Source organism: Streptomyces sp. NBC_01334, from assembly GCF_035983595.1.
Classification (GTDB): domain Bacteria; phylum Actinomycetota; class Actinomycetes; order Streptomycetales; family Streptomycetaceae; genus Streptomyces; species Streptomyces coriariae.
Window position 1 is genome coordinate 9,674,365 of record NZ_CP130718.1, and the last position, 56,904, is coordinate 9,731,268.

Genomic DNA, 56,904 nt, shown 5'->3' on the forward strand with positions numbered 1-56,904 from the left:
ACGTCATCACCTCGTCAGCGTAGAACCTCGGCCGACCAGCCAAGGTGGCTCCCGGGCCGGGCTCGCGCAATCGCGGCCAGAGCCCTGAAAACGGCCGGCGATGCGCTTCACAGTCCGCTGCCTTCGTCAACTGGGGCCCATTCGACCGCCGGTGAAGAGTGCGAGGTGACTCGACTCCGTCGTGAGCGCCTTCGGCGTCGTAGGCGACGGGCTGCGCCCGCCCTGAACAACTCGTTCCGGTCCAGATGCCTGCCGGTCATGCTTCAGGACTGAGTGCTTGAGGGCAGCGCCAAGCTGTTGTCGGGGGTCAGGCCGCTGAGCTTTTCGGGGTTGACCTGGAAGCGCAGGTACTGGATGCGGCCGTCGAGGAGGTCGAACGAGATGGCGCCGACCGTGTGTCCGTCGAGGGTGGCCAGGACACCGAGCTCGCCGTTGATGACGGCCGGCTCCATCGTCAGGGCGGCCAGTTCGGGCTTGGCCAGGAAACCCACGATCCAGCGCGCGACGTGGTCGGTGCCGTGGAGGGGGCGGCGGGCGGCGGTGACCTTGCCGCCGCCGTCGGACCAAGCGGTGACCTCGGGGGCGAGCAGCTCCATGACGGCGTTCAGGTCGCCGCCCGCGCAGGCCTCCATGAAGTGGGCGGTGATTTGCCGGCGCCGGGTCTGGTCGGCGTCGAAGCGGCGGCGGCGGGCATGGACATGCTCGCGTGCGCGGTGGGCGATCTGGCGGACTGTCGGCTCGGGACGTTCGAGGGTCTCGGCGATCTCGGCGTGCGAGTAGCCGAAGACCTCGCGAAGCAGGAAGACGGCGCGTTCGACAGGACTGAGGGTTTCCAGGACGACCAGCATCGCGGTGGAGACGCTGTCGGCCAGTTCGGTCTCCGCGGCGATGTCGGGAGAGGTCAGCAGGGGCTCGGGGAGCCACGGCCCGACGTAGGTTTCGCGGGTTGCCCGTGCGGAGGTGAGGCGGTTCAACGAGAGGTTGGTGACCGTGCGCACCAGATAGGCCTTGGGGTGGCGGATCGCGTCGTGGTCCGCGGTGCTCCAGCTCAGCCAGGTGTCCTGGAGGACGTCCTCGGCGTCGGTGACGCTGCCCAGCATGCGGTAGGCGGTGGCGAACAGGAGCCTGCGGTGTTCGATGTACGGGTCCTGCTCGTCCCTGGCGTCGACCATCGGCTCATGCTGCCAGCGCGGTAACCAGGGCGGCAAGGCCCGAGATCATGGCGCTGGGAGCCTGTGCGCCCGTCATCCCGTGGGCTTGCGGGTGGCGCGGCCGCCTCTGGAGACGATGGTGGTGACGTTCATGTGCTTGCTGAGTCGGTAGGTCGTGAGCGGGCTGCCGCTGACCATCTCCTTGTACGCGACGGCGCTGCGGCCGGTGAGGAGCATGCGGCGGGGGGTTTCGTCGGCCTTGGTGAACTGGATGACGGCGTCACGGCGGCCGAGGCTGACCGGCTGGTGGAAGTAGCCGAAGCGGAACGGCTTGACGGCCTTGCCACGCACGAGCTGCGCGATGGCGTCGGCGGTGTGCTGGGCCGTGGGCAGGCCGCTCTGGCAGGTGCCGTGGATCTGTCCCCAGGCCAGCCGGACGGCGGCGGCGTCGCCGATGGCGTGGATCTCCGGGTGGGAAACCGAACGCAGGGTGGCGTCGACCAGGATCAGGCCGCGGTCGTCGGTGGCGATCCCGGCTTCGGCGGCGAGCGGCGACACCTTGACGCCGGTGGTCCACAGGCAGGCGTCGGAGCGGACGAGCCGGCCGTCGGCCAGTTCGACGGCGTCGGGCAGCACCTTGGTGACGCGGGTGCCGGTCTCGAGAGTGACGCCGAGGCGGTCCAGCGCGCCGTGGAGGTAGGCGCGGGCCTTGGGACCCATCATGCCGCCGGGCTCGTCCAGGCTGATCAGCGTGACGCTCAGGCCGGGGTGGCTCTCGGCGATCTCGGTGGCCGCCTCGATGCCGGTCAGGCCGCCGCCGCAGACGGTGACCGTGCCGCCGGACGCGGCGACCTCGGTGAGGCGCGTGGCGAACCGGCCGGCGATCTCCGGGTTGTTGAGGGTGAACGCCTGGGTGTCGGCGCCGGGGACCTTACCGGTGTCGGTCGAACTGCCCAGCGCGTAGACGAGCGTGTCGTACCCGAGGGTCTCGGCGCCGTCGACGGTGATCTGCCGGGCCTCGGGGTCGATGGCGGTGGCGGTGCCCTGGACGAACGTGACGCCGGTGCCGACGAGCAGGTCGGGGATCTGATGGTCGGCCAGTTCCTGACCGGCGGCGATCTGGTGCATCCGCAGCCGCTCGACGAACCGGTTCGAGGGGTTGACCAGGGTGATCTTCACGTCGGTCCGGCGGGTGCGGTGGGCCAGCCGGATGGCGTTGAACAGGCCCGTGTAGCCGGCGCCGAGGACGACGATGCGGTGGCTGTTGTTCATCGGATCTCCCAAGGTCGGGCACCGGCTTCGGTGTCGGTGACGCCTATGGGACAAGCAACCCGCACCGGACGTGACAGGCCTTAGGTGTGATCCACACCACATCGTGTACGCCATTGGTGCGCTGATCGCAAGGGAGCCGGGCTCCGTCGGCGACTCCAGCGTCGGGTCCTCGGCGGCGCAGACCGGCAGGCGTCCACGCCCAGCTCGACGCGCCGACCCGCGCTGGGCGTTCCGTCCTGTGGAACCTGGAGAAACGCTGTCGGCCCCGAGCTGGTCCGCATCTTCGGCTGTGGCGCTCGGGCCCGGCAGGGCCTCGCGGTCGCCTTGTGCGCAACAGCTGGCCTGCTCGGCACCGCTGCGGCCGGCTGTCGTCGGAGCGGCCGGCCTTTCGCTGCCGGCGCGTGCCGCGCCGATGGCGCACCGTTTCCAAGCCCACTCCAAGGGCTGCTACCACCTTGCTACCATGTGGGATGTGACTTCCACGAAGAAGCAGACACAGGTCCGGCTGGAAGAGGACGTGCTCGCAGCCGGCAAGGCCGCCGCGGCCGCCCGCCGACTGGACTTCAACAAGTACGTAGAGCGGCTCATCATCGAGGACACGACCGGCGCCCGCGCCGCCGGCATGACCGCGGCGCAGCGGCTCATCGATGAGCACGGCACCTTCCTCGAGGATTTGGAGCGGCAACTCGACGCTCCCTACGCCGAGCCCCAGCCGGGCGCCGCCGCGTGATTTTGCACGTCGACGAATCCTGGATCCTCGAAGTGGCAGAACGGGCGGGCCGTCGCGACCCGGCCGCCGACGATTACGGCGTACCTATCGCAGCTGTCGCCCGCCACCGCGGCGAACTCCTCGACACACCCGTCTATGACGGCGTCTACGCCCGTGCCGCCGCCCTGGTGCACACTCTGGGCCGCTGCCGCTGGCTGGAGCGCTCCAACTTGACTGTGGCCTGTGCGGTGGCCGTCATGTATCTCGAGGCCAGCAACATCCCTGTCAGCCCCACGCGAGAACAGCTCACCGCACTCGCCCATGAGCTGAGCAACCCGCGCTGCACCGCCTCCCGGATCGCCTCTTTCCTGCGTACCTGGAAACCCTGACCCCGGGCCGGACGGAGGCCCCTGAGCTCCGTCCGGTGCAGACGTTGCTGACCATCTCGGCCGCCGCCCCGTGGGGCTGCGGACGGGCGTGCTCATACCCCGTCCCGCCTACCGGCTCTCGGTACCGCCCGAGGAACCGCGCCCGGTCGGCCATGCCCTCACCGGGACGGGCGGCGGCTGGCTGGGGGGTGCCCGCGCGCCGCTGGACGAGGACGAGCTCGGTGGGAACTGGGCGCTGGTCTGGGACGAGCTGGATCAGCTGTCGGGTCGGCGGGGCGCGGACCTTGAGCCACGCTCCATCGCGGTGACGGCATGGAATAAAGAATCATGGAATGCCACTAAAGGAATCTGGGCCCCTGCACCTCCTCATTCCTGTACCCCCCGAAACTGGGCGGGTCCAGTCGGGCGAGGAGATGACATGACCAACGCGGATCCCTGGACAATGCTGCTGATCCTCACCAGCTTGCGGCTCATCGCACAGCTGGTGAGTGTCACCGCACAGTGGCTGGTGTGGCGTGCTGCCACTCGAACCCCTGCCGGCATGGAGATCGAACATCGGGATGGCAAGGGGAGTACCTGGCGGGTGAAGCGGGCCACGGAGACCGAGTCGAACGGCGGTCGGCGTTGAACAATCCTGCCGCATCGAACCTCGGCAGCCAGCGCTGCCCGTGTGGTGCCTACGGCTGCACGGTCCTGCAGAGCCATCGCCGTCAGGTCAGCGACGAGCTCTCCGTCGTCTACGCCGACTACAGCGCGCCGCTCCTCGCCTTCACCCGCAACCGAATGCGCTCTCAAGGCGTTTCCGAGGCGCAGATCGGTGCCGAAGACATCGTCCATGACGCCTTCGCCGCGGTAACCCGGCTGTGGTTCAACGTCCGCGAACCACGGGCGTATCTGTTCTCCATCATCCGCCATCGGCTCCAGGACGAGGCACTGCTCGACGGGCGCAGAGCGGATCTGCGTGATCTTGCATCCGAGGCCAACCTAACCAACGCTTGGTGGACATCCACGGTGGATCAGCCCTCGCCTGAGGGCGTCGAAAGCAAGATCCAAATCCAGCAGATCCTCGCTGAGCTGTCACCCCGCCAGCGTGTGGCCACCTACCTAGCCCATGTCGAACGCCTGAGCCATGCTGAGATCAGTGATCTCCTGGGCTGTGCCCCCTCGACGGTCGAGGTCCACGTCAGCAAGGCGAAAACAGAGCTCAAGAAGCAGTACCCCTCGGGCCCAACTGCTATGAGTCCTGGCGCCATGAGCCCTCGCGCGGCGCTCGCCAGGACCATGACGGCTGTGACTCGAGCGAGGCTGCTCTCCAAGAGGAGTATCGGCATCGGCGTCGGAGTCATCGCTGCAGCGGCTGGCTTGCTGTACGCCATCGTCCGCACCGGCGGTTCCACCACCTCGATGCCGTGGTGGTCTCTCGTCATCGGCGGCTTGACGCTCTTCGTCGCCGGATTGCTCACCGGCCTGACGATCGGGCACCGCCGAACTCGTCGCCCACGCGCGCCCAAGGCCGTGGCGCCCCAGACCAACACAGCAGGAAAGGCCCCGGCAAGGGGCGATCGCGGACCCACGCCGAGGCCTCGCCCTGCCCCGCCTTCGCCCCAGGAACCTGCAGACAACCCCCCGCCCCAAATCCCTACGAACATCGAACCAAGTCCTTCGGTCCGAAATGCGGCACCGCCTGGCGCCGAGGAGACGGATGCAGCGGAGGACAGCGAGGCGCCGGTAGTTCAAGACCCGGAGCCTGAGCTAGGCCAGGAGCCGGAGGTAGAACCGTGCGCGCGTTGCGGGGGCGGCCGGATCGTCGATAGTCAGCCCGCCTGCTGGTGCGGCCGCTACACCACGGACCCAACCGCCACGCCCAGCATCGATGCCTCAGTCACGTCTGCCGCCGAAAGCTTCGTGGCACCAACCCCGTTGATTGACGGTGAAGAACCGGCTGCTGGAGAGCCGGGGCCTGAGATCGAGCCGTGCACGCGTTGCAGCGGCGGGCGGATCGTCAACGGACTGCCCGAGTGCTGGTGCGGCCGCTACACCACAGACCCAACCGTCGCGTGCGCTGTTGCCGCCCATTCGGAACCTACGGTCGATACCCCTGTACAACCGGAAGAGCGGCCTGTCGGCGAAGGGCCGGTTCAAGAACAGGAACCTGAAGTCGAGCCGTGCGCGCGTTGCGGGGGCGGCCGGATCGTCGATGGTCAGCCCGCCTGCTGGTGCGGCCAGTACCGGCAGGCGCCACGGGAGGCGTAGCCCAAGCCGCAGAGGCCCGGCTCCGGTCGCCGGTGAACTGCACCTGGTTGGCGTTGCAGCGGCGACAGCACCCGCAGCGTGCCCAGGCGGACCTCGGTCATCTCCGTGAACACCGGCAAGGCCACGTCGGGTTCGGACTCAGCGCGAGCTGGCAGCCAGGCAGGCGAACAGGACTGCTCCGCCACCAAGGGTGAAGAGCTGCACCATGCCCGGGATGGGCCATCGAAGGGCCAACAGACCACCGCCCGTAACTGCAACACCGCCCGCGAGGAACCACATCGCCCGCCACGCAAATTTCGGTGCCTCCGGCGCGTTGCCTCCCCCTCCTCTGAAGCCATCGGCCCAGCCGTAAATCCCAAACCCGTACAGCAGCCAGGCGAGGGTCAAGAGGTCGATGACGAGTAATGCAACGCTGACCCCGACCTGTAGACCGGTTGACGGATTGCTCACGCGTTCCACGCCCCCGCGATCTCGGTTGACGGCGACCATCCGACGATCGCCACACAACCCAGCGTGATGGTGCCGTTGGCGCGTCACATGAGCACGCGTACCCAGATGTCCCTGGCTGCGATGGCTTTTCGTGAGCTGGTTTGAGGTGCTGCGTAGTGCCATAGGCCAGCGCTGAGGAAGCTCACGTCGACGTTGGGGCTTCGTTGGCTGGGCCGTCCCTGGGCCGTCCGAGGCTGCCCGACAGGGGCCAAGGACGACCGACGACGACCACTAGGCGCACGGGTCCACCGCCCCTGACCAGCAAAGCCCAGTCCACCAAGATCCCCGGCAAGACCCAGGGCAAGAAGTCGCCTTAGAGGCCATCTCATTTGGCGAGTCTGCGGCAGCAGATGAGGGTGCAGGCGGCGATGTTGGTCGCACCCGCTCAGCCGGCCGAAGTGTTCTGGGTCGCCTCGCGTGCCTCGGTGAGGGCTCGCTGTCTGAGGTTGCCGCCGAACAACTGAATCGTGGTGGCGGCCAGGATGTCATCCCTGCCGATGGTCCGCCCGTCCCCCCTGCGGGCGGACAGGGCCTGGAGGGAATCCTTGAGGAACGGGGGTGGGGCCGGTTCGCCCGACATCACCAGGGTGACCGTACCGAAACGTTTGACCCCGCCCTCGCGGACGACCATGGCCGCGTCCCGGGCGAGGTCCGTCAGGAACACGCTCGCGATTCCGTCCAGGTCGCGGACCATCGCCGGGACGGCCGTCGCCCCCTGGCTCCACAGCAGCTTCTTGACCCCGGCCTCGAACCTGTGGGCGCCGACCACAGCACTCGGTTTGCGCGACCTGCTGCGCTTACGAGAAGGCACGATGACACCCTCGGCGTCGTACAGGACACCGGTCAGGCCTTGAAACGTCGGGCTGTGGTCGTACCACTTGGCCCCCACCTCGAGCTCGACGTTCCGGTCGATCGCCGAGAGAAGGTCCCCGGGAATCAGCTTCCTCCGGGCCTCCGCCGCCGCCGCTCTCCTCGCGCCGTCGATGATCTCCGTCAGCACTGTCCGCGTCACCGACGCGGCGGCCCGCGCGGCCGACCGAGAGACGTGCATCGGGGTCACGTCCCTGAACACCGCTTTGACGAGAGAAGGCTTGAACGGCGAGACATCCATGACCGAGGCGGTCTCGGGACCGCTGCGCTCAGGACGTGCGGGCTGTGCGGTCATCGGAAGAAACGCTCCCTGCTGTCGGAGTTGTCAGAGGCCTGCACTTCACCACGCAGACCCGCTCTCTGCCCCCCATCCTCCGTCGAAGCGGCACCCGGTCAAGGGCCTGACGGGCACATCCCGACGGCCGGGCCGATGATGAGCCGCCTCCCGCACGCCCTCGTACCGTGGCACCTGCGTCCCCCGTCCGGCTGTACCCCGTTCTCCCCAGCCCCTGCCACCGAGGAGGAGCGGCCGGTGAAGCGCACGCAGGACGACAAGTGGGCGGCCGACCTGCGGGGCGGCGAAGGCGTTCCACGCCCGTGGGGGGCACTTGAACGTGCCCCGCAGAGCCTGCGGCAGCAGGTCATCGAGTGCACCATGTCCTGGCTGACCGGTTACCGGCGTCTCAACCACCGCTACGAACGGAAACCAGGCAACTACCTGGCCCTTCTTGGACTGGCAGCTGCTCTCTGCTGTTGCAAACGGCTCCTCAAACTGACCATGTAGGACACGGTCTATGACGGGGTGAACAGGGCCTGGAGGGTTCGGGTGGCTGTTTCGCGCAGCCAGGCGTGGGCGGGGTCGTTGTCGTGGCGCTGGTGCCAGAGCAGGTGGAGGGGTACTTCAGGCAGGTCGAGCGGCAGCGGCAGAGTGGTCAGGCCGAGTTGGTGGCGGGCGGAGCGCGTGGCCGCGTCGGGGAGGGTGACCACGAGCTCGGTTTCGCGGGCGAGTTGCAGTGCGGTGGCCGTGGTGGGAGCGGAGGCGATGACGCGGCGCTCGTGGCCGAGCGAGGTCAGGGCCTCGTCGATCCGGTCGTGAAGGCGCCCGCGCCGGGAGACGATGAGGTGATCGGCCGCCGCGTATCTCTCCGTGGTCACGGGCTGTTCGGTGAGGGAGTGGCCGGGGCGGACCGTGAGGACGAGCTGGTCGCGCCCGATGAGGCGGTGGCGGATGTCGGGCAGGGACGGCGGGCCGGCGCTGGAGGCGAGGTCGACCTCGCCCCGGCGCAGCTCGGGGGTGTCGTCGCCGGGCTCGGCGGTCAGCCGCAGTCGCACCCCGGGGGCCTGGCGGTGCACTGCGGCGATCAGGGCGGTCCCGCAGGTGGTGGCGAGGGCGTCGTGCCAGCGGACGGTGAACACCCGTTCCAGAGTCGCCAGGTCGAGTTCCGTCTGAGCGGACAGCAGGTGGTGGGCCTGCTGCACCAGGGCGTGGACCTGGGTGCGCATGGCCAAGGCGCGGGTGGTGGGAGTCATGTGGCGTCCGGTGCGGACCAGGATCTGGTCACCGGTCGCTTTGCGGATACGGCTCAGAGAGCGGCTCATCGCCGGGGAAGTGACGTGGAGGCGGGCCGCGGCACCCTGGACGCTTCCTTCCTCCAGGAGCGCGTCCAGGGCGGTGAGCAGGTTCAGATCCAGTTGCATGACAGTAACTGTATAAGTGAAAACCATGCACTTGTTGTTAACGGTCACGGCTTCTACCTTCGAGATGCGGGGCGGAGGACAGCTTCCGGAAACACCCCCGCTTCTACCGAATCCAGGGAGTGCGCCATGAGCACAGCCATGCCTTTCGACCTCGACGCCACGCTCCTGCCCGCAGTGACCGCTGCGGTGGAGGACGCCGGAGCCACCCTGCGGGAGCGCTACACAACCCATGCCCGGGGCGTGAGCCTGGAGGAGGTCGTCGGCGAGATCCACGCGAACGACGACGCGGTCCTCGCCGTGATGCGCGAGCCGCTGCTGCGGGCGAGGCCGGGGTCGCAGTGGGCGGAGGACGAGCTGGCCGGCGGGGCACTCCCGCCGGGCGAGTGGTGGGTCGTCGACCCGGCCGAGGGCAACATCAACCACGTCCACGGCATGCCGGACTGGGGCGTCACCGCCACCCTGGTGCGCGACAACCAGCCGGTCCTCACGGTCGTCCACCTCCCGCTGACCGGCGACACCTACACCGCCACCGCCGGCGGCGGCGCCCACCTGAACGGCCGTACCCTGACCGTGTCGGCGAAGAACGACCTGGGTGCCGCGCTGATCGGCACCGGCCAGGCCCGGCCCGGCGAGAGCACCGACACCTTCCGCCGCATCGGCGCATCGGTCACGGCCATGCTCACTGCCGGTCTCGTCGTGCGTGTGTCCGTCCCGGCCACGCTGCAGCTCATACACGTCGCTGCCGGACGCATGGACGCCTTCTGGCAGTTCTCCGACGTCCGCTCCGGCCTCGTGGCCGGCGCCCTGCTGGTCGCCGAGGCCGGGGGCACCGTCACCGACCTGGACGGCAAGCCCTGGAACGCGGCCAGCCGCGATTTCCTGGCCGCCGCCCCCCAGATCCACACCACTGCGCTCGACGTCCTCGCCTCGATCTGATCGGCTCCCCTGCCGGACCACCCTGGCCCTGCCACCCCAACTCGCAATCGCGCGGGCAGAGCCGGGTGTTGTGGCTGGTGGGGTGTTGTGGGTGTGCACGAAGACGCGTACGTCCCCGGCGGCCGGGCGCCGACCTGCTGGTCGCCGCACCAGGAGTGCACGCCGCCGCTCTGAACGTGCTGTCCAGGACCACCTGAACCGCCGCGGCGTCCGGCACCCGGCAGAAATCGCCAAACCCCAAGTACCTCCTCTACAAGGAGTTCGACCATGCATCTCACTGTTCTGGGCGCCTCGGGCGCCACCGGGCAGCAGCTGATCCAGCAGGCCCTCGACCGTGGCCACACCGTCACGGCCGTCGCCCGTGATCCCGACCGCCTCCCGGCCACCGGCCACGACGACCAGCTGATCCGAGTGCGCGCCGACGTACGGGACACCGACGCCATCGGCCGTGCGCTCAAAGACGCCACCACCATCATCTCCGCACTGGGTATCCCCAGCCGTGACCAGGTCGGTGTGCTGACCGCGGGTGCTCGTGGCGCCGTGGCCGCCGTCCCCGAGCGCATCATCTGGATGGGGGCGTTCGGCACCGGCGCCTCCGCCGCCGCGGCCGGCGCCTTGACGCGCACCCTGCTGCGGGCCATGGGTGCCGAACTCACCGACAAGGTCACCGCCGACACCACCATCCTCGACGCCGGGGGCACGGTCTTTCACTGCGGGCCGCTGTCCGCCGGACCGCTCAGCGAACACCGTCGCACCGTGGACTTGAGCCAGGCACCCCATCGGCTCTTCCCCGCCCGCGTCAGCCGCGCCACCGTCGCCGCCGCGTTGCTCGACGCCGCCGAAACACCGGACCTGCCCGGCGGCACCTACGTGCCCCTCGACCGCTGAGTGTCTGCCTGGCGTAGACGCTGCTCCTTCTCGCGCCTGGCCTGGCCTGTTGCGCTTCTTGCGACAACGTCAGCTGCGTAGTCGCCGACGTCATGGAGCTCCAGCAGTAGGCGAGCGGCATGCGGCTGCACCGGCTACGGCAAGGACACGTCCACTGCGCACGCCGAGCACAGTGGTGTCCGGTTCTCGCCAGTCCGCGGTAAATGCCTGGACTGAGGACCTCCTCGAACGGGACACTTCCGACTTCCGAACCACCGGGAGTGTGATGGGGACAACAGATACGCGAGGGCCGACGCCGGGCAGGAGCGCGGTCGTTCTGGCACTGCGCCGCTACGGTCGGGAACTGCGGCGACTACGACGGCTGGCCCTGCCCGCGCTGCTGCTGCCCGCCGTGGGCAACATCGGCACCCGCTACGTAGCCCCCCTGCTGATCGCCAAACTGGCAGGCCAGGCCGCGGACGACGACGGTCTGACCCTCAGTTCGGCGCTGCCGTACGTGCTGGGTTTCGGCGTGACGCTGCTGCTCGCCGAGGCCGTGTGGCGGGTTGGGCAGCACTGCCTGAACCGCGTGGACGCCCTCGGCATGGAACATCTGTACGTGAGCGGCATGGAGGAACTTCTCGCCAAGGACGCGGCATTCTTCCATGACAACTTCGCCGGCTCGCTGACCAAACGGGTGCTGAGCTTCGGCAAGCGCTTCGAGGACTTCGTGGACACGGTGACGTACCGGATCGTGGGCAGTCTCGTCCCCCTGGTGTTCGGTGCCGTGGTGCTGTGGACCTACGAACCGATGCTCGTCGCAGGCCTGCTTGTGATGATCGCGCTGACGGTGCTGGCCGCGACACCCCTGATCCGTCGTCGGCAGAGGCTCGTCAACGAGCGTGAGGCGGCGTTCGCCCGGGTTTCCGGTCACGTCGCCGACAGCCTCATGAACATGGAGACCATCCGGGCGTTCGCGGCCGAGCGGCGGGAGGCCGACGAACACCGCAGCCGTGTCGCGGATTCCCGGCGCCTGACGCTGCGGTCGTGGGACTACGGCAATCTGCGCGTCGACACCCTGATCGCCCCCATGTCCGTACTGACCAACGTGCTGGGCCTGTTGGTCGCCATCGCCTTCGGTGGCCCGGGCCAGGGAGTGGAGGAGGTCGTCGTCGCTTTCACCTACTACTCCAACGCCACCCAGATCATGTTCGAGTTCAACCAGATCTATCGGCGTCTGGAAAGCTCGATGACCGAGGCCGCGCAGTTCACGGAGCTGTTGCTGGATCCGCCCACGGTGCTCGACCCGACGGAACCCGAGCCGCTCGCACTGCGGGACACAGGCGTCCGCTTCGAGGCGGTGACCTTCGCCCACGCGGGTGCGAAGCCGATCTTCGAGGCACTCGACCTCGACGTGCCTGCAGGCGCGCGGATCGGTCTGGTCGGAAGGTCCGGCGGAGGCAAGACCACACTCACCCGGCTTCTGTTGCGCATGTCGGACATCGACGACGGACGCATCCTGATCGGTGGTCAGGACATCAGCGGGTTGCGCCAGACCGACCTGCGCTCACTCATCGCTTACGTCCCGCAGGAACCCGCCATGTTCCACCGCAGCCTGCGGGACAACATCGCTTTCGCCCGGCCCAGCGCCACCGACAAGGAGATCCACGCCGCGGCCGCGGCCGCGCACGTCACGGAGTTCGCCGACCAACTCCCCGACGGTTTCGGCACTCTGGTGGGGGAGCGGGGAGTGAAACTCTCGGGCGGTCAGCGTCAGCGCGTCGCCCTCGCCAGGGCCATCCTGCGCGACGCCCCGATCCTGCTGCTCGATGAGGCCACCAGCGCGCTGGACTCGGAGAGCGAACTCCTCGTCCAGGATGCCCTGTGGCGGTTGATGGACGGACGCACGGCCCTCGTGGTCGCCCACCGTCTGAGCACCGTTGCCGGGATGGACCGTCTCGTCGTCCTCGACCGCGGAAGCGTCGTCGAGCAGGGCACCCATGAGGAGCTGCTCACGTCGAACGGTGCCTACGCCAAGCTGTGGCAGCACCAGTCGGGCGGCTTCCTCGGCGAGAGCACCGAGTCGGCACTCGGATGCCCGGTTCCTGGAGCCGGTTCCAGCGGAGTGCCCGTACCGGCCGATCCGGTGCCGGACGGGGACCGCAGGACGTCGTCGCACGCTCGTACGAGCACCGGTTCCACGTGACCGGTGCGTTCCGGACATCCTCGCCCGCCGTCGCTGTCACGCTGATACGTCCGTCGCATGCGGCGATCCGCGAAGCGCTAGGAACCGGGGAGAGGGGGAGGGAGGAACGACGGCCGCTCCCGGGCCGGCTGACGCGGCCCAGGAGCAGACGGGAGGTAGGGAAGCCCCACTGAGTCGAAAACGAGGTCGCTGTCATCCGCCGCCCCACGCGGCCATGACGACCACCACGCGAGTGGGGAAGACTGGACAGATGCCTCATGACCCCGGCGGGCTCCTGTTCGTCGCGCTCGGTTCCGTACTCGTCGCCGCCGGCTTCATCTGGAAGGGGCGTGTCCTGCGCCCCCTCTCGATGAAACGGACCCAGGCGGTCGCAATCCGGGACCGTTCCAGAAGCCTGCTGCGTTCTGCGGACATGGCGATCGCCGAAGCGCGCCGCCGGGCGGTACGCGGTGAACCGGCCATCGTCACGGTCGGGGACGTGACCAGGGTGGCGTGCCAGCACTACGGGCACGTCTTCGTGGAGCGCGACGAGGCAGCTGCCGCCCTCCGCCAGCGCTATGAGGCCGCCGGCTGCCGCGCGGACTGCATGACCGATGCCTTCAACTGACCGCCTCCTCGGCTGGTGCTTGATGCCAAGGGCGTCGGAACCGTGACCTGATCGGTGGTCATGCTGAAGAAGCCGTGGAAAGCGTATGGGCGATCGTGTCCGTCGTCGGCTGAAGCGCTTGTGCTGCCGATCCGGCCGCGCTACGCCTTGGTCGCGCCACGGCCGGCGGACGTCCTGTCCCCGGATGACCGGGTCTTCGGCTCGCAGCCGAATCGCCGCGCGCACGCCCAGGAACTTGCGCGAAGCGATGTACTGCTAGTCGTGACGTCGAAGGCGCGGCGCAGCGCGGCGCGTCCCAGGGCGGGTCCTCGGCAGGGCGGGCCGCGAGGGCGGGCGACCTGACGGCCGAACTCGCTGACCCTGCCGCGGACGAGTTCCTCCTCGGGGCCGAAATACCGGAAGGGAGGATGGATCTGGCCGGCGCGCCGTGGAAGCGTTTTCGGTCTCTTTTGCGGCTCTTTGAGCTTGCGGTGCTTTGTTCTTCAGCGGTTCACTGCCCTCTTTTGACCGGTATTGCTGCGCTATGGAGGGTTGAAGAGGAGGGGCTGATTCCTGCTCGCCTGTGAACGAAGTTCGCGGGAACGGCACGGATCTTTGTGCGATTCCCGTGGCAACTTGTGGGCGCTCGGTGACCACTGGGGCCATCGGGGGCTGTCTTCCTGTGGGGGGAATTCATGCACAAGCGTGCCTGCGGCATGTCCTTATGGTGTGCCCGTAAGCGATTGGCGGCGCTGACCGTCTCGGCGATGGTGACCTCGGGGGCGCTGGCCCTGTCATTGCTCCCGGCCGCGAGCGCGGCCGCCGACGACACCAAGCCCACCTCGGTGTGGGGTTCGGTCAGCCCCGAATTCGAGATGTCGGCGGTGAAGGTCGGCCCGAACCGGCCGGTGAAGTCCGAACCGTCGCAGAATCCGACCGACGAGGTGTACACGCCCTGGCTGCGAGAGCAGCGCGAACACGCCCAGGGCACACCGTCCGAGAAGGCCAGGTCCGGCAGCACCGCGACGGATGCCTCGGTCCTGAGCCTGGTGCCGGAGGGGCAGGGCAGTGTGCCCTGGCACCGGTACACGAGCTTCGCGATCACGGACGCGCTGACCGCGAAGATCGATTACTCGACCGGCAACCTGATGCTGACGGCGACGGACTTCGACATCGCCGGTGTGGCACAGCGCCTGACGCTCGCGCGGACGTACAACTCGCTGGACGCGCCGTGGGGGAAGGTCTCGCAGCGCTGGTGGCAGCAGTACGAGCGTTACCTGTCCCTGTCCTCCACCGAGGCGGTCTTCTACGACGCCTCCGGCGCCACGGTCCGTTTCAGCAAGAACAGTGACGGATCCTTCGCCACTCCGAAGGGGTACTCCGAGGACCTGAAGAAGAACGCGGACGGCACCTACACGCTGACGAAGTGGAAGTCGGGGGCGACGGACACCTATGACGCCGACGGGACGCTGACGAAGGTCACCGACCGCAACAAGGGCACGGTCACCGTCACCCAGCACGACGAGGGCGCTGAGCACAAGGGCTTCAAGCTGACCGAGACCCGCTCGGGCCGCTGGATCGACCTGCTGAAGACGGACGCCTCACAGTGGCAGGCCAAGGACAACACCGGCCGCACCGCCGTGTTCAACCTCGACAGCGCGGGCAACCTGGCCACCACCACCGACACCGAGGGCAAGACGGTCACCTTCCGCCACGACACCTCCGGCCGCGTCGACAAGATCACCACAGCCGAGGGCCGGGTCACCGTCTTCACCTACGACGACGCCAACCGTGTCACCTCCATGCTGCGCGGTACCGGCTTCGACAGCGACGGCCACACCGGCCCGACCTGGACCTACGCCTACAGCGCCGGCTCCCCGACGGCGGCGGGCACCACCACCGCGACCGACCCGGAACTGCATGCCACCGAGTACACGCACGACGGCGACGGCCAGGTCACCGAGGTGCTGGACGCGCTGAAGCACAAGCGCTCCACGAAGTTCGACGCCAACCACAACATCGACACCGCCACCGACGCGATGGGCTCCGGCACCACCCCGGGCAACGTCACCGACTACGGCTTCGACTCCCGCAACAACCTGAAGACCGCCACCGCGCCGACGGGCGCCGCGACGGTCAACAACTGGCAGACCATCGCCGGCGGCGACGTGCCCAAGGACTCCACCAACGCCGACGGTGAGAAGACCGCCTTCACCTATGACACGGCCGGCAACACCAAGTCCGTGGCCCAGACCGGCACCGGCGGCGGCAGCGTCTCCTACGACTACAACCCCGCCACCGCCACCTGCGGCGGCTTCGAGGGCCAGCGCTGCGCGCAGAAGACGAAGATGACGTCGACGAAGACGGTCACCACCGACTTCCACTACGACGCCAAGGGCAACCTGGACTGGACCCAGGCACCGGCACCGCTGGGCAAGACGACCTACACCTACGACGCCCTGGGCCGCACCGAGACGGTCACCGACGCGCGCGGGATCAAGGCCGTCTACTCCTACGACAACCTCGACCGCATCAAGACGGTGTCCTCCACCAACGACACGGTCCGCTACTGGTACGACGGCGACGGCAACCTCACCCAGCGCTCCGACGGCACCGGCACCATCTCCTACGAGTTCGACCCGCTCCAGCGCGAGACGGTCCGCCATCTCCAGGACGGCTCCCAGACGTTGCTGGCCTACACTGCGGCGGGCAACGTCGACTACTACCAGGACCCGGCCGGCGCGGTCGACTACACCTGGAACGAGGTCAACAAGCTCAAGGAGCTGAAGGACCCGCAGGGCCGGGTGACCACGTACACGTACAACAACAACGACGTCCGCAAGACGACCACCTACCCCGGCGGCACGGCACAGACGGTCAACGTGGACAAGTCCGGCCGACCCGAGAGCATCAAGGTGACCTCCGACCAGGGCACTCTGGTCGACCTGGCCTACACCTACAACTTCGGCACCGACGGCAAGAGCGACGGCAGCAAGATCCGCACCTCGACGGACAACGTCACCGGGCTGAAGCGGACCTACAGCTACGACGGGGCGGGCCGCTTCTCCTACGCCAAGGAGGAGAAGGCGGGCGCGATCGCCGACTCCTGGCAGTACTGCTACGACCTGGCCGGCAACCTCACCTCCCAGGGCACCGACCCCGGCTGCCCGCGCGGCACCACCTACACCTACAACGACGCCCAGCAGCTCACGGCCAAGTCCAGCTCCACCGGCGCCTGGTCCTACGACGCGATCGGCAACGAGACCGCCGCCGCGTCCACCGACGACTTCATCCGCACCGGCGAAACCTGGTCCGACCACTCGCAGATGACGTCAATCACCGTGAACGGCAAGACGTATGCGGGCCAGTACGGCTCGACCGACCAGAGTGAGCGGATCAAGCTCGGCGACACGTTCTTCCACAACGGTCCGTTGGGGCTGTCCGCCAAGTCGACTGGCGGTGTGGACATGGGCTTCAACCGGGAACCCGGGGGCACGTTGAACTCCATGACGACCGGGGGCAAGGCGTACTTCTACCTCACCGACGCGATCGGCAGCGTGATCGGTCTGGCGGACGAGGACGGCAACAAGGTCGACTCCTACACCTACAGCCCCCGCGGCGTGCGCATCCTGGCCCAGTCCTCGGAATCGGTCGCGCAGCCCTACCGGTTCGCCGGCAACTACCAGGACCCCACCGGCCTGTACCACCTGAAGGCCCGCTACTACGACGCCAATATCGGCCGCTTCACCCAGCCCGATCCTTCCGGCCAGGAACAGAACCCCTACCTCTACGCCGAAGGCGACCCGGTCAACCGCATCGACCCCAATGGACTGTTCAGCTTCTCCGACGTACTCGACACGGGCAGCGACGTTTTCGGAGTTGTCACAGGTTGCCTGGCGGGAGTCACAGCAGCGGCAGACACCGGAACCATTGCCTACGCCGCCGCGGTCGGCGGCGTGGTCGGCGCCGGAGTCGGCAGTGTTGTAGGCGCTGGTGTTGCCATAGTCGGTAGCTGCGCGCTGGGAGGTGCCGCAGGATACTACGGAGCGGAAATCCTCACCTACGGGTAACACGTGAAGATGAATTGAGTGGGGGACCAGGGCCCCTGTAGATCGCTGTTGGGCCGGGAATTCCACTCTCGGCCCAAAAGTCTCCCTGCGAATTCAACGAAGGGTTCATCGATGGATGACGCAATACGAGGAGTGCGGACCTTTTCTGCGGTTTTGATCGTAGGAGGGATATGTGCGTGCGTTGCGGGGACGGCTACTGGCGATGCTGTGCCGCTCGCACTCGGTGTGGTCGCCGCCGTCAGCGGAGTGGTTCTGGCGGTGTTCGCCTTCCTGGCCCATCGGAAGAATCGCTCCTAACGCGATGCTCGGATTCGACTACCGCGACGCGAATATCGGCTGCTTCACCCAGCCCGATCCCTCCGGCCAGGAACAGAATCGTGCAGCTGGTGACCGATCCTTGTGGCCGACTGCGGTGGATCTCACCAGCACTGCCCGGCCGCGCACACGACCTGACCGCGGCCCGCACCCACCGGATCAGCAGCGGACATCCTGTCCATGATCCCGGCGTTGTTCACCAACACGTCGTTGGCGCAGGCCGCGGTGATCTCTTCGGCCACGGTTGCGGCGCCGTCGGCGTTGATGTCGGTGAGGACGAGGCGTGCGTCCTCTGCGGGGAAGCGCAGGGCGGTGGCGCGGCCGATGCCGGAGCCCGCGCCGGTGATGACGACGACCTTGCCGGACAGGCCTGTGGTGCGTCTCATGGCTGGGATTTCCTTCAGTTGCTGATGACGGGCATGGCGCGGCGGTAGCGGGGGTCGGTGAGCTGGGAGACGAGGAAGGCGGCGATGTCCGCGCGGGTCATCGCCGAGCCGACCTTGTCGTGGCCCAGGAAGCCGGACTTGATGCGGCCGGTGGCGGGTTTGTCGACCCGGTTGTGATCCGGGCGATGGTGTAGTCGAGCGGGGAGGAGGTGACGGCCTCGGTCATGCCCTTCAGCTCGGTCAGGGCGTTGGGGAAGGCGAGCTTGGCCATGACGGGCAGGACCTTGGGCTTCCAGTGCGGATTGTCGTGCGGGTCTGAAGGTCCGAGCGCGCTGATGACAGCGTCCGCGCCTGCCACGGCCCCACGGACTGCTGTGGTGTCGGTGAGCTGGCCGCTGGATACGGTCAGGTTCTTGTCTGCAAGGGTGAGTTTCGCGGGTGTCCGGACGTAGGCGGTGACCTGGTGCCCGGAGTCCAGCAGTTGACGGACGACCAGGTGGCCGATGGCGCCGCTGGCGCCGAAGACGGTACACGCATCAGATCCTCCAACAGTGAGGTAGAGAAGGTGTGGGAGCCGAGACCCCGATGACGACAGCCATGAGCGGCACGGCTGATGGATCCATCCGTGGCGGGCGGCAGGCCGGTCCGAACAGGGGGCCAGGAGCACTCCGTTGTGCGGTCGGCCGGGCCGTTCAGGATCGAAGTCGGAAGAGGACGAAGCGTCCTCGTTCGCCTGCCTCGTGAAGCTCTTCGGGTGTGGGTTTGCGGTCGCCGGGCAGGCCGAGCGTCTTCGCCTCGCGAGGCGTCTTGCGGTCGGCGAACTCGGCGAGCAGCTCGGTGATCGCGGTGCGGTCCTCGATCACGGTGGGTACGGCCTCGTACTCCCGGCCGCGGATGCGCAGGTGGACGGTCGGTCCGGTGCGCAGGTTGGGGATCCAGGTGTTCTGCGAGGACGTGGCCAGGACCGTGCCCGCCTCCCAGTCGAAGTAGCCGACGGGGATGGTGATGCGGCGTCCGGACTTGCGGCCGGTGTAGGTCAGCAGCATCAGGAATCTGCTGAGGATCCCGTGCCATGATGCGCCAGCATGGAAGGCGGTACAAAAGGAACACTCGTGTGCGCAACCGAAGGGGAACGTCCGCAATGGAGGCTGTAGCAGCTCAGAAGACCGCATCCGCGCCGGACGTGCTGGCACTTCCGGCGCCCTGCACCGCGGTCCCGGTCGAGCACGCGGAGTTCATCCGTCAGGTCCTGGAGAGGGTCGGGGACAAGTGGACGCTGATGGTGATCGCGAGCCTGCGGGGCGGCGGGGTGATGCGCTACAAGGACCTGCAGAGCGGCATTCCCGGCATCTCCCAGCGCATGCTCTCCCGCACCCTGGCCCAGCTCCACCACGACGGCCTGGTCACCAGGACCGCCTACGCCGAGGTCCCACCGCGCGTGGAGTACGCGCTCACCCCCCTCGGCGCCAGCTTGATCGGCATCGTGGGCTCCCTGATCGACTGGGCCGCCGATCACCATGACGAGATCCGCCGACACCGGGAGCGCTCTGGTACGGCTGACGCACGCTGAACAAGCAAACCGCCGACGATCGAGCGGCTTGGAGGCACGGACGCGCACTGCAGCGCCGTGACCGCATGAGTTCGCCGGGTTGGTGGCCGTAGCGGTTGGACATGGGATGGCGTCCGATCCGACGGCTGGATGTGGGGTGGCGGAGCCTGTCCGTGTGCGTAGACCGGCCGACCAGGAGGGGCGAAACCTGGCAGGAGATCGTGCGCCGGGGGCAGCGCCAACGCGGTGCGCTGCTTCCGCGGCTGCTACTCGGTCGGCGACGACACCCTGTGGGGCTTCAACCGGAGCAGGAAGGGCGCCGGGAACACTCCGGCCGCCCTGAAGTCAGGTCAGGACGCCGGGTCCCACCGCACGTGCAGGGTAGGGGGCTTGCGGAAGACCAGGCCGTACGGGGCTGCGGGGTGTTCGGGGTCGAGGCGCAGGTCGGGGAGGCGTTCGAGCAGCTGCTGGAGGGCGATGCGGGTTTCCAGGCGGGCGAGGTGTGCGGCGAGGCAGTAGTGCGGGCCGTGGGCGAAGGCCAGTTGGAGACGCGCGTTCACGCGGCGGACGTCGAACAGGTCGGGTTCGGGGAAGACGGCCGGGTCGCGGTTGGCCCCCGTCAGGGAGACGGTGACGAGGTCACCGCGCCGGATCAGGGATGGGCCGAGGACGGTGTCACGGGTGGCGTAGCGGTCCACGACCGCCGCGCCGGGTTCGAGGCGCAGTGATTCCTCGATCGCGCCGTCCAGCAGATCGGCGTCGGCCCGGACGAGAGCGAGTTGGTCGGGGTGCAGGAGCAGGTGAAGCAGCGCGTTGGTGATCATCGCCTCGGTGGTCTCGATGCCTCCGAACATCAGCACCGCGGCATTGGACGCCACCTCGGGCACGGTCAGTTGCCCGGCGGCCGAGACCAGGAGGGAAGAGGCGTTCCGGTCGGCGACGGTGACTTCCACCGCGGTTCGCAGCCGTGTGTACGCCGCGACGCCCGCGGGCCCCGCCTCGTGGCCGGCGGTGATGTCCGAGACCGACTGCACGATGGAGTCGTACCAGGCGAGCACCGTGGCCCCGGTGGTGCCGGCCAGTCCCAGCGCCTCGGTCACGACCGCGACCGCGAGGGGTCCGGCGAAGGCACGTCGCAGCTCGGCGGTGCCCGTCGGGTTCAGCGTGGTGATGAGCCGGTCGGTTTCCCGCTCGATGAACGCGGCGAAACCGTCACGTACGGCCCGGGGGCGGAACGGGGCGGTGAAGGGCTCACGGTGCCGGGTGTGGTGGTCGCCGTCGAGGGACAGCATGCTGGGGCCGACGACTTGCGCGGTCGAGAACCGGGGGTCGTCGACGGTGAAGGTCTCGGCGTCCCGCATCACGCTCAGCGCGAGATCACGACGGGTCACCAGCCAGCCGTCCAGCTCGGGGAGCCAGGACACCGGCTCCTGCGCACGGAGCAGCGCCAGTCGCGGATGCGGATCCCGGGCGAGTTCGGCGAGCGTGGTCGCGGCACCGAGCGGGCAGGAGTCGACGACGCTCATGGCGCGCCCCGGCCTGGTAGGGAGGAACCGTTCACGCTGCTGAGGCTAACAAGCGCACACCGCACCTCCAGTCGTCGGATCGGACGTCATCGCACATGCAACCGCCACGACCACCAACCCAGCGAACCCAGGCGGTCGTGGCGCTAGGCCAGACTGATTGATATGGGGACAGAAGCTGACAGCAGATCGTGCGCCGGGGGAACGGCAGATCTCGTTGAACTGGTGGATCACATTCCGGACGGTGTCCTCGTAGGCCTGTACCAACTGCGCGATCACCGGTACCTGTTCCCGCTGGGGAAGGCCGGCAGCATCATCGCGCGCCGGTCGTGCACCGAGTCGGTGGCATCCCGGCGCACTGCGTGTCGACAAGGTCGTAAAGGGTCGCAGAGGCGGGGATCGCGGGCGTTGGTGACGGTGAAGAGGAGGACCGACTCGACTACGACGAGTCCGCTCCTACCGTCTCGTGGCGGCCACGGAGCAGGACCATCCCAGCCACCGGGAGAAGGAGCAGCACACTGTCGTCTCCGAGCCGACCAGGCATGGAGCAAAGGCCCATTCACCGCTTGGAGAGGGATGGTCGGAGGGCGGGGCGGGGGCGGTGAGCCGCAATCGCCGACGAGGTCGTCGGGGCGCACGGGTCTGGTCCAGGCGCCGGAGACGCAACGGCCGCCAGCAGGGAAGACATCGCCTGGAGCACTCTGGATCGGTGGAGTCGGCCGGGGTCGCTGCCCCGTCGAGCGGTTCCCGAACGGCACTGGCGCCCGTGTCCCGGCTCTGTACGCGAAGTGTCCGCCGTTCCGGTCGGTGGTCGGGCGCGCGCTCAGGCTCGGTCCTGGGCAATGAGGGCCTGTCAGGCTGTCATCGCGTCGCGGACCTTGGCGGTGTCCACGAACTGTTCGAAGCGGACGATGCGGCCGCCGCGTACGACGAAGTGGTGGGCGACGCGTACGTCGATGTCCTTGCCGGTGGCCTTGTTGGTGGCGGTGTAGCGGGCCAGTACCACGACGTTCTCGCCGTCTACGACGTAGGTGTCGTCGTGGGCGGTCCAGTCGTCCCACTCCTTGCCCAGCTGTTCCATCACGTTGGCGGTGACGCCGTCGGGGGTGCGGTAGGTACCGGCCAGGGGGAAGCCGGCCATCTCGGTCCATTCCACGTCGTCGGCCAGGGTGGCCCGCAGGGCGTCGAGATCGCCGTGGGCCGAGGCGAGGTACTGGCGCCGCACCACGTCGGCGGGAGCGGTGGACGTTTCGAAGCCGGACGTGTCGTTCATGATGGTGGCCTTTCTGAGGACCGTCAGGACAGGTCGGTGACGGCGGTGGAGGGGCACAGGCGGAAGGTGGAGGTCGCCTGGCGCCCGTGCAGCGCCTCAGCAGCAGGTGGATACCCGCGCCGAGGCGATGAGCGGCCGGTGCCGGGCTGTCGGCGGAACGCCGGCACCGGCCGCGGGAGGGGGTGTCATCAGCCCCAGGTCATCTCACCCTTGGCGACCTTGGCACCGAGCTGGGCCGCGATGAGCATTCCGGAATCCGGGTAGCGGGCCACCAACGCCTTGGTCAGCGCCTCGCCGTTGCCGGCCTTGGTGAGTTCGGCCTCGAACGCGGTGAGGTAGTCACGGGTGTAGGCGATCGGACTCGCGTCGACGGTGTCGGTGGGCAGCCGGTGGCCGGGGACGGCGAATGCGGGGTCCAGGGCCGTCATCTCGTCGAGCAGTTCGATCCATACGGCGCGGGACTCGGGTGTGGCGGTGTCGGCGACCCAGACGTGCTCGTTCTGGAAGAGCAGGACGCCGGCGACGATCGCCCGGTGCTCGGCCTGCCACAGGTAGTGCCGGTCGGGCAGACCCGGGTGGCCGCCCTTGAGCTGGAACACGTGGCCCTCGAAGGTGATGTCACCGGTCAGTTCGGCCAGGTCGACCAGCCGGGTGGGACGGTTGGCGCCGACGGCCTCCCACGCCTTGAGCTTGCCCTCGTACGCGGCTGCGATGTGCTCGATGACCAGCGGGGTGGCGACGATGTCGGCCTTGGGGAAGGCGTCGGCGATCACTTCCGCGCCCCAGTAGAAGTCGGGGTCGGCGTGGCTGACGAAGACCTTCGTCAGCGTCTTGCCGGAGTCCAGGATCTCGGCGACCAGGCGGTGGCCGTCGGCACGGGTGAACCCGGCGTCGATCAGGAATGCCTGCTCTTCGCCCGTGATCAGGGTGGCGGTCTTGTTCTTGGAGCCGACGGGGAAGTCGAGGTCGATGACCTTGAAATCGAGGGTGCTCATGGTGGTTCCTTCGTAGAGGAGGGGTGCGAAAGGGGGTGTCAGTGAGTGGCGGTGAGAGCGTCCATGCGCTGCTCGACCTCGTCGGCGGTCGCATGGCCGACAGCCACGGCCATGGTGCGGTCAGCCTGGACGGCCAGCAGGGTGGGGAAGCTGCGCACGCCCAGTGCGGCTGTCCTCTCGAAGCCGGCCTTCGCGGCAGTGGCCGAACCCGGTGCGGCGAACGCCTCGGCGACGCCATGCGGTGCCAGACCGGCCGCTTCGGCGACCGCGCGGTAGGTGGCCGGGTCGGACAGGCTCATGCCGTCCGCGTAGAACGCGGACTGCAGTGCGGCGACCAGTTCCACGATGCGATGGGGCGCGGCCTGCCGCAACGCGGCCACCCCTCGCGCTGCGGCCTCGGAGTCCATCACGAACGAGCCGTCCGCGATCAGCCGTGCGTAACCGGCCCCGAAGCTGACCCCGGTCAGCTCACTGATCTTGGCGTTGGCGCCCTGGACATGTCCGAACTCCCGGACAGGTACACGGCGTGGGCCGGTGAACAGGCCGCCGGAGACCACTTCCACGTCCAGACCGGGGTGGCGTCGGACGACTTCGGACAGCGTCGGCGCGAAACCGTACGACCAGCCGCAGTAGGCATCGAAGACGTAGACGAGCTTCATGAGGGCCGTGCCTCTCGGTTGGGGAGCCCGCCTTCGGCGGGCACATTCACCTGACGTAACAGTATCTGATGTGTCAGGTATTTCCCAACGGTGGGACTCTTCGCCTTCCTGGTGGGCGGCGCGAATCGCCGGATCCACACAGCGGGCGCCGAGGTCTCGGACCCGACGTACGTCGTCCCCGGTCTGCGGCGTGCCGCAGCCGCGGACGGGGCGACCTGGCCGCGTCAGGGCAGACGGTCTGCCCAGGCCTCGGTTTTCACAGGGTCCTCCCGCACTCGCGCTTCGGGCGTAGCGCCAGGATGGGGCAGATCACAGGTGCCTACAAAAGGCACTTTCGTGTGCGTAACCAGCATCGGATGTCCGTCACGGACGTCACTGTGGGCTACATGGGCACAGCGCGGCCCATCATGACCTGCGAGTCTTCGCCGGGACCAGGTGAACCGGAGCGGCTCACGTGGTCCTACGAGAGATCATGAGCAGCGGCGCGTCCGCGCCGCGACTGAGGTGAGGAAGGGCGGGGCGGTGGCACGGGACGTGCAGATCACGACGGCCGAGCAGGCGGCGAACGACGGGATGGTGCTGGCGTTCGGCTGGCTGCAGGGGTCTGCCAACCGGCTGGAGTACATTCTGGGCCGGGCCCTTGAGGAGGAGTGCGGGATCAGCCACCTGATGTTCGAGGTGCTGCTGATTCTGGGCCGGGCCGGTGGGCCGGGCATGTCGATGCGGGCCATCGCCCAGGAGCGAGTCCTCACCACGGGAGGGGCGACGCGGTTGGTGGACCGGATGGAGGTGGCGGGTCTGGTGGCCCGTGACGACAATCCGGACGATCGCCGAGGACGGGTGGTCCGATTGACGCAGCTGGGGGAGGAGACCGTGGTGCGGGCAGCGCGTATGCACGTGGAGAACGTGCAGCGGTTCCTCCTCGACCCGTTGCCCGCAGAGCATCGGGAGCAGTTCACCCGCGACCTGCGGACGGTGAGCATGGCGGCGCGCGATGCGCTGCCCCGCCTGCGCTGAGCCGCTCTGGGACGCCGCTACGAGGCCCCGACTCGGCGCCGGGTGGTACATCCTTCGGTGGTTGACGGCGGAGCCGACGCTGTACTTGTCCACCGGTCAGATGCCGGAGGTGGTGAGGTCGAGGCCGCAGGCGCAGCCGAGGGCGTCTTCGGGAGTGGAGCGGGCGCAGGCTCGATCAGGCGCCACCGCCCGCGCCGCCGACCAGGATCGGACTTCCGCCACCGCCAGGCCGCCCCGGTCCGCGACGTACTGATGGCGACCGCGACCAGGAACTGCGCGCACCGCCGGCAGCTGATGACAATCGTTACGCTGCTGGCCACTGCGGAGGCCGCCCCGGCTGACGATGCCCCATCGAAGGCCCTCTGAACTGGTACGGCAACTCAGCCCGGACAAACATCAACTGCTCTCGGACGCGGTATGAAGCAGCGACCGGGCAGGGTTTTCGGGGGCCATTGCCATGCGATGGGGGGGCGAGAGCCTATGCGCCGCCCGGAGACCAGTAGGTGTGAGAGCTTTCGGCTGGGCCCCGCTTGCGGCCGCCTTCCCCGACGCCGAGATGGACAAAGCCCGGAATGACTCGTGAAGGACTCCCTCCACCGGAGCTTGTGCTGTTCGGGAACTTCAGGTTCCAGTTGTCGGAGGCGGGGCCTGGGCGGCGATCCCGCGGTGTTCGTGCTCAGCCGATTCGGACAGGGCGAGAGCCCCGCAGGTATCCGCCAAGGCTTTCACCTGTTCCAACTCGGCGAGTGCTTCGGCCTGGCGGCCGGAAGCGGACAGTGCGCTACCGGCGGTCAGCCGGGCCATGGCCTCGTTGAGAGGCATCCGGGCCGCGCGGAACTCGGCAGCGGCCAGGCACGCGGTGGGACCCGCCGCCGGGTTCTGCCGGGCGAGTTGCACCTCGGCGCGGGCCAGCAACGCGAAACCGCGCCGGCCGGTCGGCAGGCCGACGGCCGCAGCAGCGGCTGCGCGGGCGGCCCACATCTCGGCAACTGTCACGTTACCCAGGGCCAGTTCCGCGACAGCCAGCAGCCGGAACCACATCGGGCGGACCGGGGCTTCAAACCCGAGCAGGCGCGGGCCGCCGCCCGCTTCGAGCACCTTGCTGACACAGCCCTGCGGATCGCCGTTGAGCAGCAGCGTCTGGCCGAGCATCCCGACCATCGCCGACCGGTGCGCGCCCGGTGCGGGTCCGGCCGGAGAGAGTGACTCCTCACAGATCTTCAGTGCTCCGGCGAAGTCTCCCCGCCACATCAGGACTGCCGCGCTCACCACCTCAGCCAACGAGCGCGGCTCGCTGCTGTCGACGAGTGACGCCGCCTCCAGGGCGTCGTCGGCGTAGGTCGCCGCCTCGTCCAGGCGTCCGAGCCACAGGTAGGCGTAGGCGGAAGCGGCGAAGAGGTCGGCGAGCACGAGGCTCTGGCCGGTTCGGCGGGACACTTTCAGACCTCGGCGGAGGTGGCGTAGTGCGGGGTCGTAGCGTCCATGGAGCATCTCCGCCCAGCCCGTCATGACGAGCGTGTCCATCTGCCCGGCCAGTGCCTGATCGTCGGTCTCGTCGAGCACTTCCACCACAGGGTCGAGGTAGTCGGCCGCCCGGGCGTCGCCTGCGAAGGTATGCGCCAGCGCCAGCAGAGCGCGGACTGCGGTGCACTGCAGCGGGTCGCCGATACGTTCCGCCGAACGCAACGCGCGTTCGCCCCAGTCGATCGCCGTGGAGAAGTCGTTCCTACGAAGCGCCACCACCGCGACGCCCAGCTCCAAAGTGGCTGTCTCCGGCTGGAGTTGGCCCTTGTGGTCCGCCAACTCCCGCAGCAGCAGAGCCGTGGCCTCTTCGTACCGGCCGAGCGCCCACTCCATGGTGGCTCGCAGGGCAGCAACCCGGGCGCGTCGGCCGCGGGCCCGCGCGGGCAGGAGGGTGGCGGCCGTACGCAGAACGGCGCGGCTTTCCAGCAGTCGTCCTGCCATGCCCAGCGCATCGGCCTGCTGGAGCCACAGTTCGGGCCGCAGCCGACTCTGCTCGCCGAGCAACCGCAGGGCTTCCTGTGTCCAGTGCGCGGCGGTGGCTGGTGCGATCGTCATCACCTGACGGGCGGCCCGTACCAGTAGGTCAACGGCGTGTTCGTCTCCTGCGCGCGCCGAACGCTGAACGTGCGACGCCTGGGCGGTCAGCGGTGCGCCGCGCAGCGCCAGGCCGTCCGCCGCCCGGGTATGCGCCTCGATCCGCCAGCCGGCGCCCGCACCCTGGTACACCGCTGCCCGGACCAGCGGATGGCGGAACCGGAACTGGCGCGTGGAGCCGACCTGGCGTACCAGGTCCCGCTCCGCGACCTCGTCCAGGGCGGCTAGGGCCTGTGCCTCATCGGTTCGGGCCACAACTGCCACCATGTCGGCTTCGAAAGAGTCGCCGAGCACCGCGGCCGCCTGTGTACAGATCCGCGCAGTGGCCGACAGACCTCCCAGCTCCTCCAGCAGTGCGGCACGCACTGATCTCGTCAGATCGTCGGCGACAGGCACCGAGCCTGCCGGCACCGCCTGGGCCACCGGGACCGCCGGCAGGCTTTCGTCCCCGGTGCTCCGGGTCAGCGCCTCCAGGTAGAACGGGTTGCCGCCACTGACCTCGTACAGCCGTCGGAAGCGCCAGTGATCCGGCCTGGCCCCGCACAGCTCCGCTCCCTCGGCCGGGGACAGCGGCCCCAGCTCGACCCTGGCCAGCCTTCCCTCCGTCCCCGCCCGGGCCAGTGCCGCGGCCAGTCGCGGCGGAGCCTGCCGGGGGCGGTAGGCGAGAGCGAGGAGTAGCGGTGTCCTCGGCGGGTGGCGTACCAGATGGTCGATCAGCTCGGCCGTTCCGTCATCCGTCCACTGCAGGTCGTCCAGGCTGAGCACGAGCCCGCCGTCAGCACTCAGCGTCTCCAGCAGCGTCCGCACCGCCCGGTGGAACCAGTAGCGTTCGACCGTCACCGGCTCCGGCCCGGTCGGAAAACGGTCACCGAGCGCGGGGAAGACCGTACTCAGCAGGGCGAACGCGCCAGTCTGTGATCCGTCGTACCCGAGCCGGCGGAAGTCCACCGTGCCGAGGTGGTCGTCCAGGGCGTCCACGAACGCACCGTACGGAGCCCGGTCGAACTCCACGCTGCGTCCGGCGAGGGACGTGAAGCCGCGCTGCCTCGCGCGCTCGCCCAGTTCGCCGAGCAGCCGTGTCTTTCCGATACCCGGTTCCCCGACCACCTCGACCACCCCTGGCGCACCGGACAGGGCATCCTCGATCGCACCGTCGAGGACCGTCAACTCCGCTGCGCGTCCGATCAGACGGCTTCCCGACCGGGGGCGCCGCGGTGTCGGCGGGCCGGGGTCAGCGCCGCCTCGTGGGGTGCACACCGGCGGGGACGCGGGTAACGGGTGCGGCACGAGAGCGAGCGCGGATCCCGGAGCACGCCCGGAGGCCGGGGCGGTGGCTGGGACGTTCAGTGCGGGGTCGCCGGTGAGGATCTGCTGGTGCAGTTGCCGCAGCGGGAGGCCGGGGTCACAGCCGAGTTCTTCGGCCAGCAGCAGCCGGATCCGCTGGTAATGGCCGAGGGCATCGGCCGGGCGGCCGCCGCGGTACAGGGCGAGGATGAACTGGCCGGCCAGCCGTTCGTCCAGTGGGTGCGTCTCGACCCGGGCGGACAACTCGGCCAACAGTCCACTGTGGTGACCGCAGCGGAGCCGAACGTCGGTGTGGTCCAGTTCGGCCGCGACCCGTTCTTGGTCGACCGCGTCGCGGAAAGCGTTGATCCAAGGGGTATCCAGACCCGCGAGGGCGTTTCCCCGCCAGAGGCCGAGTGCCTGCTCGAACAAGGTCGCGGCCCGCTCGTCCTGCTCGTTCCGGGCGGCCGCGCGGGCCTGTGCTGTGACGCCATGGAACCGGTGCAGATCCACTGCGGTCGCCTCGACGTCGAGGACATACCCACCGGATCGCCGGACGATGTCCGTCCCCTCGGCGACGGCCAAAGCCCGCCGCAGACGGGAGAGGTAGCCGTAGAGCGTGTTCCGGACCCGCTGAGGAGGGCGGTCGGCCCAGACACGCTCGACAAGCCGGTCCACCGAAACCACCTGGTTGGCGTCCACCAGCAGCACCGCGAGCACACACCGCTGCCGGGCGTGACCCAGATCGACGATCCGGCCGTCCACGCGCGCCTCGACGCTGCCGAGCAAAGAGAAGTCAACCGTCACAGCAACGCCCCCGAGTCTCAAGTCCCACTCTGGCACAGCACCTTCGACCAGCCCATTCAACGTTTGTCCAAGGTTTGCCGAGGGTCGGCCGCGCACCTTGGTCCAGGGCAGGAAACAGCACGACATACCGACCCCCTGCGGAGTGCAGGCAAGAAGGCCCTCGGCCCGTCAAGCGTCCGGCCCTCCGATCTGAACCTCCATCCGGACGTCGATCGGATGCCATGTCAGACCTTCACTCGAAAGAGGATCAGAAGATGAAGAAAGCCCTCGCTGGCATGTTCGCCGTCCTTGCCCTGGCCGGCTCCGGTCTCGCCGCCTCGGCTGACAGCGCGTCCGCAGCCCAGGTAAAGGCGATCACGTGCACGAAGCAGTTCCAGGACGCCAACACGGTCGGCTTCCGATGCACTGGTGGGGGCCCCTTCTACACACAGGCGCTGTGCAAGAACGGGAAGTGGGCCCATGGCGCCGACGCGGCGGCGGGCACCACGTCTTACGCCTACTGCACCAGCCTCAACTCATCACTCGCCGTGCCCCTCCAAGCCTACGGCCGCGGCGCCGCCTGACAGAGCGCGGTACTCCACGTCCAGTCATCGAAGAGTGTGTTCTCGATCTCAGCTGAGCTGTCCAGGCCCGCTGAGAGCGCGACCCACAACCCGGAGGCCCAGCGCGGCAGGCGTCCAGCCGCACAACGAACGGACGTCTCCGACAAGTGGGCAGTCATCAACCCCGGGATGCGCACCGCAACCCGGCAACGGCCCACAAGATCGTGTCCAGCCCCTTGACACCTACTGAGGAAGAAGGTCCCCACCATGCGAAATGACATTCTCAAGGGCACGCGGCGAATACTGGCCACTGCCGTCACTGCTGTCGGCCTGCTGGCCGCGTTCACCGGTGGCGCCCACGCCGCGGGAGGAACCTTCTCGGGCAGAACCGCAGACGGTTGCGGTACTGCCTCCGGCACCTACCACTGGTACGAGACCACCGTGTACAACAACAAGCAGGCCTTCAAGACCGACTGGGACATGGCGGTCGTCGACCACTGCTCGGCCGACGGGGTGGCCGAGAGCCTCTACACCAAGTACTCGAAGTGGAACGGTTCTGCCTGGGTCAGCGACAACAAGTTCCACAAGATCGCGCCCTCAGGTACTGGCACCAATGTGGCCGATGTCCGGCTGTACATTTGCCACGTCGGAAACGGCAACAGCTGCGTGATGCTGTAGCGCTCACGCACACACCACCCGAACCCCGTCACTGCGGCTGCTTCGCAGCTGCACGGTTCCGCGTCTGCCTGGGGTGGGCCCGCTCGGCAACACGCCGGGCGGGCCCACCCTTCGTGGAGGGCGTCCCGCGTGGTGGTGCAGGCGATCACTGAGTTGCCGCCAACTTGAAGGCCCAGGTCAAAGGGCTGGTGCGACCGGCCCCTGGGGTACTCGTGCCCGTCGGCCGTCGCCGTGCCCCCTGCTCCGAGGTCTCGTCCGCGGACGCGCCCGTACGGACCGGGGGGCCGGCCGCGTTCCGGAGCAGGCGACTGGCGTCGCCGCGATGGGTCAGACCCGCCGGACGTTCGAGGCCGCCGCCAAGACGGTCGCCAAGCTCAACGCCGGCGTCCGGGACCGCGCCGTCGCTCACGGCCCCCGACCGCAGCCCACCGCGCCGACGACCGTGCCGACGCACACCCGGCAGCCCGGCGCTCAGCCCCCGCCGGGCCGGACCACAGGAGGAGTCGCATGAGTACCCCGGAGCAAGGCAGACCTCGCCGGTACCGCCTGAGGTCCGGCGCGGACCGTGGTCGTGTACGACGTCGCGTCTGGAGGGTGGATGGCTTGGCTCGGACGATCGGCGTGGAGTGGGCGCGACGTTGCTGCTTGACCTCCGCACAGGACATCCGACGGCCAAGAGTTCGTAACGAGCCATTGACAGGAGCTCCGGCCATGGGCAATCTCATGTGCACGCAGTTGACTAAACGATTAACCAACCCGGTATCTACTACTTTGGGCAGGGGCAATGGCGCGCCGGATCGGGATCAAGGACGTGGCCGCGGCGGCTGGTGTGTCGACCGCGACTGTGTCGCACATCCTGAACGGCGTCGAGGGCAAGCGGGCCAGTGCGGAGACCCGGCAGCGCGTCCTGCGGGTCGCCGACGAACTCGGGTACGCGCCGAACGGCCTCGCAAGGGGGCTGAGGCTGAAGCGGTCGCAGACCATCGGCTTCGTGAGCGATGAGATCGCCACCACCCCCCATGCCAGCCGGACGATCCTGGGCGCCCAGGAGGCCGCCACAGCTGCGGGCCTGGTGCTGCTGCTGGTCAACACCAGCGGCGATGCCGAACTGGAGCGCACCAGCATCGAGATGCTGCTCCAGCGGCAGGTGGACGGCGTGCTGTACGCGGCGATGTACCACCGGAACGTGCGCGTGCCGGAGAGCCTGGGCTCGACGCCCACCGTGCTGCTGGACGCGCGCTCCGAGGACCCCGCCATCCCCTTCGTGGTGCCCGATGAGGTCCAGGGCGGATACACGGCGGTGCGTGAGCTGATCGACCACGGGCACCGCAGGATCGGCGTGACCGTGCAGACCGTCGACGTTCCCGCCCGGCATGGCCGCTTGGAGGGCTACCGCAAGGCGCTGGCCGAGGTCGGTGTCCCCTACGACCCGTCTTTGGTCGCCGCGGAGACGGCAGTGTCCTTCGGGACGACGGCCGGCGACGTGGACGCGGGCTACCGGGCTGCCCGGCGCCTGCTGACGGCGGAGCAGCGCCCCACTGCACTGTTCTGTTTCAACGACCGGATGGCCGCCGGCGCTTATCGCGCTGCGGCCGAGTTGGGACTGTCCATCCCCGGTGATCTGTCGGTCATCGGGTTCGACAACCAGGAGCTGGTCTGCGAGGCCGTCTACCCCGCGCTGAGCACGGTTCAGCTCCCGCACTACGAGATGGGGGCACGGGCTGTGGCCCAGCTGCTCGCGCTCACCAAGACGCCGGGCCGGCCACCGGGCCCGGACAGCCAGGAGATGCTGCTTTGCCCGCTGGTGGCGCGGGCATCGGTCGCTTCGCCGCCCCGACTCTGACCCCGGGACGGCGAAGCTTTTCGCACCGTGACAGGCGACCGTCGCAACCGGTCGTCGGTCCTGTCAGTACTTGGAACACAGTGAGGGTACACACATGTCCCCTGAGATTCTCCACGAGGCGTCGAGCCGTCGCAGCCTGATGGCGCTGGACGCCGCCTCCGCCCCACCGGTAGGCGCGGGCGGATCGGTCTGCGTCAGTTTGGCCCGCTCCTCCAGCGGCCCGGCCCCTCAGGCGCGAGGGTACTGAGCCTCGCGCTCCTCGCCGACCAGGTGTCGGCGCGTCACCAAGCCTCTCTCCCGCAGCTCGCCGCCGGCATCGCGCCGGACCTGGCTTTGCGTTGTCATGCCACCGGGGCCTTCCGCGAGTGCTGGTGGAGGCCGCTTTCTTCGAATTCTACGAAGGAATCGTGGCCGTTTTCGTCCGGTGACCGCCCTTCGCATGCCCTCTGTACTTACCGAAAGGCACGTGTGTGTCCACCGCGCCCCGTGATCTGTTCCGGCCCGTTGCGCACTTGCGCCCGCCCCACAACTGGATCAACGACCCCAACGGGCTCGTCTTCCATGACGGCCACTACCACGCGTTCTACCAGTACAACCCGTACGGGTCGACCCACGCGAACATGCACTGGGGCCACTTCCGCAGCCCCGACCTGCTGACCTGGGAGCCGCTGCCGATCGCCCTGTCCCCGACCCCGGGTGGCGTGGACGCCGACGGCTGTTTCTCCGGTAACGCCGTCTCCGAAGGCGACCGGTTGGTCGCCTTCTACTCCGCGCACCGCGAAGACCGCTCGCCCCAGCACCAGCCCGTCACCTACGCCACCTCCCATGACGGCGGCCTGACCTTCCGCCCGCGCGGCGAACCGGTCGTCCCCGCTTGGCCCGAGAGCTGCACCATGTACCGCGACCCGTACGTCTGGCAGGACGGCGACGGCTGGCGGATGCTGGTCGGCGCCGCCCTCGCGGACGGCCGTGGCGCGGCCCTGCTCTACGAGTCGCCCGACCTGGAGACCTGGACCTACCTGGGTCCCTTCGAAGCCCGCGAGCAGGAGCCGGTCGGCGGCACCGACCTGCACACCGGCGAGGGCTGGGAGTGTCCCCAGTACCTCCCGGCGCAGTCCGGACGGCCCGGTGCTCTCCTCTTCAGCGCCTGGAACGACGACGACAGCCCACGGTGCGTCACGGCTCTGGTCGGCGAGGAACACGGCAACGTCCTCGAGGCCGGCGCGCCAGTCCTCGTGGACCACGGCCCTGACTGCTATGCACCCGCCCTGCTGCGTGCACCCGGCGGCAGATGGCTGCTGTGGGGCTGGTCCGTGGAAGCCCGCGAGGAAGCCTGGGCGGTCGCGGACGGATGGGCCGGCGTGCTGACCCTGCCTCGCGAGATCTCGGTCGGCGGCGACGGAACGCTGCGCCAGCAGCCCGCCACCGAACTGCTCGACCTGCGCGGCGAGCACGCCGTCCACACCGACGGCGTGACATATGGCCCGGTGGACCTCGGCAGCGTGGGCCGCGCCTTCGACCTGACGGCCCGTCTGGAGCCGACCGGGAACGCCGGTCTGCGGCTGCTCACCACCCCGGACGGCTCGGAGTACCTCGACATCCGCCTCGACGCCGACACAGGCGAACTGGTCGTCGACCGCGACCACGCCTCGCTGGACACCCGGGCCCGCGGCGGCTCCTACCGAATGCCCTGCCCAGTCGGCCGGCCCGTCGACGTGCGCGTGGTCGTCGACCACTCCATCGCCGAAGTCTTCCTGACCTCCACCGGCCAGGTGCTCACCCTGCGCTTCTACCCGACCGGGGACGGCCCGTGGCGGCTACAGGCACGCAGCGCGCCCAACGCGCACCTCGGCTACGCGGTCGACGCCTGGGAGCTGCGGCCTCTCGTGATCAAGGAGGCGAGCGGCAACTCCGCCGAGCCCGAAGGACAGTCCGCATGAGCCCCCGCCTCTCTCCGCACGCGTAGGCAGCCCTGCCCACGCCGTAGGGCCCGTTCCCACACCGGTTCTCCACCCTCCACGCCCCGTCCGCACCTCCCACCCTGACCCGCACCACGCACCGGAGGCACCCACCATGAACATCGGCAGTAGAAGTTCCCGCCGGACGGCTTGTACGGCCCTGGCCCTCGTCCTTCCGCTGGCCGCGCTGGCCGCCTGCGGCGGGGGCAGCGGCACCAACACCTCCGCGGAGAAGGGCAGCGGCACGGGCACCATCACTGTCTGGGCCCACCAGGGTCAGCAGAGCGAGGCCGGCGCCGTGCAGAACGCGGTGAAGACCTTCAACTCCTCGCAGAAGAAGGTCAAGGTCAAGCTGACGCTGATCCCCGACAACGACTACACCAAGACCATCACCACCACCGACGCCTCCAAGCTGCCGGACGTGATGGAGTTCGACGGTCCGACCATGGCGAGCTTCGTCTACAACCAGAAGCTCGCCGCGATCGACGACTACGTCTCCGCCAAGACCCTGGCCAACGCCACGGACGCCATCAAGGCCGAGGGCGAGATCGACGGCAAGCACTACGGCCTGGGCATGTACGACTCCGGGCTCGGCATCTACGGCAACAAGAAGCTGCTGGACGCGGCCGGGGTGAAGTATCCCACCGGTGTGTCCGACGCCTGGACCGCGGACGAGTTCACCGCGGCCGTCAAGAAGCTGGCCGCCAAGGACTCCGACGGCAAGAGCCTGGACCTTCAGGAGGGCGGCGGCTTCGCGAACGAGTGGGGCACCTACGGCTTCGGCCCGATCGTCTGGTCGGCGGGCGGCTCGCTGCTGAAGAACGGCAAGGCAGAAGGCGCTCTCGACAGCCCGGCCGCGGCCTCGGCGCTGAAGACCTTCCAGTCGTGGAAGACCTACGTCGACCCCAACACCGACTCCAACGCCTTCACCAAGGGCCGCGTCGCCCTCAGCTGGGTCGGCCACTGGATGTACCCCGCCTACGGCAAGGCCCTCGGTGACGACCTCGTCGTGCTGCCGCTGCCCGACTTCGGCAACGGCCCCAAGACCGGCCAGGGCTCCTGGGCCTGGGGCATCGGCGCCGGCACCAAGAACGGCAAGGCCGCGGGCGCCTTCCTCGACTCCCTCATGAACGACACCAACGTCACCGCGATGACCACGGCCAACGGTGCCCCTCCCGGCACCAAGTCCGTGCTCGCCGAGAGCGACCTGTACAAGCAGGGCGGCCCGCTCCAGCTCTTCGCCGACCAGCTGGCCAAGCCGTGTGGCGACAGTGACATCACGAAGTCCTGCGTGGCCGTGACCCGCCCGGTCACCGCCGGATACCCCACGGTCACCGCCAAGTTCAGCCAGGCGCTGAGCGACATCTACGGCGGCGCCGACCCGAAGACCGCTCTGGCCAAGGCCGCCCGCGCCATCGACCAGGACTACTCGGACAACGACGGTTATCAGCTGCCGTAGCCGGCATCCAGCAGCCGGGAGGGCCGGGCACACGCTGACAGCGCCCGCTCCTCCCGGCCGGGAAGAGGACCCCTACCGTGACCACCGTCAACCCCGCACCCGCCACGCCCGCCGGCAGGAAACCGACCTCACCACCGACATCCGCCAAGCCCAAGCAGTCCGGGCGCAGAAACCGCGACTGGGTGCACGGGCTGCTGATGGCCGCACCCGCCCTCGGCGGCCTCATCGCCTTCGTCGGCGTCCCCTTCGTCTACGCGGTCGTGCTCTCCTTCTACAACGTGCGCCTCGGCTCGCCGCTCCCGCCCCGCTTCTTCGGCCTGGAGCAGTACCGGCGCATCTTCACCGACCCCGACATGTCCGGCCCGTTCCTGCGGGCCCTGCTGAACAACCTGACCTTCGCCGTGGTCGTCGTACCCCTGCAGACCGGCCTGGCACTGGCCCTGGCGATCCTCCTCAACCGCAAACTCAAGGCAATCGGCCTGTTCCGGTCCCTGTTCTTCCTGCCCGTCGTCTTCCCCATGGCCCTGGTCGCCGTCATCTGGCGGCTCATCCTCGCCCGCAGCGGCGACGGCCTGCTCAACTCCGCCCTGGACGCGGTGACTTTCGGCAACTGGGGCGCCTTCGACTGGCTCGGCGACGGGCTCACCGCCATGGCCTCGATCATCGTGCTGTCCGTCTGGCAGGGCGTCGGCTTCCAGATGGTCATCCTCCTCGCCGGACTCCAGCAGATCCCCGGCGAGCTCTACGAGGCCGCCCAGCTCGACCGTGCCTCCCGCTGGCAGCAGTTCCGCCACGTCACCCTGCCCGGCATCCGCGGCACCCTCGTCTTCGTCGCCCTGCTCACCTCGGTGTTCTCCTTCCGCGTCTTCGACCAGGTCTACGTCCTCGTCAAGGGCGGCGGACTCGACGAGGACGCCACCCGCACGGTGATGTACCAGGCCGTCACCACGGCCTTCGACCAGAACAACATCGGCCAGGCGTCCGCGATCACCGTCGTCTTCTTCCTGATCGTCGTCGCCCTGACCCTCACCCAGCGCCGCGTCGTCCGCGCGGGCAACGAGGACTGACCATGACCCGCTCACCCCTGCGCCGCTTCCTCGACTACGCCGTCCTGAGCGTCCTGGCCTTCATCTTCGTCCTGCCCGTCCTCTACCTGTTCCTGGGCAGCTTCAAGCCCTCCGACGAAGTGCTGAACGGCCTGACCGGCTTCCTGCCCACCCACCTGTCGCTGGACAACTACACTGCCGTCCTGGACAGCTTCGACTCCGACGCCACCGGCTACTTCTGGCGGTTCATGGGCATCTCACTGCTCCTGTCCGCCGTCGTCGTGCTCGGCGGGCTGATCGTCAACTCCATGGCCGCCTACGGGCTCACCCGGCTGCGGTGGAAAGGCCAGAACACCGTCTTCACCCTCGTACTGCTGCTGTTGCTCGTCCCGTTCGAAGCAGTGGCCGTCCCGCTGTTCTACATGTTCAACGACCAGCGCAACACCATCTACATCCAGGCCATCCCCTTCATCGCCCAAGCCTTCTCCATCTTCCAGTTCGCCACCTACTTCCGCGCGATCCCGCCCAGCATCGAGGAAGCCGCCCGCATCGACGGCGCCGGCCCCTGGCGCACCTTCTTCGCGATCGTCGTCCCGATGTCGAAGCCGGTGTACGCATCGGTGGCGATCCTGACCTTCCTCGGCCAGTGGGGCTCCTTCCTCTGGCCCGTCCTGATGGTCTCCGACCCCTCAGTACGTCCCCTCCCGCTGCAGATGAGCGTCTTCCAGGGCCAGCAGCCCGTGGACTGGGGCCAGGTCCTCGCCTTCGGTGTCCTGCTGGTCCTGCCGGTGCTGATCGTCTTCACGTTCTTCCAGCGGTGGTTCGTGCAGGGCGTGGCCAGCTCCGCCGTAAAGGGCTGAGCCTGCTTTGACCTCTCGCGGACGGTGTGGAGTTCGACGCGGTCTTCGGGCACAACGACCCCTCGGCGGCCGGTGTGCTCGCGGCCTTCCACGAGGCCGCCGGCCTTCGGATACCGCAGGATGTCGCCGTGGTGGGCTTCGACGACGTCGAACTGGCGTCGTACACCTGTCCGGCACTGACCACCAACCACCAGCCGATGCGGGAAATGGGTGAGGCAGCGGCGCGTCTGCTGCTCGACCACGTGCGCAGATCGCCGGAGGCCGCCCCCTCGCGCACCATTCCCACCAGCCTCGTGATCCGTAGCTCGACGTTACAGCCGAGCCCCAACTGACGCGACGGCGTCGCGATGCGCACGTGATGGCAGAAGCACCCGCCGTCGCCGATCAACTCTCTGACCCTGTACGACTCATTGCTTGGAGAACACAGTGGGACAGCCGGTCCGCTCTGCGGCGTACCTGGATCCGGAAGCGTCCGTGGAAGCGAGGATCGAAGACTTGCTGGCACGGATGACCATGCCGGAGAAGGTCGGGCAGTTGCTGACGCTCGACGCACAACACGGGGACCTGGCGGACATCGTGTCGGCCAAGCTGGCCGGATCGGTCCTGCACGTGTCGCCCGAGAGGATGCCGGAAGCCATGGAAATGGCCCGGCGGACACGGCTCGGCATTCCGCTGCTGACCGCCGACGACGGCATCCACGGCCACTCGTTCTGGCCGGGCGCGACCATCTTCCCGACCCAGCTGGCCATGGCCTGCACCTGGGACCCCTCCTTGCTCCACCGTGTCGCCCGGGTGGCCGCGACCGAGATCGCGGCGACCGGAATCCAGTGGACGTTCTCGCCGGTGCTGTGCATCACCCGGGACCTGCGCTGGGGCCGGGTCAACGAGACGTTCGGCGAGGACCCGTTCCTGATCGGTGAACTCGGGGCGGCGATGGTGCGTGGCTATCAGGGTGAGGGCCTCAGCGATCCGACAGCCGTGCTGGCGTGCGCCAAGCACTTCGCGGGCTACTCCGAAACCCTGGGCGGCCGCGACGCGAGCGAAGCCGATCTCAGCCCGCGCAAGCTGCGCTCCTGGTTCCTGCCCCCCTTCGAAAAAGCGGCTGAGGCCGGCTGCAGCACTTTCATGCTGGGCTACCAGTCGATCGACGGCGTGCCCATCACGGCGCATCAGTGGCTGATCAACGACGTACTCAAGGGCGAGTGGGGCTTCACCGGCACCCTGGTGACCGACTGGGACAACGTCGGCCGGATGGTCTACGACCAGCGGACCTGCGCCGACCACGTGGAGGCGGCGGCGGTCGCCGTCAACGCCGGCAACGACCTCATCATGGCCACGCCGGCGTTCTTCGAGGGCGCGCAGGAGGCGGTCACCCGCGGCCTGATCGACGAGAAACAGATCGACGACGCCGTACGGCGGATTCTGCGGCTGAAGTTCGAACTTGCGCTCTTCGAGGACCCCCGCACCCCCGACCCCGAGCGGCAGGCGCAGGTGATCGGCTGCCGCGCGCACGCCGACCTCAACCTGGAAACCGCCCGACGCTCCCTGGTGCTGCTGCGCAACGACGGCACCCTGCCCCTCGACGGCGGGCTGACCTCCGATGGAACCGGCCGCGCCGCGAGCCGGGGCACGCCGCGGACGATCGCGGTCATCGGCCCCAACGCCGACAGCCCGGAAGCCATGCTCGGCGACTGGGCGGGCGCATCCGGACAGGTCGCGTGGATGCCCGACGGGCATCCACGCGAGACGGTGGAGACGGTGCTCGACGGCCTACGAGCCGTCGCACCCGCCGACTGGACCATCACGCACGCCCGCGGTGCCGACATCGAAAGCCCCGCATCCATGGGCGAGTGGTCGGTCGGGCCCGACGGCCAACCGCAGCCGCCCGTCTTCATCCCCGCCCCGGTCGACCAGGCACAGCTTCGGGAGGCAACCGCCGCCGCGGAGGCCGCCGACTACGCCGTCGTGGTCGTGGGAGACACCATCGCCCTCACCGGTGAGCTGCGCTCCACGGCCACGCTCGACCTCCAAGGAGGCCAGATCGCACTGCTGGACGCGCTCGCCGCCACCGGCACACCCACGATCGTCGTACTCGTCCAATCCAAGCCGAGCACCCTGCCGGACTCGGCACTGAACGCGGCGGCACTCATCGAGGCGTTCAACCCGGGCATGCGCGGCGGCCGCGCCGTCGCCGAACTCCTCCTCGGACTCACCGAACCCAGCGGCCGGCTCCCGGTCTCCTTCGCACGCCACGTCGGACAGCAACCGGTCTTCTACAACCAAGTGCGAGGCCAGCACGGGAGCCGCTACGCGGACCTCGCCCAGGACCCCCTGTTCGCGTTCGGCGAGGGCCTCACCTACACCACCGTCACCTACTCCGACCTTGTCGTACACGGCCCGGACGTCACGGCTGACGGCACGGTCAACGCCACGGTACGGCTCACCAACACCGGCAGCCGTCCGGCCCTGGAAACGGTCCAGGCATACGTCAGCGACCTGACCACCAGCGTCACCTGGACCGAGCAGGAGCTGAAGGGCTTCACCCAGATCGAAATCCTTCCCGGCGAAAGCCTGGACGTCCATCTCAGCGTCCCTGCCTCGCACTGCTCACTCGTCACGGCCGACAACCGCCGCGTGGTCGAACCAGGTGAGTTCGCACTCCGCGTCGGCACCAGCTCACGGCGGGAGCAACAGCTGAGCGCAGGATTTCGCATCCGGCCCTGAATCCCGCACGGACCCCTACCAGGACCGCCGCGCCTACGTGTGGAACAACGACCACGGCCGCTTCGTCGACGACCCGTCCTGGGGCCACCGCCGCGGCGGCCACCACTGACCCACCCGCTCCTGCTTGCGGGTGGATGCCGCGCGGCGGCTGCGGCAGACATGACACCTCGGCGGCGCGCCCTCCCTTTCCCGGGGGTGGGCGCGCCGCCTGGTGCTACCAAGCCGCCCCGCTGGACAACCCGCCCACGGGGTTGCTCCTTCTGCCCGCAACCACGGCCCTACTGGTGGCTGACGCGGCGCTCCTCGAAGAGTCGTCTGGCTTCCGCCGCGACAGGGGGTCCAGGTGGTCGCGATCGACATCTGCACCGTCTTCAAAGCCGCGGTGCGCGACTCACTTCCGCACGTCAGCACGTGGTGGCCGCAGATCCTCGCCGCGATCACGACCGGCGTCACCAACGCCGCCTCCGAAGGGATCGACAGGGCGATCAAAACCGACGCCGTGCATCTTTACGCGAACGCGTTGCAAGTCGGGTATCGCCGAACCCTGATCGGGAGATGCATAAAGGATTCATATAAAGCTGCTATGCTTCAGGCGTGAGTCGCCGAGACGCCGCGCACGGCGCTTCCGAAGCCATCGGGTCAGCCCTCTACGGTCTGGCCACCAGGGCCGTGAGACGCCTTCCCCGCGACATGAGCCTGACGTCCGCCGCCACCTTGGCCACCCTGGACAAGACCGGCCCGCGACGGATCACCGATCTGGCGGTGGCCGAGGGCGTCACCCAGCCCGCGATGACCGTCCTGGTCCGGGTGATGGAGGAATCCGGGCTGGTCGAGCGGAAGGGCGATCCGTCCGACAAGCGGGTCACGCTGGTGTGCCTGACCGAGGCCGGCGCATCGTACGTCCGGACGCGACGCCAGGCGGGCGTCGACGCGTACGCGCGGTTGATCGACGAACTCACCGGTGACGAGGTCGAGGCCTTGGCAGCAGCCCTTCCGGCGCTGCTGCATCTGGCGGAGCTCGAAAGCCACGCCCGAGAGGAGTCGGACCGGTGACCGCGGCCCAGGCTCATGACCAGCCCATGAACACTGCCCTGATACGTTCCGAGGCACGTCTGCTGGTCCCCGCCCTGATGTTCATCGCCCTGGTCGTGGCGGCGGTCGCCAGTCTCGGGACGCCGCTCATCACCAGCGTGGCGACCACGTTCCACGTCTCCCTCGACAGCGCGCAGTGGACGCTGACCATCGCCCTGCTCAGCGGCGCCGTCGCCACACCCGTCCTCGGCCGGCTCGGAGCCGGTCCGCACCGGCGGGCCACGATTCTCGCCACGCTGGCGATCGTCGTCGTCGGCAGCGCGCTCACCGTGCTGCCACTGCCGTTCGCCTGGCTGCTCGTGGGCAGAGCGGCCCAAGGCGTCGGACTCGGTCTCACGGCGCTGATGATGGGCGTGGCCCGCGACCATCTTCCCGAGGAGCGCAGCGCGGCCACGATCGCCCTGATCTCTGTGGTCTCCATCATCGGAGCCGGCCTCGGCTACCCACTGGCCGCGCTGCTCGCCGAGTTCGGCGGACTGCGGGCCGCCTACGGCCTCGGCCTGCTCGTCACCGCCATCGCCTTCGTGACCGCGTGGCGCTCCATGCCCGCAGCTCCCGAAGGCCGCTCCGCTCACGTGAACGTGGCCGGTGCGCTCGTCCTGGCGGGTGGACTGCTCCTCGTCCTGTTCCTGGCCGGAGAGAGGAGCCTGTGGAGCCGACACCTCGCCGTGGCGGTGACCCTTGCCGTCGCCGCCGTACTCCTGCTCTGCGTCTGGACCGTTTCCGAACTGCGAACCAAGACGCCCCTGGTCGACGTCCGGGCGGTACGGCACCCGGCGGTCGCCGGGGCGAACATCGCCATGTTCGTCGGCGGGAGCGGCATGTACCTCCTGCTCACGCTCATCACCCGCTACGCGCAGACGCCGCACAGCGCCGGCTACGGCTTCGGACTGACCACCTTCGTGGCGGGGCTGGTCCTCATCCCGTTCTCCGCGCTGGGGTTCGTCGCCGGCAAGCTCACGCCGCGGGTCCGCGAACGGATCGACGGCCCCCTGCTCCTGGCCGGCAGCGCCGCCATCGTCGGCGGCGGGTTCGTCCTGTTCGCCACCGCCCGGTCCAACCTGGCCGAACTGCTCGCGGCCATGGGCGTGCTGGGCTTCGGCGTCGGCAGCTTCTCGGCCGCCATGCCCGGCGTCATCCTGGCCGTCACCCCCAAGAGCGAGACGTCGAGTGCCATGAGCTTCAACTACGTCGTCCGCAGCGTCGGGTACTCCCTGGGCAGCGCCATCGGCGGTCTGGTCCTGGCCGCCGGCACCGCCAAGGGCCGCCTCTTCCCGAACGACGACGCCTACACGACCGCGGCGCTGGTCGGCGTCGCCGCGATGGCGATCACGACGGTGGCCAGTCTCGCCCTCGCCCTCCGACGCTCACCCGAGACCGATCCGATCACAGCCCCAGTCGGTGTGCCGGGCCTGGGCCGGTCGAGTCGAACGGGAAGCTGAGGATCGAAGCCGTCCGACTTCGACGCCGTCTCCGTCGGCTCGCTCACCCACAGCGCGCCGGCCATGGATCTGAGCATGCTTCTGAGCATCAATTCCGAACACAGGAGGTAACCGTGGTCAAGGGCTATTGGGTCAGCGCCTACCGCACCATCGCGGACCCCGAGAAGCTGGCTGCCTACAACAAGCTGGCTGGTCCAGCCGTCGAGGCCGCGGGCGGGCGGCTGCTCGCCCGCGGCAGCCGGGTCGTCGCACACGACGCCGGAATCGCCGAGCGCACCGTCCTGATCGAGTTCGACAGCTTCGAACGGGCGGTCGCCGCACATGCGAGTGCGGCCTACCAGGAGGCGCTGGCCGCACTTGCTGACGGCGTCGAGCGCGACTTCCGCATCATCGAAGGCCTCGACTGACGATCGAGGCTGCGTCGGCGACGCACACGAAGCCGACTGCGGGGATCACCCCGGCTCGTCAGCGCGCCGCACCGTCGCGAACAGCGTCAGGCCAGTGGCATCGGCGGTGATGTCCAGTCCGGCGACGGTTCCCGGCGGCGCGGCGGCACGGACGTCGGCCTCCATGTCGGCGGGGGTGCGTTCGACGAGGTTCCAGCGGCCGATGCGGGTCATCAGAGCGGCGTAGGGGTTGCGTCGGCGTCCGCGGGTTCGGGCTGTTGGCTAGGGCAGGGCGTCCTGGATGTCTGCGCGGGTGTCGAGCACGGTGTCGCCGGTGATCTCCAGTAGGTGCCGTAGCTGGCGGGGCGGGCCGGCCAGGCGCAGCGAGGTCATGTGGTGGATACGCAGCAGCAGGTTGAGGAAGGTCGAGTCGGCGAAGGAGACGCCGGAGACGTCGATTACCACGCGGGGGTGCTTGCGGGCTGCGGTGTCGAGTGCTTCCTCGAGCGGGGCAATGGTGTTGGTGTCGTAGTCGCCGTGTGCGACGACGATCCATGCCCCGTCCTGCTCGTACTGCACGGTGGCTTTGCCGTCGGGTCCGTGGCTCATGTCGGGATCATGCCCGGCTGCCGACGAGGGTGGTAGGACGCCGTGCACGGTGAGTGGGAGAGGTCGAGGGGTCAGGCGCTGCGCGGCCGCTGTCGGTGTCCGGTCGTCTTCTTCGCGGCCGTCTTCTTCTTCGGCTTCGGTAGCTCGTGCACGTCGGCGTCCTCGCCGCGGGAGGACTTCGCCTCGGACACGGACTCCTCGAGCGCGGCCATCAGGTCGAGGACGCGGCCCGGTTTCTCCGGCTCGGGCGCCTCGGGGAGGGGCCTCTCTTCCCGCTTGGCTTCGATGATCTTTTCCATGGCTTCGGTGTAGGTGCCCTTGAAGTCGTCGCCTTCGAGGTCGTCGCGGGACATGGACTCCATCAGGGCGAGCGGACACGTCCACGGGCTCCGGGAGGAGTTCGGAGGGGTCGCGGAGCTCGTCGGGCCAGTGCATCGCGTGCAGGACGATGGCGTCGCCGCGGACCCGCAGCATGCCGAGCCGCTCGCGCCCGGACCACGCGTATTTGAATGAGGCGATGCGCAATCGCCTGATGCGCGCCACCCACGGCGCGTGTGGATCCATCCAGCTGCGGGGCCCGTACGGGGCGCCTACAGCTGCGGCGGATCTTTGCTGGAGCAGGTCGGCCATCGGCGCGGCGAGTAGCGCGGTCGGCCGTCAAGAACGCAGTTCCACCAGCCCCGCGTCCAGCCCCCTGTCCGTCCGCGGCTCGACCGTCGTCACGACTGGTTTCGTTGATGTCCAGGAACAGCGTTCGTCGACTGGTTCCGGAGTCAGTTGGTGATCATGCGGTTCGTGAATGTCGAGCAGAAGTGACGGCGTTCTCGCAGGGCGGCGAGAAAAGGGAAGGCGGAAGCCAACTGGCCGTTGACAGGATGTCCGCGCTGAACCCCCGAGGGGAAAGGACCCCACGACCGTGGCTCGTGCCATCACTTTGATCCGCTCCACCGCCCTGTCCGACGTCGCCGAGTACGCCTACGCGGCCACGGCGCCCGCCGAGTCACGCCTGATCTTCCTTGCAGGGGCGTGTCCGCTGAACGATGACGGCTCCACAGCAGCGATCGGGGACTACGCGGGCCAAGCGGCGAAAGCCATCGAGAACATGCAGGCCGCTCTTACTGCCTCAGGCGCATCACTCCAGGACGTCATCAGTACACGGGTTCTCGTCGCATCGGCCCGGCGGGAGGACCTGGTGGCCGCCTGGCAGGTTGTCCGGGACTCGTTCGCTGACCATGACGTTCCGAGCACGTTGATGGGCGTCACCGTGCTCGGTTACAAGGACCAGCTCGTCGAGATCGAGGCCGTCGCCGCCGTGCTCGATTGAGACATCTTCCAAGGACACCGCAAACGCGGGATGGCCAAGCGTCCGCCAGGACGGCCGGCCATCGAGGAACGTAGGCTGCGGTCAACGGCCGCTGCACGCCGCCTACGTGAGAAGGGCAGCGGTGAGCTGCGGGTGCCGTTCACGTGCGTCACGCCGGAGGAGTGGTCGTCCTCGCCGGGGTCGCATCCGCTGGGGGTGTGCGTAGCGGATCAGCGCCGCTGCTGAGCTGCCGCATGCTGGAAGCGTCGCGGGGGCGTGGAGCCGTCGCGGCCACGGCGTTCCCGTCGCGCTCGGCGGCCCGGCGCACGGGCGCCTGTACCGTCCAGCCTCCTTCGACGTCCTACCAGCCGCTCTCGCCAGGTCCGACAGACTGTCTCGGGCTCCTGTTCGCCCGTCGCGCGGTGGGCAGGCGATGGTCGACGAGGGCTTCGATCGTGTCGGGACCGGAGGCGAGGGTGGGATGATCCTGTCCTCTCCGGTACGTCTGGCGGCGCCACGTCTACCGGATCGCACCGACGAGGAAGACGAAGGATCGATGACGCTGAACGTGGGCCAACGAGTGCGACTGGCGGCGGACCTCCGGTTGGCCGGGTCGGTGACCCCGGCCGAGCCCCCGGGGGAGACGGGTGCCTTCGCCGCCTCCGTGGCCCTGGCAGCAGGCATCGAGGGCACTGTCGAGCGTGTGGACGAGCATCACCGGCAGCAGAGCCACGAGGTCCGTGAGTACCTGCGCCTCAAGTCGCTCCTCGACGACTTCGGCCACCAGATGCCGCCGGAGAGCAGAAAGCAACTGGAGGAGCAGGTGGGGGCCTTGGAAGAGCAGTGGGCCGCCTACCAGCGGCGGATGCTCCGCGTCACGGTCCGCGTCCGGCTCGACAACGGATTCGTCCTCGACGACGCCCCCGAGGAAGTGTTCACCTCTGCCTGACCATTCGTCGCAGCGCTCGCCTTTCTCGCGCGGGTCCGTCAAGCGAGCGTGTAGTACTCCATGCCCTGTGCGGAGAAGAACGACAGGACGGCGCACCGGGGACCGTCACCCGGGCGAGGGCCGGACACCGGGCCCTGGAGTTCCGCAGGCTGCGGCGGGGAACTGCGGCGGGTGCCTGTCGCTGCACGCGGAGATGACTATCACGCGTCCTGTTCGGCGCCGGTCATCAGGGCGAGCAGGCTGTGGGGCGCACGGTCGTCGATCATGATCGTGTAGAAGCCGTCGTCATCCGCTTCCACGGCCGCGGCGCGGGCGAACATGGCTTGCTCGTGCGCGGCGAGGGCCGCCTCCGCATCGAGGGGGCGCGCGGCGAGGGCTCGGCCGAGTTCAGCGCCGTCCTGCATGGCCAAGTTGGCGCCTTCCCCGTTCGGCGCCCGGAGGTGGGCGGCATCGCCGAGCAGAGTCACCCCCGGTACGCGGTCCCAGCGGTGCCCGGCCGGCAGGGTGAAGATGGGGCGCAGGGCCGGCGGGGTGTCGCTGTCGGTGATCAGGGCGGTGAGTTCGGGGGCCCAGCCGTCGAACTCCTTCGCGACCCGTGCCGTGAGCGCTGCGGCGTCGGTGGCGTCAAGGCGGGCAATCCAGTCCTGGGGCTTCTTCACCTGCGCGTAAGTGTGCAGGGTACCGCCGCCTTCCCGGTGGGCCAGCAGTCCCCTTCCCGGTGCGAGCGCGAACAGCGATCCGGCTCCCACCGCCTCCGCGGAGGCTGGATGACGGGTTCCTGCGTCGAAGAGGAACGTTTCCACGCTGCAGACGCCGAAGTACTCGGGAACGGCCCGGGAAAGCAGCGGTCGTACGCGCGACCAGGCGCCGTCGGCACCGATGAGCAGGTCCGCGACAACGGTGGTGTTGTCGGCGAACGCCACTTGGTGGCGGGCTTCGCCGACAGCCCGCACCGCGGTGACCTTGTGGCCCCAGCGGACGGTGCCGGCGGGCAGGGAGTCGATCAGCATCTGCCGCAGTTCGCCGCGCGGTGCCTCCGGGCGTTCGCCGGTTCCGTCGTCGGGCAGGTCGAGCACCACATTCCCCGCCCGGTCCATGACCCGGTAGGCCTCGCGGCCCGGCAGGATCAGCTTGCGGAACTCCTCGATCAGACCGGCCGCTTCCAGAGCGGCCTGACCGCTGTGGGGATGGAGGTCGAGCAGTCCGCCCTGGCGGCGGGCGTTCGGTGCGGGCTCCGATTCGTAGACCGTGGCCGGGATGCCGTGCACGTGCAGTACGCGGGCCAGCGTCAGGCCTCCCAGGCCCGCTCCGATGATCGTGACAGGTGTCGTCATGGTCCCTCCCCAGCCCCTTGTGGGGCGCTTCGGCTCATATTGGATCGCCACTCCAAACACGCTAACACGAAGTTGGATCGACGCTCCATGCGTGCGATGCTTAGGGGCATGGTGAAGAGAACAGCGAAGGGATCTGCGCGGGCCCCGCGGCGGACGGACAGCCTCTCGAGGGAGGTGATCATCCAGACCGCCGTCGAGATCCTGGACAGCGGTGGCGAGAAGGCGCTCACGCTGCGCGCGCTCACCGTGCGCCTGAGCACCGGCTACGGAGCGATCTACCACCACGTCGCGGACAAGAACGACCTGCTCGCCACGGCCACTGACGACGTCATCACCGCCGTGCTGTCCGGCACGGTCGCCGATGCGGACCCTCGCACTGCTCTGCGCCGTCTTGCCCTCGGCCTGTTCGATGCGATCGACGCCCACCCCTGGGTCGGGGCAGAACTCTCTCGCCGACCGTGGCGGCCCGCGCTACTGGACTTCTACGAGAGCATCGGCCGCCTGCTGGACGCCCTCGACGTTCCGGAAAAGGCGCGCTTCGACGCGGCCGGCACGCTCGTGAACTACGTCCTCGGTGTCGCCGCCCAGAACGCCGCGAACGCACGGCTCCGCGCAGGCAGCGACACGGACCGGGAAGCCTTCCTGACGAACGCTGCCACGCAATGGGCGCAGCTCGATCCCGGCCGGTACCCGTTCGTGCGCGCGGCGGCGACTCAGCTGGGCGAGCACGACGACCGCGAGCAGTTCCTCGTCGGGATCGACATTTTCCTCGCCGGTATCTCTGCCTTGGGCTAGGGCCTGTCCGACGGGTCGTGTGGGCTGGTCAGAGTGCCGTGGCCTGTTGTTTGCTGCTGAACGAAGGGGGTCGCGTGCCGCGCGGAACGGCCGAAGCAGGGGCGGGGATGAAGGGGATCACGTTTCCTGCCTGGCACGGAAGGCACTACGTGACCCTGGCTGCACTACTGGTCCGCCTCGGCAGCTTCGGCCTGAGCCTGACGTGGCGCGTCGAATGTGACGAGATCGTCGATCCTCGCTGCGTAGAGATGGAGAGACGGTCTGCCGACGCCGGCATGGACACGTTGACGCTGTTGTCGCTGACGACCCCCTTCCTCCAGCTGATCGACGCCGAAGCACGTGGGTCCGCCGAGGACAGGGTGATGGTCGTCCTGACCGAAGTGGACAGCTCGTTGTGGGAGGTCAGGGCTGTCGACGAGCGCGTACTCGGCGAACTTCGCCGCCACTATCCGGAGGCAATGGACCTCTGAGCGGGGCGTTTCACTCCGGGCTGAGCCACAGGCGGATCGCGGCCACGGTGACCGTCCCATGGAAGACGTGCGCTTCTCTTGCCGTAGCGCGCGGCGACGGCCCGGAAGTTCCGGAGCCGGTTGATGGTCCGCTCGACTTCGTTGCGGCGGCGGTAGATCGTCTTGTCGAACCCTGTGGGCCGGCCGCCTTGGCTGCCGCGGCGTTCGACGGTTGGCCCGCTGGTCTCTCGGCTCGGGGATCGTGTGCTTGATCTGGCGTCTGCGCAGGTGACGCCGGCTGCGGCGTGACGAGTACGCCTTGTCGCCCCCGACGTGGTCGGGCCGGGTACGTGGTCGCCCGCCGGCCTGCCGGGGCACGCGGATCTCCTCCAGCACGGGAATCATCTGCGGTGCGTCCCCCCCCCCCTCGCTGGCCGGGCGTGATGACGAACCCGAGCGGGCGGCGTCCGCCCTCCCCGGCGAGGTGGATCTTGCAGGGGAGCCCATTCCGGGCCATGGATCGAGTAAGCGAGGTACGCCGGAGCCCGGTCCCGTATCAACAGCAGCAGCGTGTGCGCGAGTTGGACGACCGCCCCGAGATCGCGCAGGTCAACGTCTCGCCAGGTCAGCGCGCACTCGGCGGCGCGATCTTCCGAACGAACTGCGTCAGGTCGTCGGTTCGCCGATCTGCAGCCTCGACGACCTCGGGGGTGTCGGCCCTCAGATGCCCCCAGGGCCCGCGACGTAGATGGGGTGCCCTGAGGCCGGCGGCCTTGCTGGAAAGATGTTGTTGGCTGGATGGTCGCCGACGTACAGCGTTCTACTTGCCGGTGCCTGGGTGGCAAGCTCCCGCACTCGGGCGAAGAACTCCTGCTGCGGCCACTGACGTACGACTGGGCACATCGTAAGCGCGCTGAGGATGGGGGTGTCATGGGCGTCGCGACGACAACGGTCCGCGCCGTGAACGGGTTGACCGCGCGGTGGGCGGGTGCCTCGGAGGGGGGCACGGCGTTCTCGGCGGCGGGGGTGTGGCCGCTGCTGGCTCATCTTGCCGACGGGGCCGAGGGCGCGGCGCGGGCCGAGCTGGCGGAGACTCTCGGGCTCCCCGCCGGGCAAGCGGCGGACGCCGCACGCGAGTTGCTCGCTGCGATGGGCGCCATGCGGGGACTGGACACGGCTCTGGGGCTGTGGACGAAGCGCACGCTGGAGCTGAGGGAGGAGTGGGAGGCGGGCCTGTCAGCCGACACCCACGGGGTGCTCACCGGGGACCCTGTGGCCGACCACCGGGCGCTGGACGCCTGGACGGTGAAGAGGACCGGCGGGCTGATCGACCGTATGCCGGTCACGCTGGCCGAGGACACACAGATGGTGCTGGCGAGCGCGCTGACCATGCGTACGCAGTGGCTGAGCCCCTTCCACGAGGTGGAACTGGAGACTGCGTACGAGCCCTGGGCTACCGAGCCGCGGCTGGGCCTGTGGCGCTCCAGTACCGTGCTGGACCGGGTGGGGGTGGCGGACACACCCGGCGGATACGTCACCGAGCTGAAGGTGCTGGGGAACAACGCCCTGGACGTGCACCTGCTGCTCGGCGAGGAGGACATGGGACCGGGGCAAGTGCTGGGAGCCGGGGTCGACATCCTCGCCGGCCGGTGCACGGTCGTACCGGGACCGCGGCTACCGTACGGGAACGTGGGCCCGGGCCTTCGGGTGGAGAAGGTGCGCTGCACGCGGCCCGAGCCGCCGTCGCTGGAGGTGACGACCGCGGCGTACACCATGAATGCGAGCCACGATCTGCTGAAGCTGCACCGGTTGTTGGGGCTCACGACGGCACGGGACACCTCACGCGGGCACTTCCCCGGCATCAGCGACTTCCCGCTCGCCATCGGGTCGGCCGAGCAGAACACCATGGCGAAGTTCGGCGCGTTGGGATTCGAGGCTGCCGCGGTGACGGCGTTCGGCGCAGTCGCCGCAGGCATGGCCGACCTGCGCTACGTGGCCACCAGGATCAGCGCCGCCTTCGACCGCCCCTTCGGCTTCCTAGCCCTGCATCGTCACACGCGGCTTGTGCTGACGGCGGGCTGGGTCACGGATCCGTTGCCGTTCCCCGAGGACGACTGGGAGGACGAGGGGTGAGCGGGACGACGACGCACACCGTCCGCGCGGTCAACAGACCGACGGCACGCTGAGCGGGTACCTCCACGCGGGGCACGGTCCTTTCCTTCGCCGGTGTCTCTGCGGCGGTGCGGGTGATGTTCTTCTGGCCGTCGACCGGCGCCGGTTTCGGAGGCGAGTAGCCCGACATCGAAATCCATGGTCGCCACGAAGCTTCGAAGCTGAACTGCCTACGCTCCAACCCATGCGAACCGTCTTCGTGTTTCCCGCAGGTGAGCGAGTTGAGACCGTCGCCTCGCTCGATCGGCAGCTGCCCGAGCAGCGCAATCCATGGACTCTGGACGGCAACCTCTACATCGACATCGACGATGAGCAGACCGGCTACCTCTTCTCCGACTGGCCTCCCGGGGATGTGGCGATGCTCGAAGCGGCCATCGGACATCGCCCCACTTGGGCGGTGCAGATCGACATCTCCGGGCGGATCGACGGCACCGCAGAGGTCCGCCAAATGATCGCGCTGCTGCTTGCGCATGGAGGCGTGGCAACGGACGACTACACCACCCACCCATGGACCATGCCGGAAATCCTGTCTGGAGCGGTGATCGACGGCCTGCGCTTCTTCGACTTTCGCGGCTACCACGAACTCAACCGCGAACACGGGCGCTCCTGACTCGATCAACTCACGAGACGAAGGGTGCGCGCGGCCCGCACCAGCTGGTCCTGGTGGGGGAGTGGTGGCGGTCTGCCGGATGCGGGCGACGTGGTGCAGGCCTGCCCCGTAGTCCGCGGCTTCGGCGCCTTGCCGAGGAAGGTGCCTCGTGGCGCCGTTGCATGGCTTCTGTGCGGGCGGTGGTGCAGGTGGTGATGGCGGCGGTGGTGGTCGGGAGCAGGAGTGGCAGCACGATAACGGACACCGCGAAGCAGGTACCGTCTGCCGCAGGCCGCGACGATGTGGCGCAGCATCACCTCACGCCAATCTCAACGGTTGAACGGCAAGTTGACGTACCGGGCGCGGCAGGTACCCAGCCGCGCACCAGCGGTAGGCTTCGGCAGGTTCGCCCTCTTCGAGGGGCGTGGGGTTCGACCACGGGGGTGGGGCAGATGGGACTCAACAGGCACGGGCGCAGACTCGTCGCGCGCGGAGCGGGGTACGGACTCGCACTGCTGGCCGTGACTTCGTGCACGACGGCTCCGCCGTCGGGATCCGCGCCGTCCCAGTCGCGGCAGGCTCAGGCCTCACCCACCGCGTCGCCCTCGCAGTCCAAGTCGGCATCCTCGTCGGGGCCCGCAGTCCCGGTGAGGGCTGCGAGGCCCACGGTCGCCGACGGACCGATGCTGGCGTCGGTCCGCAGGAGCATGAAATCGCTGCCGTCCCAGGAGATGCCGTCCGACGAGTTCGTAGCAGTGATCCGGAGGGATGCGCCGGACGCCGGTGAGCTCCTGTGGATGAAGGACGACCGTACGTACTGCTCCGCGATCGTTCGCGAGGGGGTGGCCAGGATCGAGTGCGGGGACCTGCCGGAAAGCTGGCCGCGCAAGGGCGTCCTGAAAGTGACGACGGGCGAGCCGTACCAAACCAAGCCCGGCGAGCAGCCCAGCCTGTTCGTCTTCCTTGCCATCGTCGAGGGCGAGCATGGCCCGTACGACTACAAGGGGGCGGCGCCAGAGGCAGCGGGCCCGGTTCACGACGCCGTTGTGACCTTCGCGTCGGGCCGCAAGCTGGGCCTGATCTCCTACGAGAAGCACTCGCGTCAGATTACGGAGACCGAGATCTGCGGTGCGGACGGCGCCGTGTGCTTCCCGGCCTACTACCCGAACCGCTAGGTTCTGTCCCGCAGATCTTGGACCGCGAAAGGATGCTGTCCATGACTTGCATCCGAAGGGGCCGTGCCGCGTTGAGCCAGCCGGTCGGTGGCGGAGGGGGCGTACCCGCGCCGTCGGGTGTCACGATGCACGTGCTTGCCGGTGAGGTGCCGGCGCTGGTGTCGTGAGGGGCTGCGGCCCATGGTCTGGTGCTGTCGCACCCCGAGCAGGGGACTACCTGGTCGGGATGAAGTCCTACGGCCGCGCCCCCACCCGCGTCACCGGCTGGCCGGCCCGAGCGACCACGGCCGCCTTCTCCGCCGCGTGCTCATCTCCGCCATCGCCGGGATCTGCGTCGGCCGGATCATCGACCACCGCGGACCGCGGACCGCGCTCCGTGATGACCGTCGGCTAGGCCCTCGGCGTGCTGAGCATCCTCATTCCGGCGAAGAGCCGGCCGGCGATGCCGACAGTCCCGCGGTTGCTCGCGGTCTGCGGATTCAGGCGGTAGCCGTCGCAGAAGAAGGACTGCACCTCGTCCTGGACGCACCAGCAGGCAAGCTGAATCCCTGACAGCGGCCGAGGAACCCGGGCTGCGACGGTTCAACCGGGGCCCGACGCAGGCGCCAGGACCAATGCCGTCGAAGGCCGTCCGGCCGACGGTGCGAACACCCCACCGTCGTGACCTCTCTTCGCATCTCCAGGGGGTGTGCGTGAACGGTCGGAAGGTGTGCGGGTGGGTGGGAAACGCCGATGACAGGATGTCCGACCGGAATGTCTCCCCGCAATACCGCGGCCAGATACTCGGCGAAACCCGTTTCGTGGACTCCCAGCGTTCACCGCGTGCTTCACTCACTACTCAACTTGATTGCGTGATGTCGGTCTGTCGTCACACCAGGGCAATGGACCTGGACGCTCGGTGTTCATCAGTAGACGATGGACACGATCTGGCAGGCGGCTTCGGCGATCTGGCGCTCTCCGCTGATGCGGACTCGGGCGAGGGCGGTGCAAGGATCAATGCCACGAGCGCAGAGTCGCCAGGCGGTCTCTGGGCTCAGCCGCACTGACGCGGCTGGTCGGCCGCTGGGTGCTTCAGCCAAGGACCAGCGGTCCGCGGTGGCGGTCACGGTCCAGGTGCCGACGGCCGGCTCGTCGACGACCACCTGTAGTTGTGTCCCGGCAGGCGCGGGCGTGTCACGCAGAGTGTGGGGCAAGGCCCGCATAAAGGTGTCCAGGACCGTGGACAGAGCGTTGGGCTCCGGATCTGTTTCCCGGCCGGTGGCGTGGCGGATCTGCTGGCGGTGGGTCCAGTACTCGGTGAACTCCCGGGCGACGTCCAGCCACTTGGGCGCCGGGTCGGCCCCTGCCCAGGACACTCCCAGGCCCGTTGCGTCGAGGTTGGCGCCCTCGAATTCGCGGGCAACGTGGGTCCCTGCCAGTTCCAGGGCCTCGATGAGCGCGGCGGGGCTGTGATCGGCGTGGAGGTCGATCCATTCCTGGTTGACCCGGTGGATGAACGCTTCCAGTGTCTCTCCAGCCGCCATGGCGCGGTTGTGGTTCTCTGCGCTCCAGCCGAGGCGGCCGTGGTAGTCGCCGAGGATGTGGGCGGCAACATCGTGCACGGTCCAGCCCGGGACCGCGGCCCTGTTCCACTCATTGGGCCGCAGACCGCGTAGCAGGTCGAGGAGGGACGCCAGTTCTGGCCCGAACAGCGGGCGAGCGTCGATCTGCTTGCCCAGCCAGGAGGGGTCGGATACGTCGTTGGGCTGGAGACTCATGGGCAAAGCCTGTCAGCCGGGTGGCTCGGTCTTCCATCGAATACCCCCTCACCTCACGGGGGCATGTCGGTCAGCCGCCCATGGGGACCCATCCTCTACACCCTCGCCCGGATCATCTGGCAGCTCACCACAGACATCGACCAGCAGCGATGACTGCCGTGGCCGGCTCCTCCCAAAAGCCCGCCACGGACGCAACTCGCAACCCCATTAACTCGACCCATACGGAACGACGCAGAGTCCTGCACGCTCTACGACCGCATGTCCAACTCATCCATTTCCGCGCTGCGTTCCGTGCTCACGTCGGCCTCCTGCGCGGCCCGCACGGCGCCGAGCCGGTCGGTGAACCGCTCGAAGAACTCGTTGCCGTGGTCGGAGACCGAGGCGGCGAAGTAGGCACGGTGCGCCCGCTCGAAGGCCAGGATCGCCGGGGCACGACCGGCACGCAGCCGTTCCAGTTCGGGCACCGCCCGACTCTGACCGGACGGTGCGCCGAGGCCACCTGGGATTTCGGCGGGTGGCGGGTGGCGGGTGGCGGGTGGCGGGTGGCGGGCGGCCCGGTGGCCGGGGCGCATCGCGGCCCACGCCTTCCGTGCCGGAGCGGACCCGCCACCCGGACCACGGACTCGCCGTCGTCCGACCGGAGGGACGGCGTCTAGCGCACGGCGCCTCCGACGCCCGGGGCGCGTACGTCGGCCAGTGTGGTGGCCAGGGACCGCCAGACGTGGGTGGCCAGATCGAGGTTGTGGGCGTCCGTCGCCTGCTGCCCGAGGCGGCGCAGGGCCGCGACGCCCTGGTCGACCCGGCCCTCCAGGATCATCAGACGGCCCTCCAGGACCGCCAGCCGTACCCGGTCCCCGTGCGGCAGCCGGAGTTCGCCGTCCGGCGGCAACGCGCCGCACAGCGTCCGGGCCTCGTCCAACCGGCCCTGGTGGAAGGCGAGATGGGCCCGCAGAGCGCGTACCTCCTGCAACTGGATCGGGGTGCCGATGAGTTCGAGGACCACGTCGGCCTCGCTTAGCCACCGCTCCGCCTCCGCCACGCACGGCGGTGACATCTGGAGCGCGGCGGCCGTCGCTGCCGTACGCAGCCGGGTCCACAGGATCAGGTCGTCGCCGCCCCGGAGCAGTGCCAGCGCCGCCTCCAGCCGGGACCGGGCGGTCCGGTGGTCGCCCCGCCGATCGGCGACCACCGATCCGGTCCACAACGCCTCGGCGGCCGGCTGGGGAGCGGCCGTGGGCAGCAACTCGCTCTCCAGCTCACGTACATGGCGCTCGGCCGCTTCCAGTCGGCCGAGCCCGGTCTCGACGGCGATCAGGACCGTCTGGGCGGCCATGACGTCGGCGGTCGGCAGCCCCTCGGCGCGTGCGACGGCGAGCGCGGTGACGGCGACAGGTTCCGCCGCCCGTGCCTTGCCCAGGGCGACCAGACAGCGCGCGTACTGCACATGGGACCGCACCCGGAGGTCGGGTGCCGCGATCAGTTCGCTCAGTTCGATCAGCTCGCGCAGATGACCGCGCTCCTGCTCGAAGTCCCCCTGGCCGCCGCTGATCCGGCCGAGCAGCCACAGCGCCTGCCAGCGGCCGACGGGGTCGTCGTGCTCGTCGTCGCGCACCGCCTGGAGGAGGGCGGTGGCGCTGTCCGTGCCCGGCGGTGCCGAGGTCGCGGCGGCGAGCGCGCGGCTCAGGCAACCGCCCGCGCGCGGCTCGGTCAACGCGGCGACCTCCACGCCGAGTTGCTGTGCCAGATAGCTGACGGTCCGTCCGGTGGGTCGGCGTTCGCCCGACTCCAGACGGGAGAGGTATCCGGTGGACATGCCCTCACCGACGACCGCAGCCTGGCTCAAGCCCCGCTCGAGCCTGAGCTTCCTCAGCTGCCGGCCGAAGTGCGGCTGCTCAAGCATTTCGCCCTCTGATCCCCTGAGGTCCTTTTGAGTCTTCTGATCGGCTCGTGTTTCCGAGGCCACGTCCGGAAGTTGCCCATACTTTAGGGAGGCTTGGCAATGGGGGCAACATGGTTGCGCACGCGAGGTTTCTCCTGTCATTTGCCATGGCTCCCTGCGTACCGACTTTCGGAACGACCGGGCGGAGGATCCAGTTGGCTGAAATTGCCCCATGGCCAAAAGAGTTGGCAATGAACATGACCGGATAGGCAAACACTTGCCAGGCGGGTTGTCCGGCCATAGCCTCCGAGCTGCCGACCTGATGTGATATCGCCCCGATCCGGTGGCGACCGCGCGAAAGTGACGAACTGACAACGTTGTCTCGCGGGGTTGCCGGAAAGGGCGGGGTGCATCGAAACCCCCATGTACAGAGGGAAAGAC

51 protein-coding genes and 7 pseudogenes are annotated in these 56,904 nt (G+C 68.8%); 34 read left to right on the plus strand and 24 right to left on the minus strand.

Annotated features, from left to right (window positions below):
• Positions 1-263: 263 nt before the first annotated feature.
• On the minus strand, positions 264-1,172 hold the full coding sequence (locus OG736_RS42740) for an RNA polymerase sigma-70 factor (RefSeq protein WP_327187288.1): 909 nt from the start codon (positions 1,170-1,172) through the stop codon (positions 264-266).
• Positions 1,173-1,244: 72 nt separating this feature from the next.
• A complete protein-coding gene (locus OG736_RS42745; RefSeq protein WP_327187289.1) occupies positions 1,245-2,423 on the minus strand; it encodes an NAD(P)/FAD-dependent oxidoreductase in 1,179 nt (392 codons plus the stop codon).
• 472 nt (positions 2,424-2,895) lie between these two features.
• On the opposite strand from OG736_RS42745, the gene OG736_RS42750 reads away from it, so the two are divergent.
• From OG736_RS42750 to OG736_RS42770, 4 genes are all read left to right on the plus strand, one after another.
• Positions 2,896-3,153 (plus strand): hypothetical protein, encoded by a 258-nt coding sequence (locus OG736_RS42750; protein WP_327187290.1) that lies wholly within the window; start codon positions 2,896-2,898, stop codon positions 3,151-3,153.
• Positions 3,150-3,521: a fic family toxin-antitoxin system, toxin component gene (locus tag OG736_RS42755; RefSeq protein ID WP_327187291.1), complete on the plus strand. Its 372-nt coding sequence runs from the start codon at positions 3,150-3,152 to the stop codon at positions 3,519-3,521. The genes OG736_RS42750 and OG736_RS42755 overlap by 4 nt, the downstream gene beginning before the upstream one ends.
• Positions 3,522-3,939: 418 nt before the next feature.
• Positions 3,940-4,149 (plus strand): hypothetical protein, encoded by a 210-nt coding sequence (locus OG736_RS42765; protein WP_327187891.1) that lies wholly within the window; start codon positions 3,940-3,942, stop codon positions 4,147-4,149.
• Positions 4,146-5,774 carry a sigma-70 family RNA polymerase sigma factor gene (locus tag OG736_RS42770; RefSeq protein WP_327187292.1) on the plus strand — a complete coding sequence of 543 codons (1,629 nt, stop codon included), beginning with the start codon at positions 4,146-4,148 and terminating at the stop codon, positions 5,772-5,774. The genes OG736_RS42765 and OG736_RS42770 overlap by 4 nt, the downstream gene beginning before the upstream one ends.
• A gap of 138 nt (positions 5,775-5,912) precedes the next feature.
• On the opposite strand, the gene OG736_RS42775 is transcribed toward OG736_RS42770, so the two are convergent.
• A complete protein-coding gene (locus OG736_RS42775; RefSeq protein WP_327187293.1) occupies positions 5,913-6,263 on the minus strand; it encodes a hypothetical protein in 351 nt (116 codons plus the stop codon).
• A 385-nt stretch (positions 6,264-6,648) separates the two neighbouring features.
• On the minus strand, positions 6,649-7,428 hold the full coding sequence (locus OG736_RS42780; RefSeq protein WP_327187294.1) for a hypothetical protein: 780 nt from the start codon (positions 7,426-7,428) through the stop codon (positions 6,649-6,651).
• Between the two features lie 336 nt (positions 7,429-7,764).
• On the opposite strand from OG736_RS42780, the pseudogene OG736_RS42785 reads away from it, so the two are divergent.
• Positions 7,765-7,917, plus strand: a pseudogene (locus OG736_RS42785) (IS5/IS1182 family transposase); the annotation flags it as partial.
• An 8-nt stretch (positions 7,918-7,925) separates the two neighbouring features.
• Here the strand turns inward: OG736_RS42785 and OG736_RS42790 are convergent.
• The gene (locus OG736_RS42790) at positions 7,926-8,831 is read right to left on the minus strand and encodes a LysR family transcriptional regulator (protein ID WP_327187295.1); all 906 of its coding nucleotides are present in this window, start codon (positions 8,829-8,831) and stop codon (positions 7,926-7,928) included.
• A gap of 126 nt (positions 8,832-8,957) precedes the next feature.
• Here OG736_RS42790 and OG736_RS42795 point away from each other — a divergent pair, with 126 nt between their 5' ends.
• From OG736_RS42795 to OG736_RS42820, 6 genes and pseudogenes are all read left to right on the plus strand, one after another.
• Positions 8,958-9,767: an inositol monophosphatase family protein gene (locus OG736_RS42795; RefSeq protein WP_327187296.1), complete on the plus strand. Its 810-nt coding sequence runs from the start codon at positions 8,958-8,960 to the stop codon at positions 9,765-9,767.
• A 267-nt stretch (positions 9,768-10,034) separates the two neighbouring features.
• Positions 10,035-10,655 carry an NAD(P)-dependent oxidoreductase gene (locus OG736_RS42800; protein WP_327187297.1) on the plus strand — a complete coding sequence of 207 codons (621 nt, stop codon included), beginning with the start codon at positions 10,035-10,037 and terminating at the stop codon, positions 10,653-10,655.
• A gap of 265 nt (positions 10,656-10,920) precedes the next feature.
• Positions 10,921-12,840: an ABC transporter ATP-binding protein gene (locus OG736_RS42805; RefSeq protein ID WP_327187298.1), complete on the plus strand. Its 1,920-nt coding sequence runs from the start codon at positions 10,921-10,923 to the stop codon at positions 12,838-12,840.
• A 214-nt stretch (positions 12,841-13,054) separates the two neighbouring features.
• Positions 13,055-13,447 carry a hypothetical protein gene (locus OG736_RS42810; protein ID WP_327187299.1) on the plus strand — a complete coding sequence of 131 codons (393 nt, stop codon included), beginning with the start codon at positions 13,055-13,057 and terminating at the stop codon, positions 13,445-13,447.
• Between the two features lie 746 nt (positions 13,448-14,193).
• Positions 14,194-17,496 carry an RHS repeat-associated core domain-containing protein gene (locus tag OG736_RS42815; RefSeq protein WP_327187300.1) on the plus strand — a complete coding sequence of 1,101 codons (3,303 nt, stop codon included), beginning with the start codon at positions 14,194-14,196 and terminating at the stop codon, positions 17,494-17,496.
• A 377-nt stretch (positions 17,497-17,873) separates the two neighbouring features.
• Positions 17,874-17,972, plus strand: a pseudogene (locus tag OG736_RS42820) (IS5/IS1182 family transposase); the annotation flags it as partial.
• Here OG736_RS42820 and OG736_RS42825 read toward each other — a convergent pair.
• The 4 genes and pseudogenes from OG736_RS42825 to OG736_RS42840 form a co-directional block, all read right to left on the minus strand.
• Positions 17,973-18,197 (minus strand): annotated as a pseudogene (locus OG736_RS42825) (SDR family NAD(P)-dependent oxidoreductase); the annotation flags it as partial.
• 97 nt (positions 18,198-18,294) lie between these two features.
• Positions 18,295-18,555, minus strand: coding sequence for a hypothetical protein (locus OG736_RS42830; protein WP_327187892.1), 261 nt, complete (start codon positions 18,553-18,555; stop codon positions 18,295-18,297).
• Between the two features lie 6 nt (positions 18,556-18,561).
• Positions 18,562-18,864 (minus strand): annotated as a pseudogene (locus OG736_RS42835) (NAD(P)H-binding protein); the annotation flags it as partial.
• 25 nt (positions 18,865-18,889) lie between these two features.
• Entirely contained in the window at positions 18,890-19,243 is a 354-nt protein-coding gene (locus OG736_RS42840) for a nitroreductase/quinone reductase family protein (protein WP_327187301.1), read from the minus strand.
• 95 nt (positions 19,244-19,338) lie between these two features.
• Here OG736_RS42840 and OG736_RS42845 point away from each other — a divergent pair, with 95 nt between their 5' ends.
• Positions 19,339-19,767 (plus strand): winged helix-turn-helix transcriptional regulator, encoded by a 429-nt coding sequence (locus OG736_RS42845; protein WP_327187302.1) that lies wholly within the window; start codon positions 19,339-19,341, stop codon positions 19,765-19,767.
• Between the two features lie 329 nt (positions 19,768-20,096).
• Here OG736_RS42845 and OG736_RS42855 read toward each other — a convergent pair whose 3' ends face one another.
• The 5 genes and pseudogenes from OG736_RS42855 to OG736_RS42875 form a co-directional block, all read right to left on the minus strand.
• Complete coding sequence (locus OG736_RS42855; protein ID WP_327187303.1) at positions 20,097-21,272, minus strand: cytochrome P450; 1,176 nt, start codon at positions 21,270-21,272, stop codon at positions 20,097-20,099.
• A 207-nt stretch (positions 21,273-21,479) separates the two neighbouring features.
• Positions 21,480-21,628: pseudogene (locus OG736_RS42860) on the minus strand (IS630 family transposase); the annotation flags it as partial.
• 494 nt (positions 21,629-22,122) lie between these two features.
• Positions 22,123-22,542: a nuclear transport factor 2 family protein gene (locus tag OG736_RS42865; protein WP_327187304.1), complete on the minus strand. Its 420-nt coding sequence runs from the start codon at positions 22,540-22,542 to the stop codon at positions 22,123-22,125.
• 188 nt (positions 22,543-22,730) lie between these two features.
• Complete coding sequence (locus OG736_RS42870; RefSeq protein ID WP_327187305.1) at positions 22,731-23,537, minus strand: MBL fold metallo-hydrolase; 807 nt, start codon at positions 23,535-23,537, stop codon at positions 22,731-22,733.
• Between the two features lie 38 nt (positions 23,538-23,575).
• Entirely contained in the window at positions 23,576-24,196 is a 621-nt protein-coding gene (locus OG736_RS42875; RefSeq protein WP_327187306.1) for a DsbA family protein, read from the minus strand.
• Positions 24,197-24,769: 573 nt separating this feature from the next.
• Between OG736_RS42875 and OG736_RS42880 the strand changes: the two genes are divergently transcribed.
• Positions 24,770-25,213: a MarR family winged helix-turn-helix transcriptional regulator gene (locus OG736_RS42880; RefSeq protein ID WP_327187865.1), complete on the plus strand. Its 444-nt coding sequence runs from the start codon at positions 24,770-24,772 to the stop codon at positions 25,211-25,213.
• Positions 25,214-25,834: 621 nt separating this feature from the next.
• On the opposite strand, the gene OG736_RS42885 is transcribed toward OG736_RS42880, so the two are convergent.
• Positions 25,835-29,422 carry an ATP-binding protein gene (locus OG736_RS42885; protein WP_327187307.1) on the minus strand — a complete coding sequence of 1,196 codons (3,588 nt, stop codon included), beginning with the start codon at positions 29,420-29,422 and terminating at the stop codon, positions 25,835-25,837.
• Positions 29,423-29,676: 254 nt separating this feature from the next.
• Here OG736_RS42885 and OG736_RS42890 point away from each other — a divergent pair, with 254 nt between their 5' ends.
• The 14 genes from OG736_RS42890 (at position 29,677) to OG736_RS42955 (ending at position 43,473) form a co-directional block, all read left to right on the plus strand.
• Complete coding sequence (locus OG736_RS42890; RefSeq protein ID WP_054237726.1) at positions 29,677-29,985, plus strand: hypothetical protein; 309 nt, start codon at positions 29,677-29,679, stop codon at positions 29,983-29,985.
• A 246-nt stretch (positions 29,986-30,231) separates the two neighbouring features.
• Positions 30,232-30,642: a hypothetical protein gene (locus tag OG736_RS42895; RefSeq protein WP_327187308.1), complete on the plus strand. Its 411-nt coding sequence runs from the start codon at positions 30,232-30,234 to the stop codon at positions 30,640-30,642.
• 322 nt (positions 30,643-30,964) lie between these two features.
• Positions 30,965-31,153, plus strand: coding sequence for a hypothetical protein (locus OG736_RS42900; RefSeq protein WP_327187309.1), 189 nt, complete (start codon positions 30,965-30,967; stop codon positions 31,151-31,153).
• Positions 31,154-31,426: 273 nt separating this feature from the next.
• On the plus strand, positions 31,427-32,485 hold the full coding sequence (locus OG736_RS42905) for a LacI family DNA-binding transcriptional regulator (protein WP_327187310.1): 1,059 nt from the start codon (positions 31,427-31,429) through the stop codon (positions 32,483-32,485).
• Positions 32,486-32,955: 470 nt separating this feature from the next.
• A complete protein-coding gene (locus OG736_RS42910) occupies positions 32,956-34,425 on the plus strand; it encodes a glycoside hydrolase family 32 protein (protein ID WP_442817142.1) in 1,470 nt (489 codons plus the stop codon).
• Between the two features lie 133 nt (positions 34,426-34,558).
• Positions 34,559-35,902, plus strand: coding sequence for an ABC transporter substrate-binding protein (locus OG736_RS42915; protein ID WP_327187312.1), 1,344 nt, complete (start codon positions 34,559-34,561; stop codon positions 35,900-35,902).
• A 77-nt stretch (positions 35,903-35,979) separates the two neighbouring features.
• Positions 35,980-36,969, plus strand: a complete 990-nt coding sequence (locus OG736_RS42920) for a carbohydrate ABC transporter permease (protein ID WP_327187313.1) — start codon at positions 35,980-35,982, stop codon at positions 36,967-36,969.
• A 2-nt stretch (positions 36,970-36,971) separates the two neighbouring features.
• Entirely contained in the window at positions 36,972-37,808 is an 837-nt protein-coding gene (locus OG736_RS42925) for a carbohydrate ABC transporter permease (RefSeq protein WP_274243378.1), read from the plus strand.
• 26 nt (positions 37,809-37,834) lie between these two features.
• Positions 37,835-38,140, plus strand: coding sequence for a substrate-binding domain-containing protein (locus tag OG736_RS42930; RefSeq protein WP_327187314.1), 306 nt, complete (start codon positions 37,835-37,837; stop codon positions 38,138-38,140).
• Positions 38,141-38,315: 175 nt separating this feature from the next.
• Complete coding sequence (locus tag OG736_RS42935; protein ID WP_327187315.1) at positions 38,316-40,532, plus strand: glycoside hydrolase family 3 N-terminal domain-containing protein; 2,217 nt, start codon at positions 38,316-38,318, stop codon at positions 40,530-40,532.
• Positions 40,533-40,875: 343 nt separating this feature from the next.
• Positions 40,876-41,130, plus strand: a complete 255-nt coding sequence (locus tag OG736_RS42940; protein ID WP_327187316.1) for a hypothetical protein — start codon at positions 40,876-40,878, stop codon at positions 41,128-41,130.
• The gene (locus tag OG736_RS42945) at positions 41,127-41,585 is read left to right on the plus strand and encodes a MarR family winged helix-turn-helix transcriptional regulator (protein ID WP_327187317.1); all 459 of its coding nucleotides are present in this window, start codon (positions 41,127-41,129) and stop codon (positions 41,583-41,585) included. Before OG736_RS42940 ends, OG736_RS42945 begins: the two co-directional genes overlap by 4 nt.
• A 26-nt stretch (positions 41,586-41,611) precedes the next feature.
• Positions 41,612-43,066 (plus strand): MFS transporter, encoded by a 1,455-nt coding sequence (locus OG736_RS42950; RefSeq protein WP_327187318.1) that lies wholly within the window; start codon positions 41,612-41,614, stop codon positions 43,064-43,066.
• A gap of 113 nt (positions 43,067-43,179) precedes the next feature.
• Positions 43,180-43,473, plus strand: a complete 294-nt coding sequence (locus OG736_RS42955) for a DUF1330 domain-containing protein (protein WP_327187319.1) — start codon at positions 43,180-43,182, stop codon at positions 43,471-43,473.
• A gap of 45 nt (positions 43,474-43,518) precedes the next feature.
• On the opposite strand, the gene OG736_RS42960 is transcribed toward OG736_RS42955, so the two are convergent.
• From OG736_RS42960 to OG736_RS42970, 3 genes are all read right to left on the minus strand, one after another.
• Positions 43,519-43,686, minus strand: a complete 168-nt coding sequence (locus OG736_RS42960; protein WP_327187320.1) for a hypothetical protein — start codon at positions 43,684-43,686, stop codon at positions 43,519-43,521.
• A gap of 48 nt (positions 43,687-43,734) precedes the next feature.
• Positions 43,735-44,061, minus strand: a complete 327-nt coding sequence (locus OG736_RS42965) for an STAS domain-containing protein (protein WP_327187321.1) — start codon at positions 44,059-44,061, stop codon at positions 43,735-43,737.
• A gap of 71 nt (positions 44,062-44,132) precedes the next feature.
• Complete coding sequence (locus OG736_RS42970; protein WP_327187322.1) at positions 44,133-44,414, minus strand: Ku family protein; 282 nt, start codon at positions 44,412-44,414, stop codon at positions 44,133-44,135.
• 563 nt (positions 44,415-44,977) lie between these two features.
• Between OG736_RS42970 and OG736_RS42975 the strand changes: the two genes are divergently transcribed.
• Positions 44,978-45,385 (plus strand): RidA family protein, encoded by a 408-nt coding sequence (locus OG736_RS42975; RefSeq protein ID WP_133899432.1) that lies wholly within the window; start codon positions 44,978-44,980, stop codon positions 45,383-45,385.
• A 535-nt stretch (positions 45,386-45,920) separates the two neighbouring features.
• Positions 45,921-46,313, plus strand: coding sequence for a hypothetical protein (locus tag OG736_RS42980; protein WP_327187323.1), 393 nt, complete (start codon positions 45,921-45,923; stop codon positions 46,311-46,313).
• Positions 46,314-46,513: 200 nt separating this feature from the next.
• Here the strand turns inward: OG736_RS42980 and OG736_RS42985 are convergent, their stop codons facing one another.
• Complete coding sequence (locus tag OG736_RS42985; RefSeq protein ID WP_327187324.1) at positions 46,514-47,647, minus strand: FAD-dependent oxidoreductase; 1,134 nt, start codon at positions 47,645-47,647, stop codon at positions 46,514-46,516.
• 108 nt (positions 47,648-47,755) lie between these two features.
• On the opposite strand from OG736_RS42985, the gene OG736_RS42990 reads away from it, so the two are divergent.
• Both OG736_RS42990 and OG736_RS42995 read left to right on the plus strand, forming a co-directional pair.
• Positions 47,756-48,442 carry a TetR/AcrR family transcriptional regulator gene (locus tag OG736_RS42990; protein ID WP_327187325.1) on the plus strand — a complete coding sequence of 229 codons (687 nt, stop codon included), beginning with the start codon at positions 47,756-47,758 and terminating at the stop codon, positions 48,440-48,442.
• A 149-nt stretch (positions 48,443-48,591) separates the two neighbouring features.
• Positions 48,592-48,912, plus strand: a complete 321-nt coding sequence (locus tag OG736_RS42995; RefSeq protein WP_327187326.1) for a hypothetical protein — start codon at positions 48,592-48,594, stop codon at positions 48,910-48,912.
• 10 nt (positions 48,913-48,922) lie between these two features.
• On the opposite strand, the pseudogene OG736_RS43000 reads toward OG736_RS42995, so the two are convergent.
• Together OG736_RS43000 and OG736_RS43005 are read right to left on the minus strand one after the other, a co-directional pair.
• Positions 48,923-49,405: pseudogene (locus tag OG736_RS43000) on the minus strand (IS5 family transposase); the annotation flags it as partial.
• Positions 49,406-49,516: 111 nt separating this feature from the next.
• Positions 49,517-49,770, minus strand: a pseudogene (locus OG736_RS43005) (hydrolase); the annotation flags it as partial.
• 51 nt (positions 49,771-49,821) lie between these two features.
• Between OG736_RS43005 and OG736_RS43010 the strand changes: the two are divergent.
• The 3 genes from OG736_RS43010 to OG736_RS43020 all read left to right on the plus strand — a co-directional run bounded on the left by OG736_RS43010 (position 49,822) and on the right by OG736_RS43020 (position 52,827).
• Positions 49,822-51,024 carry a serpin family protein gene (locus OG736_RS43010; RefSeq protein ID WP_327187327.1) on the plus strand — a complete coding sequence of 401 codons (1,203 nt, stop codon included), beginning with the start codon at positions 49,822-49,824 and terminating at the stop codon, positions 51,022-51,024.
• Between the two features lie 223 nt (positions 51,025-51,247).
• Positions 51,248-51,673, plus strand: coding sequence for a hypothetical protein (locus OG736_RS43015; RefSeq protein WP_327187328.1), 426 nt, complete (start codon positions 51,248-51,250; stop codon positions 51,671-51,673).
• 686 nt (positions 51,674-52,359) lie between these two features.
• Positions 52,360-52,827, plus strand: a complete 468-nt coding sequence (locus OG736_RS43020; protein WP_327187329.1) for a hypothetical protein — start codon at positions 52,360-52,362, stop codon at positions 52,825-52,827.
• 905 nt (positions 52,828-53,732) lie between these two features.
• On the opposite strand, the gene OG736_RS43025 is transcribed toward OG736_RS43020, so the two are convergent.
• The 3 genes from OG736_RS43025 to OG736_RS43035 all read right to left on the minus strand — a co-directional run bounded on the left by OG736_RS43025 (position 53,733) and on the right by OG736_RS43035 (position 56,484).
• On the minus strand, positions 53,733-54,584 hold the full coding sequence (locus OG736_RS43025; RefSeq protein ID WP_327187330.1) for a maleylpyruvate isomerase family mycothiol-dependent enzyme: 852 nt from the start codon (positions 54,582-54,584) through the stop codon (positions 53,733-53,735).
• Between the two features lie 248 nt (positions 54,585-54,832).
• A complete protein-coding gene (locus tag OG736_RS43030) occupies positions 54,833-55,048 on the minus strand; it encodes a hypothetical protein (protein WP_442817143.1) in 216 nt (71 codons plus the stop codon).
• 188 nt (positions 55,049-55,236) lie between these two features.
• Positions 55,237-56,484 (minus strand): helix-turn-helix domain-containing protein, encoded by a 1,248-nt coding sequence (locus tag OG736_RS43035; protein WP_327187331.1) that lies wholly within the window; start codon positions 56,482-56,484, stop codon positions 55,237-55,239.
• Positions 56,485-56,904: the final 420 nt, after the last annotated feature.

Bases quoted from the DNA above. Each gene is read 5' to 3' on its own strand.
- OG736_RS42740 (WP_327187288.1), bottom strand. From the start codon at position 1,172: ATGGTCGACGCCAGGGACGAGCAGGACCCGTACATCGAACACCGCAGG.
- OG736_RS42745 (WP_327187289.1), bottom strand. From the start codon at position 2,423: ATGAACAACAGCCACCGCATCGTCGTCCTCGGCGCCGGCTACACGGGC.
- OG736_RS42765 (WP_327187891.1), top strand. From the start codon at position 3,940: ATGACCAACGCGGATCCCTGGACAATGCTGCTGATCCTCACCAGCTTG.
- OG736_RS42775 (WP_327187293.1), bottom strand. From the start codon at position 6,263: ATGGTCGCCGTCAACCGAGATCGCGGGGGCGTGGAACGCGTGAGCAAT.
- OG736_RS42780 (WP_327187294.1), bottom strand. From the start codon at position 7,428: ATGACCGCACAGCCCGCACGTCCTGAGCGCAGCGGTCCCGAGACCGCC.
- OG736_RS42790 (WP_327187295.1), bottom strand. From the start codon at position 8,831: ATGCAACTGGATCTGAACCTGCTCACCGCCCTGGACGCGCTCCTGGAG.
- OG736_RS42795 (WP_327187296.1), top strand. From the start codon at position 8,958: ATGAGCACAGCCATGCCTTTCGACCTCGACGCCACGCTCCTGCCCGCA.
- OG736_RS42800 (WP_327187297.1), top strand. From the start codon at position 10,035: ATGCATCTCACTGTTCTGGGCGCCTCGGGCGCCACCGGGCAGCAGCTG.
- OG736_RS42805 (WP_327187298.1), top strand. From the start codon at position 10,921: ATGGGGACAACAGATACGCGAGGGCCGACGCCGGGCAGGAGCGCGGTC.
- OG736_RS42810 (WP_327187299.1), top strand. From the start codon at position 13,055: ATGACGACCACCACGCGAGTGGGGAAGACTGGACAGATGCCTCATGAC.
- OG736_RS42815 (WP_327187300.1), top strand. From the start codon at position 14,194: ATGGTGACCTCGGGGGCGCTGGCCCTGTCATTGCTCCCGGCCGCGAGC.
- OG736_RS42840 (WP_327187301.1), bottom strand. From the start codon at position 19,243: ATGCTGCTGACCTACACCGGCCGCAAGTCCGGACGCCGCATCACCATC.
- OG736_RS42845 (WP_327187302.1), top strand. From the start codon at position 19,339: ATGGAGGCTGTAGCAGCTCAGAAGACCGCATCCGCGCCGGACGTGCTG.
- OG736_RS42855 (WP_327187303.1), bottom strand. From the start codon at position 21,272: ATGAGCGTCGTCGACTCCTGCCCGCTCGGTGCCGCGACCACGCTCGCC.
- OG736_RS42865 (WP_327187304.1), bottom strand. From the start codon at position 22,542: ATGAACGACACGTCCGGCTTCGAAACGTCCACCGCTCCCGCCGACGTG.
- OG736_RS42870 (WP_327187305.1), bottom strand. From the start codon at position 23,537: ATGAGCACCCTCGATTTCAAGGTCATCGACCTCGACTTCCCCGTCGGC.
- OG736_RS42875 (WP_327187306.1), bottom strand. From the start codon at position 24,196: ATGAAGCTCGTCTACGTCTTCGATGCCTACTGCGGCTGGTCGTACGGT.
- OG736_RS42880 (WP_327187865.1), top strand. From the start codon at position 24,770: ATGGTGCTGGCGTTCGGCTGGCTGCAGGGGTCTGCCAACCGGCTGGAG.
- OG736_RS42890 (WP_054237726.1), top strand. From the start codon at position 29,677: ATGAAGAAAGCCCTCGCTGGCATGTTCGCCGTCCTTGCCCTGGCCGGC.
- OG736_RS42895 (WP_327187308.1), top strand. From the start codon at position 30,232: ATGCGAAATGACATTCTCAAGGGCACGCGGCGAATACTGGCCACTGCC.
- OG736_RS42900 (WP_327187309.1), top strand. From the start codon at position 30,965: ATGGGTCAGACCCGCCGGACGTTCGAGGCCGCCGCCAAGACGGTCGCC.
- OG736_RS42905 (WP_327187310.1), top strand. From the start codon at position 31,427: ATGGCGCGCCGGATCGGGATCAAGGACGTGGCCGCGGCGGCTGGTGTG.
- OG736_RS42915 (WP_327187312.1), top strand. From the start codon at position 34,559: ATGAACATCGGCAGTAGAAGTTCCCGCCGGACGGCTTGTACGGCCCTG.
- OG736_RS42925 (WP_274243378.1), top strand. From the start codon at position 36,972: ATGACCCGCTCACCCCTGCGCCGCTTCCTCGACTACGCCGTCCTGAGC.
- OG736_RS42935 (WP_327187315.1), top strand. From the start codon at position 38,316: ATGACCATGCCGGAGAAGGTCGGGCAGTTGCTGACGCTCGACGCACAA.
- OG736_RS42950 (WP_327187318.1), top strand. From the start codon at position 41,612: ATGAACACTGCCCTGATACGTTCCGAGGCACGTCTGCTGGTCCCCGCC.
- OG736_RS42960 (WP_327187320.1), bottom strand. From the start codon at position 43,686: ATGACCCGCATCGGCCGCTGGAACCTCGTCGAACGCACCCCCGCCGAC.
- OG736_RS42965 (WP_327187321.1), bottom strand. From the start codon at position 44,061: ATGAGCCACGGACCCGACGGCAAAGCCACCGTGCAGTACGAGCAGGAC.
- OG736_RS42970 (WP_327187322.1), bottom strand. From the start codon at position 44,414: ATGTCCCGCGACGACCTCGAAGGCGACGACTTCAAGGGCACCTACACC.
- OG736_RS42980 (WP_327187323.1), top strand. From the start codon at position 45,921: ATGACGCTGAACGTGGGCCAACGAGTGCGACTGGCGGCGGACCTCCGG.
- OG736_RS42985 (WP_327187324.1), bottom strand. From the start codon at position 47,647: ATGACGACACCTGTCACGATCATCGGAGCGGGCCTGGGAGGCCTGACG.
- OG736_RS42990 (WP_327187325.1), top strand. From the start codon at position 47,756: ATGGTGAAGAGAACAGCGAAGGGATCTGCGCGGGCCCCGCGGCGGACG.
- OG736_RS43010 (WP_327187327.1), top strand. From the start codon at position 49,822: ATGGGCGTCGCGACGACAACGGTCCGCGCCGTGAACGGGTTGACCGCG.
- OG736_RS43015 (WP_327187328.1), top strand. From the start codon at position 51,248: ATGCGAACCGTCTTCGTGTTTCCCGCAGGTGAGCGAGTTGAGACCGTC.
- OG736_RS43020 (WP_327187329.1), top strand. From the start codon at position 52,360: ATGAAATCGCTGCCGTCCCAGGAGATGCCGTCCGACGAGTTCGTAGCA.
- OG736_RS43025 (WP_327187330.1), bottom strand. From the start codon at position 54,584: ATGAGTCTCCAGCCCAACGACGTATCCGACCCCTCCTGGCTGGGCAAG.
- OG736_RS43035 (WP_327187331.1), bottom strand. From the start codon at position 56,484: ATGCTTGAGCAGCCGCACTTCGGCCGGCAGCTGAGGAAGCTCAGGCTC.